The organism is Synechococcus sp. CS-1332 (assembly GCF_025127995.1).
Lineage (GTDB): Bacteria > Cyanobacteriota > Cyanobacteriia > PCC-6307 > Cyanobiaceae > Cyanobium.
Window position 1 is genome coordinate 54,356 of sequence record NZ_JAHLYP010000038.1, and the last position, 55,888, is coordinate 110,243.

General features: G+C 68.1%; 56 protein-coding genes and 1 pseudogene (2 of these 57 cut by a window edge). 34 read left to right on the forward strand and 23 right to left on the reverse strand.

Translation table 11 applies throughout. The annotated features are described in order from the left end of the window. The 4 genes in view from KQ305_RS07610 to KQ305_RS07625 are tightly spaced (at most 50 nt apart) and all read right to left on the reverse strand, a layout consistent with a single transcriptional unit that may run on beyond the window. A protein-coding gene (locus KQ305_RS07610) for a hypothetical protein (RefSeq protein ID WP_259724809.1) crosses the window boundary here: on the reverse strand, positions 1-860 show its 5' portion. It extends 379 nt beyond the left edge of the window; only the first 860 of its 1,239 coding nucleotides appear in the window; its start codon is at positions 858-860; its stop codon lies beyond the left edge, outside the window. Beyond that, the gene (locus KQ305_RS07615) at positions 857-1,618 is read right to left on the reverse strand and encodes a phosphatase PAP2 family protein (protein ID WP_259724810.1); all 762 of its coding nucleotides are present in this window, start codon (positions 1,616-1,618) and stop codon (positions 857-859) included. The genes KQ305_RS07610 and KQ305_RS07615 overlap by 4 nt, the downstream gene beginning before the upstream one ends. Before the next feature lie 50 nt (positions 1,619-1,668). Further along, complete coding sequence (locus tag KQ305_RS07620) at positions 1,669-2,241, reverse strand: SDR family NAD(P)-dependent oxidoreductase (RefSeq protein ID WP_311134332.1); 573 nt, start codon at positions 2,239-2,241, stop codon at positions 1,669-1,671. Continuing rightward, the gene (locus tag KQ305_RS07625; RefSeq protein WP_259724811.1) at positions 2,242-2,385 is read right to left on the reverse strand and encodes a hypothetical protein; all 144 of its coding nucleotides are present in this window, start codon (positions 2,383-2,385) and stop codon (positions 2,242-2,244) included. 79 nt (positions 2,386-2,464) lie between these two features. Between KQ305_RS07625 and KQ305_RS07630 the strand changes: the two genes are divergently transcribed. Genes KQ305_RS07630 through KQ305_RS07640 form a run of 3 tightly spaced genes read left to right on the forward strand, consistent with a single transcriptional unit; the run spans position 2,465 to position 7,488 of the window. Beyond that, a complete protein-coding gene (locus KQ305_RS07630; protein ID WP_259724812.1) occupies positions 2,465-5,755 on the forward strand; it encodes a CHAT domain-containing protein in 3,291 nt (1,096 codons plus the stop codon). A gap of 58 nt (positions 5,756-5,813) precedes the next feature. Further along, the gene (locus tag KQ305_RS07635; RefSeq protein ID WP_259724813.1) at positions 5,814-6,626 is read left to right on the forward strand and encodes a hypothetical protein; all 813 of its coding nucleotides are present in this window, start codon (positions 5,814-5,816) and stop codon (positions 6,624-6,626) included. A gap of 16 nt (positions 6,627-6,642) precedes the next feature. Then, a complete protein-coding gene (locus KQ305_RS07640) occupies positions 6,643-7,488 on the forward strand; it encodes a hypothetical protein (protein ID WP_259724814.1) in 846 nt (281 codons plus the stop codon). A gap of 3 nt (positions 7,489-7,491) precedes the next feature. Here KQ305_RS07640 and KQ305_RS07645 read toward each other — a convergent pair whose 3' ends face one another. Next, positions 7,492-7,887 carry a hypothetical protein gene (locus KQ305_RS07645; protein WP_259724815.1) on the reverse strand — a complete coding sequence of 132 codons (396 nt, stop codon included), beginning with the start codon at positions 7,885-7,887 and terminating at the stop codon, positions 7,492-7,494. Positions 7,888-8,012: 125 nt separating this feature from the next. Between KQ305_RS07645 and KQ305_RS07650 the strand changes: the two genes are divergently transcribed. Beyond that, positions 8,013-9,437 (forward strand): mechanosensitive ion channel domain-containing protein, encoded by a 1,425-nt coding sequence (locus KQ305_RS07650; RefSeq protein WP_259724816.1) that lies wholly within the window; start codon positions 8,013-8,015, stop codon positions 9,435-9,437. Positions 9,438-9,453: 16 nt separating this feature from the next. On the opposite strand, the gene KQ305_RS07655 is transcribed toward KQ305_RS07650, so the two are convergent. The 7 genes from KQ305_RS07655 to KQ305_RS07685 all read right to left on the reverse strand — a co-directional run bounded on the left by KQ305_RS07655 (position 9,454) and on the right by KQ305_RS07685 (position 15,912). Beyond that, positions 9,454-9,828: a cytochrome P450 gene (locus tag KQ305_RS07655; RefSeq protein WP_259724817.1), complete on the reverse strand. Its 375-nt coding sequence runs from the start codon at positions 9,826-9,828 to the stop codon at positions 9,454-9,456. A 50-nt stretch (positions 9,829-9,878) separates the two neighbouring features. Continuing rightward, positions 9,879-10,052 (reverse strand): cytochrome P450, encoded by a 174-nt coding sequence (locus KQ305_RS07660; RefSeq protein WP_259724818.1) that lies wholly within the window; start codon positions 10,050-10,052, stop codon positions 9,879-9,881. 247 nt (positions 10,053-10,299) lie between these two features. Beyond that, a complete protein-coding gene (locus tag KQ305_RS07665) occupies positions 10,300-10,746 on the reverse strand; it encodes an ester cyclase (protein WP_259724819.1) in 447 nt (148 codons plus the stop codon). Positions 10,747-10,816: 70 nt separating this feature from the next. After that, complete coding sequence (locus KQ305_RS07670; protein WP_259724820.1) at positions 10,817-11,317, reverse strand: GNAT family N-acetyltransferase; 501 nt, start codon at positions 11,315-11,317, stop codon at positions 10,817-10,819. A gap of 603 nt (positions 11,318-11,920) precedes the next feature. Next, positions 11,921-12,412 (reverse strand): N-acetyltransferase, encoded by a 492-nt coding sequence (locus tag KQ305_RS07675; RefSeq protein ID WP_259724821.1) that lies wholly within the window; start codon positions 12,410-12,412, stop codon positions 11,921-11,923. Between the two features lie 80 nt (positions 12,413-12,492). Continuing rightward, the gene (locus tag KQ305_RS07680) at positions 12,493-13,398 is read right to left on the reverse strand and encodes an alpha/beta fold hydrolase (RefSeq protein WP_259724822.1); all 906 of its coding nucleotides are present in this window, start codon (positions 13,396-13,398) and stop codon (positions 12,493-12,495) included. Positions 13,399-13,593: 195 nt separating this feature from the next. After that, positions 13,594-15,912 (reverse strand): S8 family peptidase, encoded by a 2,319-nt coding sequence (locus tag KQ305_RS07685; RefSeq protein ID WP_259724823.1) that lies wholly within the window; start codon positions 15,910-15,912, stop codon positions 13,594-13,596. 105 nt (positions 15,913-16,017) lie between these two features. Here KQ305_RS07685 and KQ305_RS07690 point away from each other — a divergent pair, with 105 nt between their 5' ends. From KQ305_RS07690 to fba, 10 genes are all read left to right on the forward strand, one after another. Continuing rightward, positions 16,018-16,743 carry a polysaccharide deacetylase family protein gene (locus KQ305_RS07690; protein WP_259724824.1) on the forward strand — a complete coding sequence of 242 codons (726 nt, stop codon included), beginning with the start codon at positions 16,018-16,020 and terminating at the stop codon, positions 16,741-16,743. Positions 16,744-16,780: 37 nt separating this feature from the next. After that, positions 16,781-17,809 carry a UDP-3-O-(3-hydroxymyristoyl)glucosamine N-acyltransferase gene (gene lpxD / locus KQ305_RS07695; RefSeq protein ID WP_259724825.1) on the forward strand — a complete coding sequence of 343 codons (1,029 nt, stop codon included), beginning with the start codon at positions 16,781-16,783 and terminating at the stop codon, positions 17,807-17,809. Between the two features lie 30 nt (positions 17,810-17,839). Further along, positions 17,840-18,922, forward strand: coding sequence for a 3-isopropylmalate dehydrogenase (gene leuB, locus KQ305_RS07700; protein WP_259724826.1), 1,083 nt, complete (start codon positions 17,840-17,842; stop codon positions 18,920-18,922). An 81-nt stretch (positions 18,923-19,003) separates the two neighbouring features. Beyond that, positions 19,004-19,906 carry a phosphoribulokinase gene (locus tag KQ305_RS07705; protein WP_259724827.1) on the forward strand — a complete coding sequence of 301 codons (903 nt, stop codon included), beginning with the start codon at positions 19,004-19,006 and terminating at the stop codon, positions 19,904-19,906. A gap of 52 nt (positions 19,907-19,958) precedes the next feature. Further along, positions 19,959-20,321: a hypothetical protein gene (locus KQ305_RS07710; protein ID WP_259724828.1), complete on the forward strand. Its 363-nt coding sequence runs from the start codon at positions 19,959-19,961 to the stop codon at positions 20,319-20,321. Next, a complete protein-coding gene (locus KQ305_RS07715; RefSeq protein ID WP_259724829.1) occupies positions 20,318-21,169 on the forward strand; it encodes an A24 family peptidase in 852 nt (283 codons plus the stop codon). Before KQ305_RS07710 ends, KQ305_RS07715 begins: the two co-directional genes overlap by 4 nt. Before the next feature lie 36 nt (positions 21,170-21,205). Continuing rightward, positions 21,206-22,096, forward strand: a complete 891-nt coding sequence (gene accD, locus KQ305_RS07720; protein ID WP_259724830.1) for an acetyl-CoA carboxylase, carboxyltransferase subunit beta — start codon at positions 21,206-21,208, stop codon at positions 22,094-22,096. Further along, positions 22,093-22,512 (forward strand): hypothetical protein, encoded by a 420-nt coding sequence (locus KQ305_RS07725; protein WP_259724831.1) that lies wholly within the window; start codon positions 22,093-22,095, stop codon positions 22,510-22,512. The genes accD and KQ305_RS07725 overlap by 4 nt, the downstream gene beginning before the upstream one ends. Continuing rightward, on the forward strand, positions 22,499-23,593 hold the full coding sequence (locus tag KQ305_RS07730; RefSeq protein WP_259724832.1) for a Gfo/Idh/MocA family protein: 1,095 nt from the start codon (positions 22,499-22,501) through the stop codon (positions 23,591-23,593). Before KQ305_RS07725 ends, KQ305_RS07730 begins: the two co-directional genes overlap by 14 nt. A gap of 93 nt (positions 23,594-23,686) precedes the next feature. Then, on the forward strand, positions 23,687-24,760 hold the full coding sequence (fba, locus tag KQ305_RS07735) for a class II fructose-bisphosphate aldolase (RefSeq protein WP_259724833.1): 1,074 nt from the start codon (positions 23,687-23,689) through the stop codon (positions 24,758-24,760). 55 nt (positions 24,761-24,815) lie between these two features. Here the strand turns inward: fba and KQ305_RS07740 are convergent, their stop codons facing one another. Further along, the gene (locus KQ305_RS07740) at positions 24,816-27,674 is read right to left on the reverse strand and encodes a UPF0182 family protein (RefSeq protein WP_259724834.1); all 2,859 of its coding nucleotides are present in this window, start codon (positions 27,672-27,674) and stop codon (positions 24,816-24,818) included. A 189-nt stretch (positions 27,675-27,863) separates the two neighbouring features. Between KQ305_RS07740 and thrC the strand changes: the two genes are divergently transcribed. The 3 genes from thrC (at position 27,864) to KQ305_RS07755 (ending at position 30,557) form a co-directional block, all read left to right on the forward strand. Further along, positions 27,864-29,144: a threonine synthase gene (gene thrC / locus KQ305_RS07745; protein ID WP_259724835.1), complete on the forward strand. Its 1,281-nt coding sequence runs from the start codon at positions 27,864-27,866 to the stop codon at positions 29,142-29,144. A 48-nt stretch (positions 29,145-29,192) separates the two neighbouring features. Further along, the gene (locus KQ305_RS07750) at positions 29,193-29,468 is read left to right on the forward strand and encodes a MoaD/ThiS family protein (protein WP_259724836.1); all 276 of its coding nucleotides are present in this window, start codon (positions 29,193-29,195) and stop codon (positions 29,466-29,468) included. Between the two features lie 90 nt (positions 29,469-29,558). After that, on the forward strand, positions 29,559-30,557 hold the full coding sequence (locus tag KQ305_RS07755) for a cupin (protein WP_259724837.1): 999 nt from the start codon (positions 29,559-29,561) through the stop codon (positions 30,555-30,557). On the opposite strand, the gene ftsH is transcribed toward KQ305_RS07755, so the two are convergent. Further along, the gene (gene ftsH / locus KQ305_RS07760) at positions 30,495-32,321 is read right to left on the reverse strand and encodes an ATP-dependent zinc metalloprotease FtsH (RefSeq protein WP_259724951.1); all 1,827 of its coding nucleotides are present in this window, start codon (positions 32,319-32,321) and stop codon (positions 30,495-30,497) included. The genes KQ305_RS07755 and ftsH overlap by 63 nt on opposite strands. A gap of 137 nt (positions 32,322-32,458) precedes the next feature. Between ftsH and rpmF the strand changes: the two genes are divergently transcribed. After that, entirely contained in the window at positions 32,459-32,641 is a 183-nt protein-coding gene (gene rpmF, locus KQ305_RS07765) for a 50S ribosomal protein L32 (RefSeq protein WP_259724838.1), read from the forward strand. Here rpmF and KQ305_RS07770 read toward each other — a convergent pair. From KQ305_RS07770 to KQ305_RS07780, 3 genes are read right to left on the reverse strand one after another with little or no spacing between them, the layout of a single operon-like run. Then, entirely contained in the window at positions 32,599-33,540 is a 942-nt protein-coding gene (locus KQ305_RS07770; RefSeq protein WP_259724839.1) for a phosphoribulokinase, read from the reverse strand. The genes rpmF and KQ305_RS07770 overlap by 43 nt on opposite strands. Then, a complete protein-coding gene (locus KQ305_RS07775; RefSeq protein WP_259724840.1) occupies positions 33,530-33,877 on the reverse strand; it encodes a DUF565 domain-containing protein in 348 nt (115 codons plus the stop codon). Before KQ305_RS07775 ends, KQ305_RS07770 begins: the two co-directional genes overlap by 11 nt. Next, positions 33,874-34,635 (reverse strand): HAD-IA family hydrolase, encoded by a 762-nt coding sequence (locus tag KQ305_RS07780; RefSeq protein WP_259724841.1) that lies wholly within the window; start codon positions 34,633-34,635, stop codon positions 33,874-33,876. Before KQ305_RS07780 ends, KQ305_RS07775 begins: the two co-directional genes overlap by 4 nt. 88 nt (positions 34,636-34,723) lie before the next feature. Here KQ305_RS07780 and recJ point away from each other — a divergent pair, with 88 nt between their 5' ends. Both recJ and KQ305_RS07790 read left to right on the forward strand, forming a co-directional pair. Beyond that, positions 34,724-36,640 carry a single-stranded-DNA-specific exonuclease RecJ gene (gene recJ, locus KQ305_RS07785; protein WP_259724842.1) on the forward strand — a complete coding sequence of 639 codons (1,917 nt, stop codon included), beginning with the start codon at positions 34,724-34,726 and terminating at the stop codon, positions 36,638-36,640. After that, positions 36,637-38,082 carry a chloride channel protein gene (locus KQ305_RS07790; RefSeq protein ID WP_259724843.1) on the forward strand — a complete coding sequence of 482 codons (1,446 nt, stop codon included), beginning with the start codon at positions 36,637-36,639 and terminating at the stop codon, positions 38,080-38,082. The genes recJ and KQ305_RS07790 overlap by 4 nt, the downstream gene beginning before the upstream one ends. On the opposite strand, the pseudogene KQ305_RS15430 reads toward KQ305_RS07790, so the two are convergent. Beyond that, positions 37,981-38,217: pseudogene (locus KQ305_RS15430) on the reverse strand (hypothetical protein); the annotation flags it as partial. The gene KQ305_RS07790 and the pseudogene KQ305_RS15430 sit on opposite strands and share 102 nt — an antisense overlap. Between KQ305_RS15430 and KQ305_RS07795 the strand changes: the two are divergent. The 11 genes from KQ305_RS07795 (at position 38,189) to fmt (ending at position 48,543) form a co-directional block, all read left to right on the forward strand. Continuing rightward, on the forward strand, positions 38,189-38,548 hold the full coding sequence (locus tag KQ305_RS07795; protein ID WP_259724844.1) for a YkgJ family cysteine cluster protein: 360 nt from the start codon (positions 38,189-38,191) through the stop codon (positions 38,546-38,548). The pseudogene KQ305_RS15430 and the gene KQ305_RS07795 sit on opposite strands and share 29 nt — an antisense overlap. Then, positions 38,545-38,883: a TMEM165/GDT1 family protein gene (locus tag KQ305_RS07800; RefSeq protein WP_259724845.1), complete on the forward strand. Its 339-nt coding sequence runs from the start codon at positions 38,545-38,547 to the stop codon at positions 38,881-38,883. The genes KQ305_RS07795 and KQ305_RS07800 overlap by 4 nt, the downstream gene beginning before the upstream one ends. Positions 38,884-38,890: 7 nt before the next feature. After that, the gene (locus tag KQ305_RS07805; protein WP_259724846.1) at positions 38,891-39,199 is read left to right on the forward strand and encodes a TMEM165/GDT1 family protein; all 309 of its coding nucleotides are present in this window, start codon (positions 38,891-38,893) and stop codon (positions 39,197-39,199) included. 146 nt (positions 39,200-39,345) lie between these two features. Beyond that, positions 39,346-41,673: an RNB domain-containing ribonuclease gene (locus tag KQ305_RS07810; RefSeq protein WP_259724952.1), complete on the forward strand. Its 2,328-nt coding sequence runs from the start codon at positions 39,346-39,348 to the stop codon at positions 41,671-41,673. A 7-nt stretch (positions 41,674-41,680) separates the two neighbouring features. Then, positions 41,681-42,331 (forward strand): flavin prenyltransferase UbiX, encoded by a 651-nt coding sequence (locus KQ305_RS07815; RefSeq protein ID WP_259724847.1) that lies wholly within the window; start codon positions 41,681-41,683, stop codon positions 42,329-42,331. 11 nt (positions 42,332-42,342) lie between these two features. Further along, the gene (locus tag KQ305_RS07820; RefSeq protein ID WP_259724848.1) at positions 42,343-42,897 is read left to right on the forward strand and encodes a hypothetical protein; all 555 of its coding nucleotides are present in this window, start codon (positions 42,343-42,345) and stop codon (positions 42,895-42,897) included. A 77-nt stretch (positions 42,898-42,974) separates the two neighbouring features. Next, entirely contained in the window at positions 42,975-43,418 is a 444-nt protein-coding gene (locus KQ305_RS07825) for a DUF2996 domain-containing protein (protein WP_259724849.1), read from the forward strand. A gap of 104 nt (positions 43,419-43,522) precedes the next feature. Beyond that, entirely contained in the window at positions 43,523-44,614 is a 1,092-nt protein-coding gene (gene acsF, locus KQ305_RS07830; RefSeq protein ID WP_259724850.1) for a magnesium-protoporphyrin IX monomethyl ester (oxidative) cyclase, read from the forward strand. A 40-nt stretch (positions 44,615-44,654) separates the two neighbouring features. Further along, positions 44,655-46,115 (forward strand): TldD/PmbA family protein, encoded by a 1,461-nt coding sequence (locus KQ305_RS07835; protein ID WP_399230967.1) that lies wholly within the window; start codon positions 44,655-44,657, stop codon positions 46,113-46,115. 2 nt (positions 46,116-46,117) lie between these two features. Continuing rightward, the gene (locus KQ305_RS07840; protein ID WP_259724851.1) at positions 46,118-47,515 is read left to right on the forward strand and encodes a TldD/PmbA family protein; all 1,398 of its coding nucleotides are present in this window, start codon (positions 46,118-46,120) and stop codon (positions 47,513-47,515) included. After that, positions 47,512-48,543, forward strand: coding sequence for a methionyl-tRNA formyltransferase (gene fmt / locus KQ305_RS07845; protein WP_259724852.1), 1,032 nt, complete (start codon positions 47,512-47,514; stop codon positions 48,541-48,543). Before KQ305_RS07840 ends, fmt begins: the two co-directional genes overlap by 4 nt. Before the next feature lie 341 nt (positions 48,544-48,884). Here fmt and KQ305_RS07850 read toward each other — a convergent pair whose 3' ends face one another. The 4 genes from KQ305_RS07850 to KQ305_RS07865 all read right to left on the reverse strand — a co-directional run bounded on the left by KQ305_RS07850 (position 48,885) and on the right by KQ305_RS07865 (position 51,765). Then, a complete protein-coding gene (locus tag KQ305_RS07850) occupies positions 48,885-49,094 on the reverse strand; it encodes a hypothetical protein (RefSeq protein WP_259724853.1) in 210 nt (69 codons plus the stop codon). Between the two features lie 89 nt (positions 49,095-49,183). Beyond that, the gene (locus KQ305_RS07855) at positions 49,184-50,440 is read right to left on the reverse strand and encodes a DEAD/DEAH box helicase (protein WP_259724854.1); all 1,257 of its coding nucleotides are present in this window, start codon (positions 50,438-50,440) and stop codon (positions 49,184-49,186) included. A gap of 178 nt (positions 50,441-50,618) precedes the next feature. After that, the gene (locus KQ305_RS07860; RefSeq protein WP_259724855.1) at positions 50,619-50,966 is read right to left on the reverse strand and encodes a DUF6464 family protein; all 348 of its coding nucleotides are present in this window, start codon (positions 50,964-50,966) and stop codon (positions 50,619-50,621) included. A 13-nt stretch (positions 50,967-50,979) separates the two neighbouring features. Beyond that, positions 50,980-51,765 (reverse strand): TerC family protein, encoded by a 786-nt coding sequence (locus tag KQ305_RS07865; RefSeq protein ID WP_259724856.1) that lies wholly within the window; start codon positions 51,763-51,765, stop codon positions 50,980-50,982. Positions 51,766-51,840: 75 nt separating this feature from the next. Here KQ305_RS07865 and KQ305_RS07870 point away from each other — a divergent pair, with 75 nt between their 5' ends. Next, entirely contained in the window at positions 51,841-52,623 is a 783-nt protein-coding gene (locus tag KQ305_RS07870) for a hypothetical protein (protein WP_259724857.1), read from the forward strand. A gap of 98 nt (positions 52,624-52,721) precedes the next feature. Next, positions 52,722-53,717 carry a type I glyceraldehyde-3-phosphate dehydrogenase gene (gene gap, locus KQ305_RS07875; protein WP_259724858.1) on the forward strand — a complete coding sequence of 332 codons (996 nt, stop codon included), beginning with the start codon at positions 52,722-52,724 and terminating at the stop codon, positions 53,715-53,717. 22 nt (positions 53,718-53,739) lie between these two features. Here the strand turns inward: gap and KQ305_RS07880 are convergent, their stop codons facing one another. Next, positions 53,740-54,621, reverse strand: coding sequence for a hypothetical protein (locus KQ305_RS07880; protein ID WP_259724859.1), 882 nt, complete (start codon positions 54,619-54,621; stop codon positions 53,740-53,742). A gap of 74 nt (positions 54,622-54,695) precedes the next feature. Between KQ305_RS07880 and mfd the strand changes: the two genes are divergently transcribed. After that, on the forward strand, positions 54,696-55,888 hold the 5' portion of the coding sequence (mfd, locus tag KQ305_RS07885) for a transcription-repair coupling factor (RefSeq protein WP_259724860.1). Its footprint extends 2,416 nt past the window's final position; only the first 1,193 of its 3,609 coding nucleotides appear in the window; its start codon is at positions 54,696-54,698; its stop codon lies beyond the right edge, outside the window.

Sequence of the window (55,888 nt, forward strand, 5' to 3'; positions counted from 1 at the left end):
AGGCCCAGGCGCGGCCCGAACATCCAGACCAGAAAGCCGCCGTACTTCACCATCACCGTGTTGAGCACGGCGACGAACAGCAGGTAGCTGCCCTGCTCGGCGTGGGAGCGCCACCACTGCAGGGTGCCCACGCTGCGGCGGCTGCGGACCAGGCGTGTGGCGGAAGCCCCCGTTTCCAGCCTCCAGACATCGTCCGGCTGCGGCCCGCCCGGCCGGGCCCCGGAGAGCTGCCGGGCGTTGAGGGCGCCGGCCAGCTGCAGGGGCACCCCCAGGTCGGTGGCCAGGGCGTGGGCCCGCTTCCAGGCGCCGGACACGCTTGGGGCGCGGGCCAGCAGGTGCTCCCCGGCGGGATCGGCCACGGCCAGAGACAGATCCCAGCCGAGGGGCCGCTCCCCCAGCGGCGGCAGCTCCAAGTTGGCCTGGCGGATCAGTACGGCCGTGATGGCGGCCCGGTCCAGCTCCAGCCGCTCGCTGCCCCCGGGCGTGTCCGCGAACAGGCGGATCCCCTCGCCCCAGCTCTGCAGCAGCACCCGTCGCTGCACCGGCGCGGCGTAGCCGAAGCTGGCCATCAGCCATTCCATCGGCAGCAGGAACAGCAGCAGGGCGATCACATAGGCCACGGCCCCCTGGAGGCTGGCCAGCAGGCAGAGGCCGGAGAACAGCAGGAAGGCCAGCAGGAAGGCCAGCAGGCTGACGAGCGGGTTGGCGGGGGCCTCGTCCTCGATCAGCTCCCGCCAGATCATGTGCTCGAGGGCCAGGGCCAACCCCTGCACGAAGCGGCGGAGCAGCACCAGCGGGGTGAGCAGCAGGCCCAGTCCGTTGCGCCGGGCGCCGCGAACCGTGGCGTGGAACGCGATCAATCCGCCAGCAGGGGCAGGCCGGCCGGTGGGACCGCGAGCAGCAGGAGGCGCTCACCGGCCACCTGCTCCTTGAAGCGCCGCCACTGGGGGGAGGCGATCACCTCCTGACTGACCGCCTCGGCGAGGCGCTGGCTGGCCAGTACATCACTGGGGTAGTGCAGGGCGCAGTAGGCACGCACGTAGCCCCCCTGAAGACCCACCGGCAGCAGCCGCTCCCGGCGCTCCGGCAGCAGGTCGGCCAGCAGCAGGGATGCTGTGGCAAACCAGGTGGCGTGGCCGCTGGGGAATGACCAGGAGCCCTCCAGAGGCAGGCAGGGCTTCAGATCCGGGTGGCTCAGGAAGGGGCGGGGACGGGCCACCCCATCCTTGAGCTGATCCTTGAGCCCATCGGCCCGCTCCAGAAAGGCCGGCAGGCCCGCGGAGAGGAGGGGGGCGGTCCGGGCCAGGTCGGCGCCCACGGCGGCATCGAAGACACTGAGATGGCGGTTCAGGAAGCGCCAGCTGTGCACGTTTCCCGCCGGCGTGCGGGTGTGCTGGTTCCAGCGCAGGATCGCCAGATCATCGAGTTCCAGGCGGCTGCCGGGGGCTGGTGGCTGGCCGATCACGGCGCGGTAGGCCGACGGCTGGAGCACCAGGCCCGCCGCCGGGTCCCCCTCCTGGGCGGCCGCCGGCGCCCCCAGCGCCAGCAAGCTCGGAAGCAGGGCGGTCTGCAGCAGCAGGAGGCTGGACAGGCCATGTCCCGGGCGCAGGGTGTCCATGGCTCCGGTGCCGTCGGTGGGGTGGCCGCACCGTAGGGGTGCCCCGGACGTCAGAAGCGTTCGTCGCCGATGGCTGGCAGCACCAGCTCGCGCACAAAGGATGCCGGGGACAGCTGCAGCAGGGCCGAGACGATCCTGATCACGTCGTGGAGCGGAATCTGCCAGCCCTCACCGCGCCCGGCGGCCGCCTCGGACGGCACCTCCAGGCCGTCGTCGGTGTTCAGGTAGCCCAGCTGCAGGCAGGTCACCGCCAGCTGCTGGTACCGGAAGCTCTCGCGCAGGGCATCGGCGATGCCGGTGAGGGCGAACTTCGAGGCGCCGAAGGTCACCTCCGGCTGCCCGCTCTGGCGCAGGCCGGAGGTGGAGCCCGTAAGGATGAGCTGGGGCCTGTAGGAGTCGAGCAGCCGCGGAATCAGCCGCCTGAGCAGCATCAGGGCACCGGTGATGTTGATGGCCACCATGGTGGCGATGCTGTCGTCGGGATCTTCCAGGAAGCTGTAGGCCTCGCTGAAGGCGTTCGCTTCCCAGACGCCGAGGTTGTAGATCAGCACATCCAGCTGGGCGGGCGCCTGCTGCTCGATCCACCGGGCCGCCGGCAGCGGCTCCGCCAGATCCGCCTCGATTCAGGCGAGCTCGACGCCCACCGGCAGCCTCAGGCCATCGGGCCGTCGCCGCGAGACACCGATCACCGTGTCCCCGGGGCTGCCCAGACCCTCGACAAAGGCACGGCCAAGCCCGCGGCTGGCCCCCACCACCATCAGTTTCATGGACCCGTTCCGGCAGGGTTTGTCGATGTCCAGACCATGCTGGATCCCGTACCGGAAGCTGGGAACCCCCTGTACGCCCATGACGCGGTCCGCTCATTCCTTGGTGGCCCTGTTCCGTTGGGGAACCGCCCTCGCCATGCTCCTGCTGGCCGATGGACAGCCGTCGGCGGCCGTCGATCAACAAGGCAAGTCACCACTGCCACGGCAGCAGGACTGGATCGCCCAGCCGTTGGGCGAGCGCTACACCCAGATCCCGGCGCAGGTGTGGGAGTGGATCGACCAGGCCAACGCCCTGGAGGCCAAGGGCGACTATGGAAAGGCGGCGACGGTATGGGAACAGGTGCTGGCCTGGCGTGAGAAGGCGCAGGGGCCCGACCATCCCGATACGGCCAGCAGCCTCAACAACCTCGGGCTTCTTTACATCAAGGAGAGCGCCTTTGCCAAGGCCGAGCCCCTGCTTATTCGTGCCCTGGCGATCAGAACCAGGATCCTTGGGCCGGACCATCCCTTCACCGCCCTCAGCACCAACAACCTCGCCTGGCTGTACTACAACCAGAACAAAAACGCCAAGGCTGAACCCCTTTACAGGCGCGCCCTGGCTATCGCCGAGAAGGCGCTTGGGCCAGAGCATCCAGGACTCGCCCTGGGCCTCAACAACCTCGGATTGCTCTATACCAGTCAGGCCGACTATGGCAAGGCTGAACCCCTTTATCTGCGTGGCCTGGCGATCAGAGAGAAGGCGCTGGGTCCTGATCATCTTGATGTCGCAGCAAGTCTGATCAGCCTTGGACTGCTTTACTCCAAGCTGAACATCTATGCGAAGGCCGAGCCCCTGCTCCTTCGCGCTTTGGCCATCAGAGAGAAGACGCTGGAAGCTGACCACCCTGATGTCGCTTTTAGTCTAGTCACTCTTGGTCTGCTTTATAGTGATATGGGTGCCTATTCCAAGGCCGAACCTCTTTATCTGCGCGCCCTTGCGATGATGGAGAAGAGGCGAGGGTCTGACCATCAGGAAACCGCCCTCAGCCTTAATAATCTGGCAACGCTGTACGTCAACCAGGGCGCTTATGCCAAGGCCGAGCCCCTGCTGCGCCGCACCCTGGCCATCAAGCAGAAGGCGCTGGGTGACGATCACCCCGATATCGCCACCAGCCTCAACAACCTCGCGGCGCTCTACGACAGCCAGGGCGCCTTCGCCAAGGCCGAACCCCTCTATCAGCGCGCCCTGGTGATCAACGAAAAGGTGTCGGGTCTTGATCACCCCGCCACGGCCACCAGCCTCAACAACCTGGGCCTGCTCTACCGGAACCAGGGCGCCTATGCGCGGGCGGAGCCCCTGCTGCGGCGTGCCCTGGCGATCCGGGAGAAGGTGCTCGGCGCCGGCCACGCCGATACCGCCGCCAGCCTCAACAACCTCGCCATGCTTTACGAGGATCAGGGCGCCTACGCCCGAGCCGAGCCGCTGCTGCGCCGCGCCCTGGCCATCCAGGAGAAGACGCTGGGGCCCGCTCACCCCGTCACCGCCACGGGCCTCAACAACCTCGCGGTACTGGTCGACCAGCAAGGTGCCGCCACTCTGGCCGAACCGCTGCACCGACGCGCCCTGGCGATCCGGGAGAAGGCCCTGGGGCCCAACCATCCCGATACCGCGGGCAGCCTCAACAACCTGGCGGATCTCTATCGGCTTCAGGGCGCCCACGCCAAGGCGGAACCCCTCTTCCTCCGCGCCCTGGCGATCTACGAGACCGCGCTGGGGCCCGATCACCCCACGACCGCCCTCAGCCTCAACAACCTTGCCAAGTTGTACCTGAGCCAGGGGGCCGAGGCCAGGGCCGAGCCCCTGCTGCGCCGCGGCATCGGCAGCCAGTCCCTGTTCCTCCAACGGGAGGCTCCCCTGCTGCCCCAGGCCAGGCGGCAGGAGCAGATCAAGGCCCTCGGCAACGTCTGGGAGATCCCCTTTTCCCTTGTGGCCACGACACCTGCCGACGCCTCCCTGGCCCTGTTCACACGCTTGAACCGCCACGGTCTGCTGCAGGACATCGAACGGCGCCAGGCCCAGCTCGGGCGTGGCTCCACTGCCCAGCAGCTCCTAGTGAGTCAGCTCACGGCCATGACGGCCCGGCTGGCCGATGTCAACCTCAGCGCCCCCCAGCGGCAGACGCTGCAGCAAGAGCGTGATCGGCTGGAGCAGGAGCTGTACCGCCAGCTGCCGGCCCTGACCCCGCGGTTGGTGGACGCGGCCCAGGTGGCCGCTGCCCTGCCAGTTGATGGGGTGCTGATCGAATTCCAGCGCTTTCGCCCTTACGACGCCCGTCAGCCGGACGCCAGGAGCTGGGGGGCGCCGCGCTATCTGGCGATGCTGCTGTTTTCCGATGGGGTGACCCGTGCCGTGGACCTTGGCCCGGCTGCGGCCATCGATCCCCTGATTCAGCAGGCCCTGGCCGAAAGCCTGGCCCGCAATCGCCCCGCTGGACCCTTCTGGGCCCGGGTGAGCCAGAAGGTGCTGGGGCCCCTGGTGCCGCAGCTGGCGGGGCGGCGGCATTGGTTCGTTTCACCCGATGGAGAGCTGAGCCGCATCCCGTTCACCGCGCTGCCGGCTCCCACCGAGGGGCTGAGCGACGCTGCGGCCGAATCCGCGCCCACCCTGGGCCAGCAGGTGCAGCTGCGGATCCTCACCAGCGGCCGTGATCTGCTCAGCCTGCGGAGCCCCGGGCCAGGGGGCCAGCGTTCCCTGGTGCTCGCCGCCCCTGATTTCGGTGGTCCCGGCGCCTGGCAACCCCTGCCCGCTTCCTCCGCGGAGGGTCGCTGGATCGCCGAACGACTCGGTGCGGCCCTCTATGAGGGAGCAGAGGCCACCACCGGCGTGTTGCAGCAGGCGCGCGGCCCCAGGATGTTGCACATCGCCAGCCACGGGTTCTTCACCACGGGCAGCGGCGACCCGCTGCTGAACAGCGGCATCGTGCTGGCGGGCGCCAACCGCAGCCGCCCGGCCGACGACGACGGCTACCTCACCGCCAAGGAGGCGGCCCAGTTGCAGCTGGATGGCACCGAGTTGGTGGTGCTCTCCGCCTGTGACACCGCCTCCGGAACCCTGCAGACCGGCGAAGGGGTCTACGGCCTGCAGCGGGCCCTCACCGTGGCCGGCGCCCGCTCCACCCTGTTGTCGCTGTGGAAAGTGGATGATGACGCCACAGCGGCGTTCATGCAGCGGTACGTCGCCCTGCTCAAGAACGGGATCGGCCGCATGGACGCGCTAGCGACGGTGCAGCAGGAGTTCCGCAGCCATCCGCAAGAGCCGGACTGGGCCGACCACAAGTTCTGGGCCGCCTGGCAGCTCACGGGCGACGGGGGGCCGATTCCTGGATTGTGAGCCAAGCTCTGCACACCAGGCAAACTGATGCAACGGTTGGCTGCTGTTGATTTCACCCATGCGAAACCAACGGGGGTCTGCGGCACTGGGAGCTCTGCTGATCACAGCACCGCTGCTCGTGTCGGTGGCCCCTGGAGCCGCTGCCGCTGAACTGGACAGCACGGTGGCGTCCATCGCCAGCCAGCTCCGCCAGAGCTGGAAAGCGGATCCAGCCACCGCGAAGCTGCCCTGGCCGGCCATCGAGGTGCTGGCCGAAGGCCAGATGCCCCTCTCGGCCTGCCCCGGGGCCAGTACCGCGGCACTGGGAGTCCAGAGCCCTGCGCTGGTTTGCGCAGCCAGCGGCAAGGTGTTGCTGGATCGCACCAGGCTGGCGAAGGAGGCCAGCCGCCATGGGGAGTGGGGCGTGGCCTACTGGGTCGGGGTCGGCCTGGGCACCGCCATCCTGAGCAACCGCTCCGCATCGCTCCAGCCGCCAGCCGCCGCCAACCTTCAGGCCAACTGCCTGGCGGGGGTGCTGATCGGTGGCACCAGCCTGCAACCCAGGCCCCAGGATCCCCCCAAGCCCGATCAATTCGTGGCCCCCGCCAATGGGGCCTACGGCACCGCCATGGCCGAGCAGATGGGAACCCGCAGCCAGCGCTCCTATGCCTTGCTCACCGGCCTCGGAATGACGGATCTGGCTGGTTGCTCCGATGAAGCGATGGCCCAGCTCGCCAAGGACCGGGTGCCCGATCCAGCGCTGCTGAGCGCTCTGGCCACGGGGACAGACCGGGCCGCGTTCAACACGATGGCGGTGATGAATCGGCGCTGCAGGAGGTTGCCCAACTCCCCCTGCCCGAGGCGCGTGCCCAGCTTCACCGGTCAGAAGTGAGTCGACACCTCAGCCCGTGAGCAGCGAACCCCCGATCAAGCCCCATGCAGACCGTGAGACGCTGCCCCGGAAAGGCATGCCCGGCGCCCGAGCCAAAGCGGGATCGTTGCGCCTGCCGGCCTGGATGCGCTCGCCATCGCTGCACGAATGGGTCAGGACCCTGGGCATCATCATCGCCGCTTCCTGGGGGATCTACACCTTTGTCTGGAAGGAGATCTATGTGCCGTCCCAGGCGCCCGCCAGCATCAGCCTGGAGATCAGTCTGACGCCGATCGCCGGTGACGGAACGAGCGATTCATCGCCAGCATCGCTGCAGCGGGAGCTGAAGGTCAGCGCCACCAACGCCAGCAATCGCAGGCTTTACCTGCTCAGCAGCTTCTGGGAGCTGTTCCCGATTCGCCGCCAGGTGCTGAATCGAACCAGCTTTCCTGAACGGGCCAAAGGCCCGTTTGATGCCTTGCACGTGGAGCGGGGTGCTGAGCTGCAGCCCTACCCAACGGAAGCGGCCGGCAAGTTGTTCGTCGACGACCACATCAATCCCGGCGAAACGATTCACCGTTCGGTGATTGTCTCCCTGCCTCCAGGAGCCTATGCCGCCCAGGTGGACGTGCTGGTTCCCGTGCTGACGCGGGAGCCACCCAGGGGCAACGGACTGCTGGGTGGAAGGGTGCTGGAATGGGGGTATGACAAAAATGACGTTGTCATTCCACTGCTGTGCTTGGAAGGCGACCCATCCAACTGCCTGCGCTTGGATGATCCCGAAAAGCAGGATCGTCTGATGGATCGAAAGCTGAAGGCTTTTGATTCCAACTACTTTCTCAATGAGCAGAGTGTGCAGGTGGGGCTGTCCGGAGGTTCGTAGACGTCAGGGGAGGCGACGGGCGCCACCCATCTGCCCACGCTTGCCGTCTGGTCCCAGAATCCAGAAGCGAATCGCATCGCCACTCGCCTCAAACTCCTCCACGATCTTCAGCCCAACGATGCCTGGATCTGAGGGGAAGAGAATGCGCCAGGTCCGGCGGGAGCCCTCGCAGATTCCCTCCCAGGCGCCGGCGGCGGTGCCACCAGCTTCCGACACGATCCACACCAGGTGATGGCGACCGTCCGCCAGCTTCGTGACGACGGCCCGGCCGGGCTTGCTGGGGGCCACGTAGTCCCAGGTGCCGAGCGCCGCCTCACAGGGTGGTGTCGCCGGGGCTGCCCAGGAGGGCGTTGAGCCCAGCGTCAGAACCATTGCCGCAGTGAGCAGTCGGCGTCGCATGGGCAGCTCCAGAGATGGCTGGCGTCCAGGGGGACTGTAGGGGCGGTCGTCCGTGCAGCGACCCGCCGCGGACAGCATCACCCCGCCCCCTCGGGCTAGAAGGAAGCAACGGCGGAGCACAAGGGGTGGAACTCGAGCGTCTTCAGAAGCTGTTCACGGCCCCGCTGTTGCCCCTGGGCCGCCAGAGCTTCTCCCTGCTCTGGATCGTGGAGGTGCTGCTGCTGCTGCTGGCCGTGAGCCTGGCGGCGCGGGGGTTGAAGCGGTTGCTGGCCGGACGGGTGCTGCGCTGGTTCTCCCTGCCGGAAGGGCGGCGCGAGGCGGTGGCCACCCTCCTCTCCATGGGGCTGGCAGCCCTGGGCTATGTGGTGGTGGCCCAAGGGATGGGGCTCGACATCGGCGCCCTCGCCGTGATTTTCGGGGCCCTGGGGGTGGGCATCGGCTTCGGGCTGCAGGAGCTCACCCGCAACCTCACCAGTGGCCTCACCCTGCTGATGGAGGGGAAGCTGAAGGTGGGCGACCAGATCGAGTTCGGCGACACCAGCGGCTTCATCCGGGAGATCTCGATCCGCTCCACCGTGATCCGCACCTTCCAGGGCGCCGAGATCGTGGTGCCCAATTCGGCCATCACCAATGCGCCGGTGAAGAACCTCAGCTACCTGAGCTCCGATGGCCGGGTGGATGTGGAGGTGACGGTGGCCCACGGCAGCGACCCTCTGGCCGTGACCGAGGTGCTGCTGGAAGCGGCCCTGGCCGAACCGACGGTGCTGGCCGATCCGCCGCCGAAGGTGCTGCTGCATGGGCTCCAGGGCCAGGGGATGGCGTTTGAGCTCTGGGCCTGGACCTCGGCGATTCACGCCAGCCTCAGCCTGCGGAGTTCTCTGAACTACGCGATCGAGCAGGGGCTGCGCGAGCGCCGCATCGAACTGGCCGGGTCGCGCCAGCAGATCCAGCTGCTCTCTTCCCGGCGCGCCGCGGAAGAGGACGGAGCCGCCCCGGACTGGCGCCCCCTGCGGACGTCCCTGCCCGACCATCCCTGCTACAGCGGCATGGATGATCGGCGCCTGCGGGAACTGGTGGGCAGCGGCGCCCGCCGTCTGGTGCCCGCCGGGACGGTGCTGGTGCGGCAGGGTGATGAGGGACGCTCCTTCCATCTGGTGCTGAGCGGCGCGGTGGATGCGATCCACGAAACCGACCGGGTGAGCCGCAAGCTGTTCACCTTCACTGCCGGGGAATTCTTCGGCGAATTGCCGCTGCTGCTGCAGGTGCCCTACCCCACCACCATGGTGGCGGCCGAGGACACGACGCTGTTCGTGGTGCCCAGCGGCAGCTTCCGCGCCCTGCTGGCTTCACGGCCCGAGTTCGCCGACAACGTCGCCCGGGAGGTGGCCCGCCGCAGCGACGTGCTGCGCAGCTACGAAGACTGCCTGCGCCAGCGCGGCCTTCTCGACGATGCCGACATGGGCCATCCCCTGCAGTGGTTCCGCGAGCGGCTGCGGCGGGTGCTGGCCGGACGCCCGGCGATGGCCTCGGTGGAAACGGAGGCCGGCTGAGCGGTCAGGCCGAACGCTACGCCAGGTGGACATCGGGCCTGCGGCGCACGTCGAGCCGGTCGGGATCGGGGAACCGGGCCGGGTCGCGATTGGCGGCCGCGAACATCAGGTACACCAGCTGGCCCTTGCGGATCGGCCGGCCGCCGATCGTCAGATCCTCCCCCGCTTCCCGGTACATGAGCTGCACGGTTCCGTCGTAGCGGAGGAACTCCTCGATCGCGTTGGCCATCAGGGATGGGTCGTCAAGGAGCAGCTGCAGCTGCTCGGGGTGGCGCAGCAGGCTCAACAGATCGTCGCCGGGCGACGCCCGCCGTCTGGCGAATTCCGCGCCAAAGAACGCGGTCAGCTCGTGGGTGCTCTGCAACGCCCGCTGGTACTGCTTGGCGCTCACGGCGGAGGGATCGGTGCCGAAGATCGCGGAGAAGTCGTCGGACCAGCACTTCAGCCGATCCAGAAGCTCGGCAACCAGCGCTTCAACAGTCGGCGCAGGGCGTCCACGTCCCGTGGCGTGAACGCCTTGGCGACCAGGGCACGGAGCCGATGGTGACGCTTCGGGTTGGTGATGTTCATCTGGGCCCCGATGAGCTCGAAAGGGGGCTGCAGTTCGGGGCGCACGGCGCGTTATCCCATGCCGCCGGCGCGATCGGAGCGCAGCCGGGGGTCGTGCGTCGCCGCCACCAAGTCGTCGAAGCACGTCAGCACCTAGGCCCCGAACGGTTCATGCCAGTGGACCGGTTCGGTCCGCCGCAACTCGGCGTAGGTCGGGTAAGGATCGACCAGCATCGCCGGGCTGAACAGGGCTGTCGTCATGGTTGAGGACACACACGGATGACGGTATCGAGATCTCCCCGATGTTGCCTGGTCAACTTGGAATGACGCCGAGCTGCTGAAGCATCCCGTAGGTATCCACCATGATCCAGTCTTCCTCAATCTTGCCGTCGGCAAGTCGGTAGATCGCCTGACCGGATACGCAGACTCGCTTGTTGGTTGGTGGAATTCCGTTGAATTCTCCTCGGTGGGTTCCTTCGGCAGACCACCTTAGGGAGACTCGGTCTGCTTCTCCGAACAGATCGTGTACCTGCATGTGAAGGTCGGGAAAAGCCGCTACGAGCGCACCGATGTAGGCCTTGGCGGCTTCTGGTCCATTCGCAAGATTCGGAGCCGATGGATCGTGCATGGTGAAGTTGGCCGAGCAAAGCTCATCGATCACTGCGTAATGGCGCCCATTCCATCCTTCGGATATGAGTCGTCGGACGATGTTCTTGTTTCCCTCTGGCATGTGGCTGTACTCCTTTAGGGCATTGGACATGCGGTTCTCGTCTTGGCGGATGAACTGTATACTGCACAGCCGCTTGTCTGTTCGATCGACATGTTGGACATCAACGGACAATGTCTAGAGTATCGAGATTCTTCGTGAATATCACGCGGTCTTCAGCTTCCCCGTCATAGCCCACAGCAACGGGAACGCCGTCGATCTTGAAATCGGATTCAAGGAGCGAGAATCCCATGCGACGGTGGAAGGCAATCGAGTTGCGATTGACCGGAGCGGTCACGCAATGCACTGTGCGACAGCCAAGCGAGGCAGCCCTGGCAAAGAAACGCTCATAGAGGAGGCGTCCCAACCCCTCTCCACGTCGTGCCGGATGCACACCGAGAAAATGGACATAGGCCTGGTCGGGATAGGTCTGCGAAACGAACCCGATGAGGAACGCAACGACCTGACCATCGACTACGGCGGTGAAGCTGGTAGACCTGAAGTGGACGAAGAAGAGTTTGGGAAGCATTTCGGCCATGGGCCGACCACCCCACCATTCATCAACGACCGAGATGATCGGTTGATAGTCGTCCGGCTCTACATGGCGGATGACAACCTCGTTCATAGCTTCCCCCTCAGCAGACAGTACGCTCGACGGTCGAGTTAAGCCGCCGGAGCAGGCGTGCATTGCTTGGCCACGTATGGAAATTGACAGAATGGGCCTGAAGCGGAAAGATATTGCAGACCATGGCCGGTCAGCTTGAGCGAGGTGTTAGGCGTCACTACGCGCCATTCGGTTCCCGCCTAAAGAACAATCGAGCGACTAAAAAGGTTCCGACGATACAGTTCGCGACCAGCACAAGGTAGAAGAGGAGGAGGACAAGGAACCAGACAGGGTGGTCTGAGAAGTGGATAGTGCTACTAGCGGGACCAAAGTTTCTGCCCGGGGTGTTAATCTGTTCCGTCATGACGAAGCGGTAGAGGCCAAAGGCAAGCCCTGCACAAGCTGCCGTAAAGACGGGGACAAGAACAATCCTGCCTATCCACATCGCCCATTTCTTGTATCTAGGCATTGGGGCAGGACTTGTGTGTTCTATCGGATTCATGGTGCTTGCTGCTTCTACGAGGTCTCGATGGTGCTGGTGTCAACAGAAGCCAGGGGATCTCGCGTTTCGTGGTGTTTGCTGTTCTGCGGTTCCTGGCGGTGGCCCAACAGCGGCAGCCGTTGTTAGGCAGCACCGGCGAGAGAGCGTGAAAAGATCACCTTTGAATCCCCCTCAGCATAGAAATCTGGGATGCGGCCTCGCTCTTCATATCCGCGCTTCAGGTAAAAGTTCCGGGCTCGCGCCAAAGGTGCCTGGTCGCTTGTCTCAATAACGATGACACGCGCACCCAATGCTGCCGCGTCTCGCTCGATGTTTGAAAGAATGGCTTGGCCGACACCGTCGCCATGATAACTGGGACTTACGCCGATCCACCACACGTTCCACACCGTCTCGGCATAGGGGTCTGGCGCATAGTACGACCACCCAATGGCTGGGCCGTCGCGAGACTCGCGACAAGCCACAACAGTATGCCCCTCGGGCAGCTCCCCAGCAGCTAGGGAATCCAGAACTCCACCCAACAGGCCTTCTGCGTCCTCGGCCGTGAATAATCCGGTGCTCACGGCTAAGCCAAGCAATACCTCTCTCTCATGCTCTTGAATGGGGCCGATGATCACTTGATTGCCTCTGTTGTGGTCTTGCCGCCTAACGTTCGCAACTACCGGAAGCAGATAATCTTTGCTGGCCCCCAGCATACTTAAAGTTCCGGTGCATTGCGGTTGTTAGGCGCGAGGGCAAAAAAATCTAATAGTGCTTCACAGAACTTTTCTGGTGCATCTTGTTGCACCCAGTGTGATGCTCCATCAATGGCGCGGAAGATTGCACCAGGAATCTCTTGAGCTAATTGCTTACCATCTTCTGATTTCTGCCAAGGGTCATCCATCCCCCATAAAATCATCGTCTGAGCACAGATATCTCTATGACGATCGACGAGTGCCATGGTCTGGTTGGCATTGAGCGCAGAAGCATTTCGAATCAAACTCAGCTTGCCTTCCTCACTGGCCCAAGGAGCAATGATACCTTGCCGAAACTCATGGGTAAGCTGGTTTGGATTGGAAAGCCCTGCTGCGAGACTTTCTTCGAGCGCCTTGACTAAATCTGAGATCGGACGATTCTTCCATCTTAAAGCGTGCCCAAAGTCAAGCATGTCATCGTCGAATCGGTCGTAGCAGACCGAATTTGAAACAACAAGACGATTTACGTAATCTCGGTGTTCAATTGCCAGAATGAGAGCAACCGCGCCACCAGTGTCGTGCCCGACAACATCCACACACTCTAATTTGAGCGCTGATAGAAGGGCGGTAATCATACATGCTTGATCTTGAAAGGACCGATCGAAGCGATCGCGGCGATCAGACCATCCATGCCCTAAAAAGTCTGGAGCCAAAATCCGATATCCAGCATCTACCAATGGTGGGATAACTGCATGATAGAGATATCCCCATGTCGGGATTCCATGCATCAGTAGAATCGTGCCTCGCTGAGCTTCGCCTACATCGAGATATCTTACAAAAACAGGGATGTGGGCAACTTGACCAGCGGGCAGAAGAATCTCTTGCTGCGCAGCTCTAAAGTTCTCCCAAATACTCCAATCACTGACCACTGGTTTCTATCACTCCTTAATCGGTTGTCAGCCTAACTTGTTTTTAGGTGGTTTCCGTGAACACCTCTTGGCGCCCAGTCCATTCCGTGAACCACAGGACAACAGCCTGCAGCGATGGCTGACAACCGCACGGGAGACGCCGTTAAATCTTTTTTCAACAGGATCGTTGCCGTTGTTCACGGACCCGTGAATCCCTCACGTCTCCAGCAGCATCTTCGAGAGATTCGGCAGGCCTGCCCCCTGGTGATACCGGTCGCGCTGGAGATCGGTGCAGTGCTCGAGCAGGATCCTCTTCACCCGGTCGGGATAGCCGATGAATTCGGTGCGCACCGAGAGGAACGCGGCCAGCAGTCCGGAGATGTGCGGCGCCGCCATGCTCGTGCCGGAGAGGGCCACATACAGTTCATCGAGGCTCTTGCCCTTGCCGCTACTCCGGCACGAAAGGATCCGCTCCCCCGGGCCCACCACGTCGGGCTTGATGCGGCCATCGGCGGTGGGACCCCGTGAGGAGAAGTAGGAGGTGCCGTAGCGGTGCGGCTGGGTTGGATGCACCGATCCGACGGCGATCGCCTCTTCCAGGTTGGCCGGATCCCCGATCGAGAGATCGAAGGAGCGGGTGGTGCTCAGGCCGTCCACCACGATGTCGCCGCTGCCCTCGTTGCCAGCCGCAAGCACCACCAGAACACCCTGGCGCACCAACCGCAGCAGAGAGGCGCACAGCGGTGAATCGCCGCAGCCGAAGCTGGCCGGATCGAACGACCCCCCCAGACTCAGATTCACCCCCTGGATCGTCAGGCGCCGTCCGTCCTGGTTCTGCTTCCAGATGTGATCGATCGCCTTGATGATCCAGGCGTCGTAGCCGCTGCCGTTGTCGGCCAGCACTTTGTAGCTCACGATCCGGGCCCGGGGCGCCATCGCCAGCATGTCTTGGCCGCCCTCGCCGCCAACTGACAGCATCCCGCCGGCAATGATCCCTGCCACATGGGTGCCGTGGCCGTTGGCATCGTTGCCGCTGCCGCCCCGCACGGCCCCCCGGGCAGTGCAGTCCCAGTCGGCGGCCACCGTTCCCTTCGCTGCGAAGGCCGTGTTGTTGAAATGGGGATGGTGGCTGTCGATGCCCGTGTCCAGCACCGCCCAGGTGATCCCCTGGCCGCAGGCGTTGTAGCCCAGCTGGGCCGTCCGGGCCTGCACCGTGTGGATCGAATCGTGCATCAGCGCCCGCTTGCGGCTGTTGCCGAACAGGCGATACACCGCCGGGGCGTCGCTGCCGTACTGCTGTCCCAGCGCGGCCGCCAGCCGTTCCACCTCGGCCCTGGTCAGGTTCGCCGCCACATAGCGGTCCAGCTGATCCTCCAGGGCGATCGTGTCGGCGGTGATCGGCTTTCTGAGCACGTTGCGGTGGATCCAGGTGAGCACCGCTGACCTGGCCGTCTCAAGCGAATCGCCCGGCTCAGCAGCTTCCGCTGAGCCGTCCAGCAGCTCGATCAGCACGGGCACCCTGGCGGTGGCCTCAATATCCAGCGCCTCGCTCAGGCTGCGTGTCACCGTGATCGGACTCACTGGCTGGAAGCGTGAGCGATCCAGCGCCGCCAGCACCGTCTCCTGGGTGGACCTTCGCGCCAGGTAGCCACTGGCGGAGTGGGCCTTGCTGGGCGGCCACACCATGCCCTGCAAGCGTTCATCGACGATCTTCGGCTTGCCGGCGGTGCCGTACTCGTCGGCCAGGCTCTGGTCCAGGCAGACGATGTCACCGTCCTGGGCGATGTTCACCCAGCGCTTCACACCGGCGGGGATCGGCAGCGTCTTTTTCCCGTGCCACTTCTGCAGCACGTCGGTCACCTGGGGCAGTCCCAGGGGTGAGCCGATCGTGACGTAAAGATCCACCGGTACCGCGGCGCCTAGCTCCATCAGCGCCTGGTACGTGACCATGCTCCCCTGGCTGTGGCCGATCACCACGAAGGGCCCCCCGCCGGTGCTGATCCGGTCCTTCATCGTCTGCACCATCCGCTCGCGTTTCGCCTTGTTGAACAGGAAGTCGTTCACATCTGCCATGAACGCCTCGGTGAACATTGCCGTCACCGGACTCCACAGCCCTTTGGCTTCCACCGAGCGCGCCGCGGGCCCCCCCATCGGTGCCCCCCTGTGCGCCGCCGTCTGGGCGGCCGCCTCCAGTTGCTGCCTCAGCGCGGCCACGAACGCCTCCGACTCGGTCGGTGCGTCGCTCTGCTGGATCGAGACGGCCAGCAGGTCCGCCGCTGCCCACTGCAGGGTGGCCCGGTCCTCGCCGATGGCCCGGGTGGAGACCCCCGCGGGTTGCGGGTAACGCTCCCGGTCCACCCAGTAGGCCATGCGGGTGCGCTCCCCCTGGTTGGTGCCGAACAGGGCGTGGTCCCACTCCGAGCGCAGCACCCCCTCGGCGGGCATGTTGGAGATGCCGTGGCAGTAGATGACCGTGCGGGCCTGCCCCCGCGGGCGGGATGTGATGGTTGCGGAAGCTTTCTTCGGGGCGGTCATGGCGTCACGCAGGGGAGCGAAACCGATCCCCAGCCCTAGCCAGCCCAGCCGCCGGTGGCCCCTGGCGCGCCGCCGGTGTCATCGTTCTTGAGCCTGGCCCCGACCATGACCCTGCTGCTCGCCCTCCTGGCCCTGATCCTGCTGCTGGATCTGGTGGTGGTCGTGGTGCTGCTGCCGTCGTTGCTGATCCGTGGACTGCTGGCGCGCCTGGCTCCGGATGTGGTCTTCTGCGGCCGGGGGCGGCAAATGCGGCTGGCCCTCAGCATTGACGACGGCCCCAGCGGCGCCGGATCGGAGGCCCTGCTGGACCTGCTGCGGGAACTCCAGGTGCCGGCCACCTTCTTCCTGATCGGTTCCCACCTGGAACGCGACCACCGCTTCGCGCGCCGGGCCCTGCAGCAGGGCCACGACCTCGGCAACCACCTCTGGTGCGACGAACGTTCCGCCGCCCTGGCGCCGGCCGCCTTCCAGCAGCAGCTGGCCGACACCGAACGGGCGATCGCCCGGGCCGCCGCCCCCGCCCAGCTGTGCTGGCGCTGGTTCCGCCCCGGTGGCGGCTGGTTCCACCGGGCCATGCTCGACGCCCTCGCGGCCCGCTCCTACCGACTGGTGCTGGGGTCGATCTTCCCCTGGGACACCCTGCGGCCTCCCCTCTGGTTCGTGCGCCTGTTCGTGCGGCTCAATGCCCACCCCGGCGGGATCCTGGTGCTGCACGACACCCCGGCCCTCAGCGGCCGCACCCTGGAGACCCTGCGCTGCATCGTTCCTGAGCTGCGTCAGCGCGGCTACCGCTTCGTGCCCCTGCAGGAGCTGCTCGATCCGGCTCCCTGAGTGGGGCCTACGATCCGGGCCGTCCGCCCCCTGGGGAATGCGCTTCAGCAGCCTGCTCACCCGGATCGGCGCCGTGCAGGACGGCAGCCCGCGGCACCTGGCAGGGGATCCGGAGATCTCGGGCGCCGAAGCGCTCGATCGCGCCGGCCCCGGCCAGCTGGCCTTCCTTGAGCCCGGCAACGCCCTGGCGGCGGCCCTCTCCGCCAGCGGTGCCGCCGCCCTGCTGCTGCCCCCCGATGCGGAGCTGCAGCAGCTGGCCAGCGAACGCGGCCTGGCCTGGGTGGCGCTTGCCAATCCCCGGCTCGGCTTCGCCGAGGCCCTCGCCGCCCTGCATCCGCCCACCCCCAAACCCCCGGGGCTCCACCCCAGCGCCGTGGTCGACCCCGGCGCCAGCGTCGCCGCCGAGGTGCATGTGGGCGCCCACGTTGTGATCGGCGCCGGTTGCGTCGTGGCCCGCGGCTGCGTGCTCCATCCCGGTGTCGTCCTGTATGAGGACGTTCAACTGGGCGAGGGCTGCGAGATCCACGCCCAGGCGGTGCTCCACCCCGGCAGCCGCCTTGGCGCCGGTTGCGTTGTCCAGTCGCAGGCGGTGATCGGTGCCGAGGGTTTCGGCTTCGTGCCCACCGCTTCGGGGTGGGTGAAGATGCCCCAGACCGGCCAGGTGGTGCTCGAGGACGGCGTCGAGGTGGGCTGCGGCTCCACCATCGACCGCCCCAGCGTCGGCGAGACGCGCATCGGCGCCGGCACCAAGATCGACAACCTGGTGCACGTGGGCCATGGCGTCGTCACAGGCCGTGGCTGTGCCCTGGCCGCCCAGGTGGGCATCGCCGGTGGCGCCGTGCTCGGCAACGGTGTGATCCTGGCCGGCCAGGTGGGGGTGGCCAACCGGGCCGTGATCGGCGATCGGGCCATCGCCTCCTCCAAGTCCGGCATCCACGGCGAGATCGCCGCCGGAGAGGTGGTCAGCGGCTACCCCGCCATCCCCAACCGGCTCTGGCTGCGCTGCTCCGCCGTCTTCAACAAGCTGCCCGACATGGCCCGCACCCTGCGTCAGATGCAGAAGTAGCCTCGCCTGCTGAGCGGCCCCCCCTTCGCAATGACCAGCTACAGGATCACCCTGCTTGCGGGGGACGGCATCGGTCCGGAGATCACCGCGGTGGCCCGCACCCTGCTGGAAGCGGTGAGCTGCCGCCATGGCTTCAGCCTCCAGTTCGATCCCCAGCCCGTCGGCGGCGCCGCCATCGACGCCACCGGTGAGCCCCTGCCGGCGAGCACCCTGGCAGCCTGCCGGGCCGCCGATGCGGTGCTGCTCGCCGCCATCGGTGCCCCCCGCTTCGATGCCCTGCCCCGTGAGCAGCGCCCCGAGAGCGGTCTGCTGGCCCTGCGCTCCGGCCTGGGCCTGTTCGCCAACCTGCGGCCCGTGAAGATCATCCCGGCCCTGGCCGGTGCCAGCAGCCTGCGGCCCGAGGTGATCGAAGGGGTGGATCTGCTGGTGGTGCGCGAACTCATCGGCGGCATCTACTTCGGCACCCCCAAGGGGCGCATCGAGGTGGATGGCGGCGTGCGGGCCTTCAATACGATGGTGTACACGGATCATGAGGTCGACCGCATCGCCCGGGTGGGCTTCCGGCTGGCGGCGGGCCGCCGCGGCCGGCTCTGCTCGGTCGACAAGGCCAACGTGCTCGATGTCAGCCAGCTGTGGCGCGACCGGGTGGAGGCGATCCACGCCGAGTTCCCCGCCGTCGAGCTCAGCCACATGTACGTCGACAATGCCGCCATGCAGCTGGTGCGCGAGCCACGCCAGTTCGACGTGCTGCTGACCAGCAACCTCTTCGGCGACATTCTCTCCGACGAGGCCGCCATGCTCACCGGCTCGATCGGCATGCTCCCCTCGGCCTCCCTCGGTTCCGAAGGCCCGGGCCTGTTCGAGCCGGTTCACGGCTCCGCCCCCGACATCGCCGGCCAGGACAAGGCCAACCCCATCGCCATGGTGCTCTCCGCCGCCATGCTGCTGCGGGTGGGCCTGCAGCAGGAGGCCGCCGCCGCCGACCTCGAGACCGCCGTCGACCGGGTGCTGGCCGCCGGCTACCGCACCGGTGACCTGCTGATGGGTGAGGGCTGCACCCTGGTGGGCTGCCGGGCCATGGGCGAGCAGCTGCTCGCAGCCCTGCCCGCCTGAAGTCCCCCGTCAGGTAACGGTCGCGGGGGGAGGGGACCGGCGACCTGCCAAACTCACACCCTCCGAACCCCCCTTGCGTCGATGTCGAAGCGTCACCCGGTCGTGGCAGTCACCGGTTCCTCGGGAGCCGGAACCAGCACCGTCAAGCGGGCCTTCGAGCACATCTTTTCCCGCGAGGGCATCATCCCGGCGGTGGTGGAAGGCGATAGCTTCCACCGCTTCGAGCGCGGCCCGATGAAGCAGGCGATGGCCGAGGCCCAGGCCCGTGGCGAGAACTTCTCCCACTTCGGCCCCGAGGCCAACATCTTCGACAAGCTCGAAGAGCTGTTCCGCACCTACAGCGAAACCGGCAGCGGCAACCGCCGCTACTACCTCCACTCGGTGGAGGAGGCGGCCGAGCACAACGCCCGCCTCGGCACCAGCCTGGAGCCCGGCCAGTTCACCCCCTGGGAACCGATCCCCGCGGACACCCAGCTCCTCTTCTATGAAGGCCTCCACGGCGGGGTGGTGGGCGACGGCTATGACGTGGCCGGGATGGTGGATCTGCTGATCGGCGTGGTGCCGATCGCCAACCTGGAGTGGATCCAGAAGATCTCCCGCGACAACGCAGAGCGCGGCTACTCGGCCGAAGCGATCGTCGACACGATCCTGCGCCGCATGCCCGACTACATCAACCACATCTGCCCCCAGTTCAGCCTCACCGACATCAACTTCCAGCGGGTGCCCACGGTGGACACCTCCAACCCGTTCATCTGCCGCAATATCCCCAGCCCTGACGAGAGCTTCGTCATCATTCATTTCCGAAAGGGCGCCCGGGAGAAGTGGGGCATCGACTTCTCCTACCTGCTGCGCATGATCAACGGCTCCTTCATGTCGAGCCCCACCAGCATCGTGGTGAACGGCGGCAAGATGGGCTTCGCGATGGAGATCATCCTCACTCCGATCATCCACAAGATGATCGAGGAGCAGAAGAAACTCAGCTGAAGATCAGTCTCTTGATCTTCCTTTCGGCCCTAAGATCTCCCGAAAGGAACCGGTGAATCCCATCACCGCCCAGCCCCCCACCATCACCCCATCCGGATCTGGCAGTCCCTCCTTCCAGATCCGCGGCGGGGAGTCCTCTGCGACCCCGTCCCAGGGCTCCCTGCGCCTCGATCGCATCAACAGCGCCGAGCTCCTGCGCCACGGGCGCCGCGTCTATTTCCGTTTCCTGGAGTCCTGCCCCACCGCTCCTGAGCCGTTGGGGGTGGTCCTTCTCGGCGCCGGCCCCCAGGGACGGGTGGTGTTCGAGGCGCCGATCCTCCTGCCGGAGGAGCAGTTCGTGCCGATGGACCTGCTGCGCCCCCGCTCGTCCCGGGGCCGCAGCGCCCGGGGGGGAACCAGCCGCCCGTTGCCATGACCCCAGCCCCCCTCCTGTCGTCTGTTCTGCCGCTGTCCCTGCTGGCCCCCTTCGTGGCCCTGGCCGGTGCCTGCATCGGCAGCTTCCTGAACGTGGTGGTCTGGCGGTTGCCGCGGGAGGAGTCGCTGGTCTTTCCCGGCAGCCATTGCCCCCGCTGTGGCGCCTCCCTGGCCTGGTTCGAGAACCTGCCGCTGCTCAGCTGGCTGCTGCTGCGTGGCCGCTGCCGCCACTGCCAGGCCGCCATCGCCGTCCGCTACCCCCTGGTGGAGCTGCTCACCGCCGGCCTCTGGGTGGCGATGCTCTTCGCCCGACCCGCAGCCATGGGCCCCGATCCCAGCGCCTGGCTGCTGCTGGCGGCCGGTTGGCTACTGGCCAGCTGGCTGCTGCCCCTGGCCCTGATCGACCTCGACAGCCTCTGGCTGCCGGAACCCCTCTGCCGCTGGGGGGTTGTGTTGGGCCTTGCGGTCACCGCCGCCGTCGGCTTCCCGCAGGGGGCCGTGGTCGGCCGCACCCTGCTGTTCTCCCACCTGCTGGCCGTGGCCGCCGGCCTGCTGGGCTTCGAGGCCCTCAGCGCCCTGGCTGAGAAGGCGATGGGACGGCCGGCCCTGGGGCTGGGGGACGCCAAGCTGGCCGCCCTGATGGGGGCCTGGCTCGGACCGTTGGGGCTGGGCCTGGCCGTGAGCCTCTCTGTTCTCGGTGGGGCCCTGATCGGCGGGTTGGCCCGACTCACCGGCCGGCTCGGCCGCCAGCAGCCCTTCCCTTTCGGGCCCTTTCTCGCCGCCGGTGCCCTGGCCGTCTGGATCGGTGGCCACGCCCCATGGCTGCGCCTGTGGGGTCTGGGTCTTTAATGACTGGTCTGCCTTCACCCTTGCTTCCGTCGCCCCATGTCCCTGTTCGACTGGTTCGCCGATCGTCGCAAGAATGCTCCGGCCGTGCGGGCCAGCAAAGGGCCTGAAGCCGACGAGGGGGATGGCCTCTGGAGCAAGTGCGCCGAATGCGGCCTGGTGGTCTACCGCAAGGATCTGATCGCCAATGCCAGCGTCTGCAAGGGCTGCGGCCACCATCACCGCATCGACAGCAGGGAGCGCATCCGCCTGATCGCGGATGAGGGCAGCTTCGAACCCATCGATGCCGATCTGGCCCCCACCGATCCCCTGGCCTTCAAGGACCGCCGCAGCTATGCCGACCGGTTGCGGGACACCCAGCGGGCCACGGGCCTGCGGGATGCGGTGATCACCGGCCTCTGCCGTCTGGAGGGCATGCCCCTGGCCCTGGGGGTGATGGATTTCCGCTTCATGGGCGGTTCGATGGGCTCGGTGGTGGGCGAGAAGCTCACCCGGCTGGTGGAACTGGCCACCGCCCGCCGCTACCCGTTGGTGATCGTCTGCGCTTCCGGCGGCGCCCGCATGCAGGAGGGGATGCTCAGCCTGATGCAGATGGCCAAGGTGTCCGGTGCCCTGCAGCGCCACCGCAGCACGGAGCTGCTCTACCTGCCCCTGCTCACCCACCCCACCACCGGTGGGGTCACCGCCAGCTTCGCCATGCTGGGCGACCTGATCCTGGCCGAGCCCAAGGCCATGATCGCCTTCGCCGGCCGCCGGGTGATTGAGCAGACCCTGGGCGAAAAGCTGCCCGATGGCTTCCAGACTGCCGAGTACCTCCAGGACCACGGCTTCGTGGACACGATCGTGCCCCGGCCCGAGCTGCGCGGCACCCTGGCCACCCTGCTGCGGCTGCACGGCAGCGTGCGCCCGGCCCTGTCAGTGGCGCCATGAGGGGCGCCGTCCGGCTGCTCGCCGCCCTGCTGGTGCTCGCCCTCTGGCTCGCCGCCCCCGTCGCCACCTGGGCCGGTCCGGTCGACTGGCAGGAGGTGGAGGCCAGTCCTGAGGGCCGGCAGTGGTGGGACTCCGGCAGCCTCCGCTTCGATCGCGAGGGTCGCCTCTCGGTGCTCAGCCGCTTCCAGCCCGCCGCCGCCGACGATGCGGCCGAGGGCGATCGCCCCCCCGTCGGCCAGCTGTACGTGATGCAGCTCGATTGCGACGAGGAGCTCTACCGGGACACGTCCGTCAACGGCCTGCCCCACTGGGGCGCCCCCTGGCAGGCCGCCGCCGGCGACAACCTCACGATCCGGGTGCTGCACGCCGCCTGCACGGCCGCCCGCCTCCCCCAGAACAGCGATGCGACGGCCTGACGCCCCCCTGCGGGTCGCCGTCGCCGGCCTCGGCTTCGGTGAGAAGGTGATCCTGCCGGCCCTGCGCGACTGCCCGGGCACCGAACCGGTGGTCCTCTGGCATCCCCGCCCCGAGCGGGCCGCCGCCGCCGGTCAGGCGGCCGATCTGCCCGCTGTTCACGACTTCGCCGCTCTGCTGGCCAATCCGGCCGTGGAGGCGGTGGTGATCGCCACCCCGCCTGAGCCCCGCTTCGCCCTGGCCAGAGCGGCCCTGGAGGCCGGCAAGCACCTGCTGCTGGAGAAGCCGGTGGCGCTGAACGCCGGCCAGGTGGAGGAGCTGCAGCGCCTTGCTATCGAACGGGGCCTGGTGGCGGCGGTCGACTTCGAATACCGGGCCGTGCCCCATGTCCAGCAGCTGGCGGCCCTGGTCGCCGAGGGGGTGCTGGGGGATCCGTGGCTGGTGAAGTTCGACTGGCTGATGTCCAGCCGCGCCGATCCCCACCGCCCCCACACCTGGTATTCCCAGGCGGCGGCCGGCGGCGGTGTGCTCGGTGCTCTCGGCACCCACGCCTTCGACACCCTGCACTGGTTGATCGGCCCCAGCCGGGGACTCAGCGCCCGGCTGAGCACCGCCATCAGCGAGCGGCCCATCCCCGGCTCCGGTTCCATGGGAGCCGTGGATGCCGAAGACAGTGCCCTGATCCAGCTCGACCTTGAAGACCACCGGGGCCGGCCCGTCCCCGCCCAGCTGACCCTCTCCTCCGTGGCCCGGGGCGGACGGGGCTACTGGATCGAGCTCTACGGCAGCGAGGCCACCCTGGTGCTGGGCTCCAGCAACCAGGCCGACTACGTGCACGGCATGCAGCTGTGGATGGCGCGGCCGGGCGAAGCCCTGCGGCCCCTGTCGGCCGACCCGGCCCTGGCCTACGACCGCACCTGGGAGGACGGCCGCATCGCCCCGGTTCGGCGGCTGCTGGGCTGGTGGTCGCAGGCGGTGCGCCAGCGCCGGCCGATGGTGCCCGGACTGGCCGAGGCGGTGACCAGTCAGCGCTGCTGCGACTGGGCCCGTTCAGGCGAAGGAACCCTGATGGGCATCCCCTAGACTCCCCGTCAGACCCGGCGGGACGACCCCGCCAGCCGTCCTTCGACCACGGTTCTCCGCAACCGTACCCACCCAAAAACCGCGAGATTTCCCATGGCGCTCGTACCGCTTCGTCTGCTGCTTGATCACGCCGCAGAAAACGGCTACGGCATTCCTGCCTTCAACGTCAACAACCTGGAGCAGGTGCAATCGATCATGGAGGCTGCCTACGAAACCGACAGCCCGGTGATCCTGCAGGCCTCCCGTGGCGCCCGTCAGTACGCCGGTGAAAGCTTTCTGCGCCACCTGATCCTGGCCGCGGTGGAAACCTATCCCGACATCCCGGTGGTGATGCACCAGGACCACGGCAACAGCCCCGCCACCTGCTACGGCGCCGCTGCCAACGGCTTCACCTCGGTGATGATGGACGGCTCCCTTGAGGCCGACGCCAAGACCCCCGCCAGCTACGACTACAACGTGGCCGTCACCAAGGAAGTGGTGGATGTGGCCCACGCCATCGGCGTGAGTGTGGAAGGCGAACTGGGTTGCCTGGGTTCTTTGGAAACCGGCAAGGGTGAAGCCGAGGATGGCCACGGCTTCGAAGGCTCCCTCGACCACTCCCAGCTCCTCACCGACCCCGCCGAGGCGGCCGACTTCGTCGCCAAGACCAAGGTGGATGCCCTGGCCATCGCCATCGGCACCAGCCACGGCGCCTACAAGTTCACCCGCAAGCCCACCGGCGAAGTGCTGGCCATCTCCCGGATCGCCGAGATCCACAAGGCCATCCCCAACACCCACCTGGTGATGCACGGTTCCAGCTCCGTTCCCCAGGAATGGCTGGACATGATCAACAAGTACGGCGGTGCCATCCCCGAGACCTACGGCGTTCCCGTCGAGGAGATCCAGGAAGGCATCCGCAACGGCGTGCGCAAGGTCAACATCGACACCGACAACCGCCTCGCCTTCACCGCCGCCGTGCGTGAAGCCGCTGCCAAGGATCCCTCCAACTTCGATCCCCGCCACTTCAACAAGCCCGCCCGGGCCTACATGAAGAAGGTCTGCCTCGACCGTTACCAGCAGTTCTGGTGTGCCGGCAACGCCAGCAAGATCAAGCAGCGCGACATCAACTACTACGCCGCCCTCTACGCCAAGGGTGCCCTGGATCCCAAGACCGCCGTGGCCGCCTGATCGGCGTCCCGCAAACCTTGCTTCGGGGGGCCTTGGCCCCCTTTTTTCATGGCGCTCAAGGCAGGGGCAGGCTGGCGGCGGGGGCGCCGCCCTCTTTGTCGGTGGGCGCCTCGTCCACAAGCCGTTCGAGGGCACGGCGCAGGTTGCGCTCCATCACGAAGCGCCTGCCGTCGGTGACCACCACCCGCACAAGGCTGGGTAGGTCGTTGCTCTTGGACTGCAGGTAGATCGGCTCCACGTAGAGGAGACCCTCGCCCACCGGCAACACCAGCAAATTGCCGCGGAACAGCCGTGAGCCCAGCCGGTTCCAGAGACCGAACTGGAAACTGATCGTTGGGTCCTGATCGATCAGGGCGGTGATCTGCTGGGGGCCGAGCAGCAGCCGTTGCTGGGGGAAGCGCACCAGCTTCAGCTCGCCGTAGTGGGGCGGATCGTTGCGGGCCGCTAGCCAGCCCACCAGGTTGGAGCGCCGCAGGGGGGTGAAGGGCAGCAACAGCACGAACTCGGAGCGTTTCTGGCCGGGTAACTGGAGGGTGAGGTGGTAAGGCGAGACCTGCACGCTGCTTTCGCCGTAGATCTCGGTAGGCACCGACCAGACGTCGTCGCCGTTGTAGAAGGTGCGCACGTCGGTGACGTGGTAGCGCAGCAGACGCTCCGCCTGGATGTCGAACTGGCTCTTGGGCACCCGGATATGGGCGAGCAGGGCCTTCGGCATGGCCGAAAGCGGTCGGAACAGTTCGGGAAAGGCGCGGATCCAGGTGCGCAGCACCGGATCTTTGGCGTCGTTCACGTAGAACCAGAGTCGGCCGTCGTGGGCATCCACCACCGCCTTCACCGGGTTGCGGAAATAGCGCAGTCCCTGCGGATTGGGATCGCTGTAGGGATAGGAGCGGCTGGTGGTGAAGCCATCCAGGAGCCAGTACTGGTACTGCTCCGGCCGGTAGCCCGCACTGCCGGCCACCCGCGCCGTGACCAGGTAGGGCTGGCTTTCAAAACGCAGGAACGGCGCCAGGGCCGTCAGGCGTTGGTTCACCTGTCGCCGCAGCAGCAGCAGCGATCGGTCTGTGAAGGACCCGGTGAACAGCAGTCGCGCTTCGCGCAGGTAGATCGCGGCCGCCAGCCGGTTGAGGGGATGGGCCAGGGAGATGCCCCGGGTACCGGTGTAGTGGGTGTAAACGTTCAGTTCCCCCTCCGGATAGGAGAACTCCTTCACCTTGGTGGGGGCGATCGCGTAGGGGGAGGGGCCTGAGGCGAAGTAAAGGCTCGGGCTACCCACCGGCAGGGCGGCCCGGGCGTCCTTGTCAGTGATGCCCAGTTCCGGGAGGCCCTGCACCCGGCCGCTGCTGCCCAGGTCCTTGACGAAGAACAGGGGCAGGCCGTCGGCGCCGATGGCATTCACCGGCGAGACGGTGAAGCCGTGGCCGTTGGTGAACACCAGGTGGCGGTTCAGCCAGGTGCGCGAGCCGGGGGGAAGGGCGCTGCTGTCCAGCTCCCGGGCCGAGATCAGCACCTGCTGGGAGCCGTCGCGGGCCGACTTGCCCTGGAGCGGGTAGCGATCCACCGCCGCCGAAGGGAAGGTGTAGTACAGCCGCAGTTGCTGCAGCTGGCGGTTGGCGGCCAGCAGGGGCTGGCTGTCCCAGAGGCGGATGTTGGCCAGGGTGCCGGGGGCCTTGGCCAGGTCCGCCTTCGTGAGACCCTGGCGGGGTTCCAGCCGGAGGGTGCGAACATTCTCCAGCCCGAAGGCACGGCGGGTGGCCCGGATGCTGCGCTCCAGGTAGGGGGTTTCCACCGCCAGCTCCCGGGGCTGCACCCAGAAGCGCTGGGCCAGGGGCGCCAACACCCATTCGCTGATGGGCACCAGCACGGCCGTGCCGGCCAGGGGAATCAGGGCGCCGCGGCGCAGCCAGCCCCGGGGCAGGGGCACCAGCAGGGCGAAGGCCGTCAGCAGCAGCAGCACGGCGAACAGCAGCCGCAGCGGCAGGCGCACGTTCAGGTCCACGTATCCAGCCCCCGAGGCCACGCCGCTGCCCTGCACCATCAGATCAAAGGGCGCCAGGGCGTTGCTGAGCGCCAACACGACGGCCAGCGCCGCCACCTGGGGTTGCAGCACCTGCTGCTGGGCCTTGCTGAGGCCATCGAAACGCAGATCCGACAGGCTGCGGCCCTTGCCGATGGTGAGCAGCAGACAGGCCGCCAGCCCCACTAGGCCCTGGGCGAGAAGCACGCTCAGCAGCAGGCGCAGGGCCGGCAGGCGTAGCACCGTGAAGGAGAGATCGAAACCGGTGAGTGGATCCCCTTCGCCGAAGGGTGTGGCCAGCAGGGCCGGCAACCACAGGCTCCAGCCCCGTGCCACCGCCGTGGCCGAGCCCGCCAGGGCGGCCGCCAGGGTGATGCGCAGGGTGGTGTGGGGCCAGAGCAGCAGCGGCAGCAACAGACCGCCCGCCAGAGCTGCCACCAGCAGGGGCGGCAGATCCCGGAGCACGGAGAAGCCGGTGATCACATCGCCATTGAAGGGGTTGGCGATCAGTCCCCTGGCCTGCACCATCAGATAGCTCAGGCCGCCGGCCAGCAGCAGCACCAGGCCGATCAGCACCACCACCAGGGCGCCGTTCTCCAGCCGCAGCATCGGCTCCGTGGGCCTGGGTGCCTCGGCGCCCTGCTCCCGTAGACGCCAGCAGCGCTGCAGCTGGGCAAGTTGCAAAGCCGAGCCCAGGCCGAAAACCAACGCGAAGGCCGAGATCTGCAGCATCCAGCGCCGCAACAGGATTCCCTGGACGTCGAACTGGGTGAACCAGAGCCACTCAATGCCCAGCCGCGCTGCCGCCCAGAGGGCCAGCAGCAACCCGAAGGCGATGGCAAGGCCGGCGGCGAGGCGTGGCCCAACGCGGGCCGGCTGAGGGGAGAGATCGGGCACATGCGGAGCGTAGGCAGAACCCTGCGACCGACAAGGTGCAGGGCCCAGGGCCACCCATCCGGTCGCCGCGACGACAGGATCAAGACGGCAGGATCACGGTGGCAGACGCAATACCCGATCTAAGAGATCGGCATTAAAGGCAGCCGTTAGCCACCGCTGTTAGCGTTCCCCCCAGTGACAGGGACCGCCTTGACCGCCACCCTTTCCCGCTCCACCTTCACGGGCCTGCGCTGCAAGGAATGCGGTCATCCCTACGAGGCCACGGCCCGTCACGTCTGCGAAGACGTCTGCTTCGGCCCGCTTGAGGTGGTCTACGACTACGACGCCATCCGCAGCCGGGTCAGCCGCGCCACCATCGAGGCCGGCCCCACCTCCATCTGGCGCTACCGCGAATTCCTGCCCGTCGAAGGCGACCCCATCGACGTGGGCACCGGCTTCACCCCCCTGCTCAAGGCCGATCGTCTGGCCAGGCGCCTCGGCCTTTCTTCGCTCTACATCAAGAACGACGGCGTCAACATGCCGACGCTGTCCTTCAAGGACCGCGTTGTTTCGGTGGCCCTCACCCGGGCCCGTGAGCTGGGCTTCACCACCGTCAGCTGCGCCTCCACCGGCAACCTGGCCAACTCCACCGCCGCCATCGCCGCCCACGCCGGCCTGGAGTGCTGCGTCTTCATCCCCAGTGATCTTGAACTGGGCAAGGTGCTGGGCACCCTCGTCTACAACCCCACCCTGATGGCGGTGAAGGGCAACTACGACCAAGTCAACCGTCTCTGCTCCGAGGTGGCCAACACCTACGGCTGGGGCTTCGTCAACATCAATCTGCGTCCCTATTACTCCGAGGGCTCCAAGACCCTCGGCTATGAGGTGATCGAGCAGCTGGGCTGGCAGCTTCCCGACCACATCGTCGCCCCCCTGGCCTCCGGCTCCCTGTTCACCAAGATCCGCAAGGGCTTTGATGAGTTCATCAAGGTGGGCCTCGTTGAGGAGAAGCCCGTGCGCTTCAGTGGCGCCCAGGCCGAAGGCTGCTCGCCCATCGCCCAGGCCTTTGCCGCCGGCCGCGATTTCATCACCCCGGTGAAGCCGAACACCATCGCCAAGTCGATCGCCATCGGCAACCCAGCCGACGGCCCCTATGCCATCGACATCGCCAACCGCACCGGTGGCACCATCGCGGCGGTCACCGATGAGGAGATCATCGACGGCATCAAGCTGCTGGCCGAGATGGAGGGGGTGTTCACCGAGACCGCCGGCGGCACCACCATCGCCGTTCTCAAGAAGCTGGTGGAACAGGGCAAGATCGACCCCTCGGAAACCACCGTCGCCTACATCACCGGCAACGGCCTCAAGACCACCGAAGCGATCGCCTCCTGCATCGGCGCTCCCTACACCATCGAGCCGCAGCTCGCCAGTTTCAATGCCGCCTGGGCGGAGTCCCAGGCCTCCCATGGGAGCAAGGCTGCTCCGGCCTGACCTGAAGACGCCCGTTTCCCTTCCTTTCCTGCCCCACCGACGCTTTCCATGGCCATCCAGGTTCTGATCCCCACCCCCCTGCAGAAGTTCAGCAACGACGAGGCCAGCGTCAGCCTGGAGGCCTCCAGCATCGACGGCCTGCTCCAGGCCCTTGAAGGCCGCTACCCAGGTATCCAGGCCCGTTTGTGTGACGAGAACGGCAAGCTTCGCCGTTTCCTCAACCTCTACGTGAACAGCGAGGACATCCGCTTCCTGGATAACCAGGCCACGGTGCTCAACGATGGCGACGAGGTGAGCATCGTTCCGGCCGTCGCTGGCGGCTGAGTCTGGATCGGGGATTCGGTCTTGCCAGGGGTGACCTCGCCGTTGGCAGTTCAAATTCCATAGGCTTTTCTACCCATCTGCTTCCCTCCCATGGAACCGATCCAGGCCCCCAGCCCCACGGTTCCTGCTGGAAGCAGCGGCGCCCCCCACGACTGGCTGTCGGCTGGGCTCTATTTCGACTACCGCCAGGCTGCCAATCCGGTGCGGCCGGGGCTGACCGAGCCGATCCGTTACCACCAGTGGGGCGCCGAGCTCCATGGCCAGGGACCGACGGCGGTGTTGCCCCTCGACCTGAGCGGCGCCCTCGGCTGTGAGGGGCCTGCCACCAGCCCTGGCCTGGCGGCCCACTTCCTGCGCCTGCTGCCGGGTGAGGGGCTCAAGGCGGCGGCGCCGGCCACCAGCTCTCTCTTTTATGTGCTGCGCGGTGCCGGCAGGCTCGAGCGTCCGGCTGATGCCCTTAGTAGTCCGCTGAGCCTGAGCTGGGCCCAGGGCGATCTGTTCGTTCTGCCCACCGGAGCCGATCCCCTCCTGCATGCCACCGAGGAGAGCGTTCTGTACTGGGTGCATGACGCCCCTCTGCTGCGCTACCTGGGGGTGGTGCCCGCCAGCCCTCGCTTCCGTGCCGTTCACTATCCGGCCGCCCGCCAGGAGGAGGCCCTGCAGCACCTGCTGGCCGACCCCAGCGCCGCCCGATCCAACCGGCTGAGCATCCTGCTGGCCCACGCCGATCTCCCCGCCACCCGCACCGTGACCCACACCCTCTGGGCCATGCTCGGGGTGGTCCCCGATGGGGCCGTCCAGCCGCCCCACCGGCACCAGTCGGTGGCCCTCGATCTGATCATCGACTGCGACCCCGGCTGCTACAGCCTGGTGGGCACCGAGCTCCGCGCCGACGGCACCATCCTCAATCCCACCCGCATCGACTGGGAGCCGGGGGGCGCCTTCATTACCCCGCCCGGCCACTGGCATTCCCATGGGAATGAAAGCGGCCGGATGGCAAGGCTGCTGCCGATTCAGGACGCCGGCCTACACACCCACCTGCGCAGCCTCGACATCCGCTTTGCCTCCGGCCTGGGCGGCGAGGGCTGAGCCGACAGAGGCCTCGTAGGACTCCACCAGGGCGCGGAAGCTGTCGCCGTCGATGGTTTCCATCTCGATCAGCCGGTTGACCAGCTCATCGAGCAACTCACGGCGGGGCGTCAGCACCTCCACGGCCCTGTCCAAGGCCTCGTTCGCCAGACGACGGACCTGCTCATCGATGCGATTACCCGTCCGCACCGAGGTGTGGGGACTGGAGCGGATCCAGTCGCGGCCTAAAAACACCTCCTCCCCCTCCTCCTCGAGGGCGAAGTGGCCGAGGCTGGAGAAGCCGTATCGCATCACCATGTCGCGGCAGATGCGCCGCACCAGTTGCAGGTCGCTGCTGGCTCCCTGGGTCACCTCGCTGGGGCCGAAGACCACCAGCTCGGCAGCCCGGCCGCCGAGGGCCACCACCAGCCGGGCACGGAGATAGGCCTTGCTGATCAGCCCGGAATCGAGGATGTCCTCATCGGGCATGGTGCGAGCGAAACCCCCCACGCCACCGGCCCTGGGCAGCAGGGTCACCTTGTCGAGCTTGTCGGCGTGGGGCACCAGGGTGGTGAGCAGGGCGTGGCCGATTTCGTGGTAGGCGATCAGGCGCTTCTTGGCGCTGTCCTGGAGCGGGGCGGCGGACAGTCCCATGGTGATGCGCTCAAGGGCATCGCCGATGGCCTGGTCGTCCACCTGGCTCTTCTGACGCCGCGCTGTGAGGATGGCTGCCTCATTGAGCAGGTTGGCCAGGTCGGCGCCGGAAAAGCCGGGGGTGCGGCGGGCCCAGTCGGCCATCGACACCTCTTCGGCCAGGGGCCTGGTGCGGGCGTGGACCGAGAGGATCTCTTCTCGCCCTGCGCGATCCGGCAGATCGACGCTGATGCGGCGATCGAAACGGCCGGGCCGCAGCAGGGCCGTGTCCAGCACGTCGAGGCGGTTGGTGGCGGCCAGCAGGATGACCCCGGAGTTGTCCTCGAAGCCGTCCATTTCGGTCAGCAGCTGGTTGAGCGTCTGCTCCCGTTCGTCGTTACCGCCGCCGATCCCAGCCCCCCGTTGGCGTCCTACCGCATCGATCTCATCGATGAAGATGATGCAGGGAGCCTTGGCCTTCGCCTGGCGGAACAGATCCCGGACCCGGCTGGCGCCCACTCCTACGAACATCTCGACGAACTCGGTGGCGGCCATCGAGAAAAAGGGCACACCGGCCTCACCGGCAATGGCGCGTGCCAGGAGGGTCTTGCCGGTACCGGGGGGACCCACCAGCAGCACACCTTTGGGGATGCGGGCGCCGATGGAGGTGAACCGTTCGGGGGTTTTGAGGAAGGTCACCACCTCCTGGAGCTCTTCTTTGGCCTCGACGATGCCGGCGACGTCCTCAAAGCGTGTCGTGATCGCGCCTTCCTCCTGCAGACGGGGCTGGCTGCGGCCGAATCCCATCGCCTTGTTAGCCACCTGGGCAGATCGCCGCACCAGCAGAACCAGACCTGCGATCAGCAGGGCCACCAGCAGACCGTTGGTCACCAGCCCCGCCATGGCGTCGTCGCGCCGTTCGTCCCGGACCGTCAGGGGCACCCTGGCCTGTTCGGCGGTGCGCAGCAGTTGCTGGTTGTCGCTGAAGACCGCCACCTGGCGGCTGCGGCCGTCCTGGAAGGTCGCCGTCACCACCCGCTGGGTGGGAGAGAGTTCCAGGCTTTTCACCTTTCCGGCTCCGATGTCCCGCAGCAGCTGGCTGTAGGAGGGGGCGGAGGACGTCTGGCCCCCGAGGCTGAAGCCCGGTTGCACCGGTGGGGCTGGTTTGGCCGGCTCCGGAGGAGAACTGCTGCTCACAGGCCTGGCATCCTTATCAGAAGTTGACTGTAGCGATTTGACGAAAGGCGAGTCGGCGGCGCAGGATCATCGTTTGACAACGAGATAGCAGGATGGCGGTACCCAAGAAGAAAACTTCCAAAGGCAAGCGCAACCAGCGCCACGCCCATTGGAAGGCCAAGGCCGGTGTGGCGGCCCAGAAGGCCATGTCGCTGGGCAAGGCCGTCCTGAGCGGACGTGCCCAGGGCTTCGTCTATCCGATCGCTGAAGACGCTGAAGCCGGCGAAGAAAGCTGAGTCTCCAGGGGGCGGCAACGCCTCCTGCCATCGAGGATCACGCCGCCCTCCAGCACCAGGGATGGGTCCTGCCTCAGCAGCGGGTCCTGGTAGAGGGCTGGGGGGAGCGAACGGAGTGTGGCCCGCACCAGGCCATCAAGCTGGTCGGCCCTGAGCCAGCCCCCTCCCGCTCGCCGTTGTCGGGCCTCGGCCTGGACGCGCCAGCGTCTTGGCAGATGCCAGCGTTCCGGACGCAGCAGCCAGAGGCCGTCGCAAGCGCTCCAGAGCTCCCCGTAGCTCGTCAGATGGTGGTCCCAAATGGGCAGCCATTCCCGTTCTGGGCCTGTCAGGTGATCGAGTCCGATACCGCTTCGCAGGCGAGCATCCAGGGCCACCGTCCCGAGTGACCGGCAGCCCATCAACCAGCCTTCGATCACCAGCGCGTCCGCGGGCTGTTCTCGCCAGCCGGCCCGTTCCCCTTCGCCTTCGCCCAGGGTCTTGTCGAAGCGGGGCAGCCGCAGTGGGCCCCCGGCACGCCAGGTCCGCAGCGCCGTCAGCAGCAGCGGCAGGTCGTGGCTGCCGGGCGGGACACGGCTGACGCCGAAGGGATTGCCCGCCAGCAGATGGCGTCGTTGCTCGGCGGGGAGGTAGAGGTCGTCGATGGAAGCCACCACGAGCCGTAGGCCGGCCTGGGCGGCGAGGCGCTCCAGGGCCCGGCCGAGGCTGGTCTTGCCGGCACCCACCGGTCCATTCAGGGCCAGGACTGGTCGTCGTTGGGCCGCTTGGCTGCCCAGGAGGCCTTCGAGCCTCCGCAGCAGCGGCAAGCCAAGGTGCCGCAGCACAGAGGGGTGCACCGGACCCAGGTCGCCGGCCTCCTCCAGGCGCCGCTCCCAGGCGTCCGCCGCCGGCTCAGGTCCCAAGCTTGAAGGCCTCCAGCACGATCGCGTAGGTGGCGCCAATGCGGAGGTTGTCGATGATCACCCACCCGAGGCTGGGCTCTGCGCCCACCAGGCGGCTGCGCAGCCGAACCACCGTTTCCAGAACCAGCAGCATGGCGAGCACCACGGCCGGCCGTCCCCCAGGAGCGCTGAAGAGGAGCAGGGTGGTGAGGTTCTGACCGGCGAAGAATCCCAGCAGCAGGGCCAGGGCGGCCAGGCTGCCAGTCCGCCAGCTGCGACGCACCAGGCCGGCCACCCGCCCCCCCAACCGGCTGATCAGTCCCTGAAAACGGGTGCGCTGCACGGGGAGGCGGGTCATGGCGGATCGAGCAGGCGCTGCAACCACGACAGCGTCACCTGGGGGCCGGGGCAAGCCGGCCCCTTGCGCACGACGATCGTGCCTTCGGATTCGTCCAGGTTCTCCACCACGGCCCGGGCGGCGCTGAAGGCGCTGGCCGGTTGCTCCCGGGTCGCCACACTCAGGCAGACAAGGCAGGGCAGGCCGGCGCCGCTGGCGGCCGCCAGGCCGGCCGGGGAGTCCTCCAGCACCAGGACCCCCTGAGCACCGGACTCCAGGCGCTGCAGGGCCAGCCGGTAGGCCTCCGGATCGGGCTTCTTGCGTTCCACCTCCTCGCCGCAGATCCAGAAGTCGAAGGCTCCGGCCACCCCGGGCGGTGCGCCTTCGAGCAGGGAGGTCACGGCGCTGCGGCTACTGGTGGTGACGATCGCCTGCCGCAGGCCTGCGGCGGCGGCGGCCAGCACCAGCCGGCCCACCCCTGGCCGGAGGGCCAGCCCGCCCTGGCGCACCAGATCGGTGTAGAGGGCCTGCTTGTGGCGTTGCAGGTCGGCCACTCGACCCGGCTCGGGCGAGCGGCCTTCCACCTGCTCCAGGTAACCGGTGATCCGTTCGCGGCCGCCACTCACCGCCAGCAACCTGGCGTAGGTGGGGCGGTCCCACCGCCAAGGCAGACCGGCAGCCGCGAAACTGCGGTTGAACGCCACCCTGTGGCCTTCAAACTCCGTTTCGGCCAGGGTGCCATCCACGTCCCAAAGCAGGGCCGTCAGGGCCGGGGCCATCGGATGCCACACGTGTTGCCATTGCAAGGCTAGGGGGTGCGACGCGCAGCCCCGCCTCCCACAATGCGGAGGCCCCGCCCGCCGATCGTTGCTCCCTGCTGTCGACGAGCGACGCTGGCTGCTGCCCACGCCGCTGGGCGGGGCTGAGTCTTCAGACGTTTCCGGGGATCCTGGTGGCGTGCTGCCCGATGAACTGCTGGCGATCCTCCGGCGTCGCGGCCTGCTGACGGGGGCGGCGGTGCACCAGTTGCTTGAACCCGAGGCCGCCCCTGATCCTGACGCCCATTTCCCTGGCCTGGCGATGGCTGTCGAGCGACTGGTGCGTTGCTGCCAGATGGCCGAGCCGGTGGCCATCTGCGGCGACTACGACGCCGATGGCATGACCAGCACCGCCCTGCTGGTGGGGGTGCTGCAGCGCCTCGGCGCCCTGCCCCGGGCCGCCATCCCGAGCCGCATGGAGGACGGGTACGGCCTCAACGCCGCCATGGTGGAGCGGCTGGCGGCCGAGGGGGTGCGGCTGCTGATCACCGTCGACAACGGGGTGGCTGCCACCGAGGCCCTTGAGCGCGCCGCCGCCCTTGCGGTGGAGGTGATCCTCACCGACCACCACACCCTGCCGCCCCAGCTGCCACCGCATCTGGCCCTGCTTCACCCGGCCGTCACCCCAGAAGGTTCCCCCTACCGGGGCCTGGCGGGCGTCGGGCTGGCCCATGTTCTGGCCACCGCCCTCTGCCGCAGGTTGAACAACCGCCAGGGGCTGGAGATCGCCCTCAACCTGTTCTGCATCGGCACCATCGCCGACATGGCGCCGCTTCAGGGGGTGAACCGCCGCCTGCTGCTCGATGGCCTGCCTCTCCTGGGCCACAGCCCCCTGCCCGGTCTGCAGGCCCTGCGCCAACTGGCGGGCCTGGAGAAGCACCGGGTTGATGCGGAGGCGGTGGGCTTCCAGCTGGCCCCCCGCATCAATGCCGTGGGCCGGCTGGGGGACCCCCAGCTGGTGGTCGACCTGCTCACCACGGAGGATCCGGAGCGGGCTTTGGAGCTGGCCCGCTCCTGTGAAGCCCTCAACCGCCAGCGGCGGGAACTCTGCAGTGCGATCGAGGCGGAGGCTTTAGCCCTGCTGGAGGCCGATGGTCCCCAGCGGCCCGCCTTCCTGTTGCTGGCCCAGGGCCATTGGCACCACGGCGTCATTGGCATCGTCGCCTCCCGGCTGGTGGAGCGATTCGGCCGTCCGGTGGCGCTGCTGGCGGCGGAAGGGGGCGGTCGTCTGCGGGCGTCGGTGCGAGCGCCGAAGGGCTTCGCCGTGGATGCGGCCCTGACCGCCTGCGCCGAGCTGCTGGAGCGCTATGGCGGCCATCCGGCCGCCGGGGGCTTCACGGTGCGGGCTGAGAACGTGGCCGCCCTGCAGGAACGCCTCGATGCTCTGGCCGGCACCTGGCTGGAGGCGGGGGGGGATGGGCGCGCCGTGGAGCCCGAGGCCCTGCTGCGGCTGGAGCGCATCGACCGGGAGTTCTGGCATCAGCTGCAACGGCTGGCCCCCTTCGGCATCGGCCACCCCACACCCCTGTTCTGGACCAGTCGCTGTCAGGTGGTGGAGCAGAAGCTGTTGCGTGGTGGCCACCTGCAACTGCAGCTGGCCCAGGGGGAGGCGAGGCTGCGGGCGATCGCCTGGCGCTGGCAGGGACCCAGCCAGTGGTCCGGGCCGGTGGATGTGGCCTTCCGGCTGCGGCGCGATGACTGGCAGGGGGTGGAACGGTTCCAGCTGGAACTGGAGGCGATCCGCTGCAGCGGCGGCGACGGGGTGGTCCTGCAGCGGAGGGATCGCACCTACTGGTGCCGGCGCCAGGGCGACACCCTGGTGATCACCAACGCCGCCGGCGAGGAGCTGCGCTCGGCCATTCACCCGGTCTCCGGCGCCCCCACCGCTTCTGAGGATCCCCACCACCCCTACGTGCAGGGGTTGCTGCGGGAGGCGGCCATGGCCCTGGGGATGGCGGAAGGATGAGCCGCCACCACAGCCGCCAGAACGTCGGCCTGCTGCGTTCCCTGGCCCAGCTGACGCTGCTGGGGGGCCTGGTGGGGCTGACCTGCTGGCCCCTCAACCGCATCGACCTGCTCCAGGACCGGTTGCTCTCCACCCTGCCGGCGTTCAGCGGCGGCGCCTGGAGCGCCGCAGGGTGGCTGCTGGCCCTGGCGCCGATCCCCTTGGTGCCGCTGCTGCTCTGGTTCCAGCAGGGCCCCTGGCGTCGCGGCGCCGGCTCTGGCATCCCCCAGGTGATGCTCTGCCTGGAGGATCCCCACCGCGGCGCCCAGCTGCTGGGCGCCGCCCCCACGGGGGAACGGCTGGGGCTCTGGACCGTGGCCAGCCTGGCCCTGCTGCCTCTGGGCCGCGAGGGCCCTGTGGTGGAGGTGGGCGCCTCGGTGGGTCAGGCCCTGCTGAAACGCTGGCCAGGGCTACTGCACCGGGCCAGCCGGGGCCATCTGCTGGCCGGTGCGGCCGGTGCCGGCCTGGCTGGCGGCTTTAACACCCCCCTGATGGGGGTGATCTTCGTGGTGGAGGAGCTCACCGGCAGCTTCCAGCAGCGGCTGGTGTGGCCGGCCCTGGTGCTGGCGAGCGCGGCGGCGCTGGTGAGCAACCTGGGCGGCCAGCCGATGTTCGCCCTGGGGATCAATGCCAGCCCAGTGACGGAACTCGACCAGCTGCTGTGGGCGATCCCGATCGGCCTCGGCGGGGGTTTGCTGGGCGGCGGCTTCGCCTGGCTGCTGGTGCGGGCCACGGCCCTGATCACCCCCAGCGCCCGTCGTCAGCCCTTGCGCATCGGCTTGGCTGCTGGGTTGGCGTTGGCCCTGATGGCGCTGCTCACTGGCGGCGCCAGTGGCGGTGATGGGGAGGCGTTGATGCACCTGGTCCTCGACCAGGACGCCGACACGACGCTCGACTGGAACTGGGTCGCCCTGCTCGCCTCACGGCTGCTCGGCCCGGTGCTGGCCCTGTCGGCGGGAATTCCCGGCGGGCTGATCGATCCGGCCTTTGCCCTGGGGGGAGTGTTCGGAGCGGGGGTCGTGCGGGCGCTGTCAGGTGACCCCCACCTGGGCCTGGCCCTGGGGATGGCGGCTGGGCTGGCAGGAGCCACCCAGCTTCCAGTGATGACGGTTGCCTTCGCCATCCGCATGGCGGGCGATCAGCAACTCCTGCCAGGCCTGGTGGCGGCCGCTGCGATCGCTGCCTACACCGGCCAGGCGATTCAGGGCCGGCCGGTGTATCACGCCCTGGCCGAGCTTCTGATGGCCGACGGCTCAGAGGGCGCCGCGCCGGTAGTAAAGGATGAAGATCACGGCCGGACCGGCCAGGGTGATCAGGGCCAGGGCTCCGAAGTTGGAGATGAGATGGAAGTCGATACCCATGGGACGACAGCTGGCGAAGGGGACGATCGGCTTGGAGTGTAGGTCGCCTGCAGGCGTCTTCCAGGCACGGGCCTTGCGGCCGTGATGGGTTGTGATGGCTGACGCCGGCCGTGGGGTGTGAGTGAATGGGACAAGCCGTTTCGCTCCGTTGCCCCGATCCGAGCACTGGCATTGCATCAGCGGCTGCGGCTCCTGCTGCCGTCTCGATCCGGCCCTCAGGGGGGACGCGATCGAGGCCCTCAATCCTGACCAGCAACAGCTCTACCTCTCAATGGTGGGTGAGGACGGGTGGTGCCGCCACTTCGACACCGGCTCCCGTCGCTGCCGCATCTATGCGGAGCGGCCCGACTTCTGCCGGGTGGATCAGCTGGTCTCCCTGTTCGGCCAGCCCGGCGACGATCCCGAGGCCCTGGCCATCGCCTCCTGCAAGCAGCAGATCCGTGCCGAGCTGGGGGGCCGCCACACCGTGATGCACCGTTTTCTGGGGGCGATCCGTCAGCCGACATGAGCAGCAATCCCGACGCCCCGGTCGCCTCCAGCTGGGTCACGGTGTTCCTCAGCACCGCCACCACCGTGTTCCTGGCGGAACTGGGCGACAAGACCCAGCTGGCTGCCCTGCTGCTGTCGGCCCAGTCGGGCCGCCCGTTCACGGTGTTCGTGGGGGCCTCGCTGGCCCTGATCTGCTCCAGCCTGGTGGGGGTGCTTCTGGGTCGCTGGCTCTCCACCGTCATGCCCGCCCACCAGCTTGAACGGGCTGCGGGGGTCCTGATGGTGGCCCTCGGGCTGTGGCTCGGCCGCCAGGCGGTGCTGAACCTGGCGCCGCTGCAATTGCTCAACTCCTGAGATCCCCATGCCGTTTGCCCTGCTCGCCTCCACCTTCGCCACCGTCTTTCTGGCCGAGCTCGGCGACAAGACCCAGCTGGCCATCGTCAGCATCAGCGGCACCTCCAACCGGCCCGGAGCTGTCTTCGCCGGCAGTGCCACGGCGCTGGTGCTGGCCAGTCTGGTAGGGGCAGCGGCGGGTGGTTCCCTCTCCAGCGTGATCCCCACCGATGGCCTGCAACTGGCCGCCGCGGGAGGATTCCTGATCATCGGCAGCCGCCTGATCCTCCGCTCCGGCGCGGAGAGCAGCAAGGACTCCGATACCCCCGCTCCTTAGAGTCGCCGCATGACGTCCGCCGCGATGGCGAGCCTCCCCTCCGGCCATCCAGCCGCCAGCGGGGCCGCCGAACCCCCGTCGTGCTCCGGCCCACTCTGGCCACCGCGCTGCTCCGGCAGCGCCATCCCCTGCGTAACCCCCATCCGATGAAGTTCACGGTCGCCGATCTGCTCGACCACCTCTCCACGACCGATGCGGTGGCCCTCGCCAAGCTGGAGAAGTCGCTGGGTCTCACCACCAAGTCGTGCAAGCAGCAGTTGCGCATCGGCCTGGAGGCCCTGCAGCGTCTGGGGCTGGTGGAGGAGGACAGTGAAGGTCTGCGCGCCCGCGAGACCCCCGAGCTGATCCCGGCCCGCCTGCGTTGCTCCAGCAAGGGGTTCTGTTTCGCCCTGCGGGAAGACGGCGGCGAGGACATCTACATCCGTGACCACCAGCTCAACCACGCCTGGAACGGTGACCGGGTGCTGGTCAGGATCACCCGTGAGGGGGGCCGGCGTCGCTCGCCGGAAGGGGGAGTCCAGTGCATCCTTGAGCGCCACACCCCCAGCCTGCTGGCCCAGGTCGAACGACAGGACGGGCAGCTCGTCGCCGTTCCCCTCGACGACAGGCTGCTGACCTCCGTGGCCTTGCCGGAGGACGACGCCGTCCACCTCGACCCCGCCGAGGAGGCGGTGGTGGAGGTGAAGATCGACCGCTTCCCGGTGGCCCAGTTCGGTCCGGCCGGCCATGTTGCCCGCAGCCTGCCGGTGCATGGCGGTGAGGCGGCCGACACCGATCTGCTGCTGGCCAAGCATCGCCTGCAGGAACGGCCCGCCTGCCCCCGGACGACCCTGAAGCAACCGGTCGCCAAGGGCCGTGCCGATCTGACGGCGTTGCCGACCCTGCTGCTGGAGGCCTGGGATGGCGCCGAGGCCCCCGCTCTGCCCGCCGTATCCCTGGAAGAGCGGGAGGGGGGCTGGCGTCTGTGGGTGCACAGCCCTGCCATCGCCGAACGGATCGGCATGGGCAACAGCCTCGACACCTGGTTGCGGGATCAGGGCGAGGCGATCTGTCTCGGACGTCGCTGGCTCCCCCTGCTTCCCCCGGCCCTGGCCAAGGCCAGCGGCTTCCGCCCCGGTGAAAGCCAGGCAGCCGTTTCGGTGGCCCTGGAAATGGACGGCGAAGGAAAGCTTGAACACTTCCGCTTCAGCTTGAGCCAGATCACGCCCGCGGCCCGGGTCGACAGGGCTGCGATGCAGGCCCTGGCCGAGCGCAAGCCCAAGGCCCGCACGACGCCCGCCCCCCTGAAGGCGCTCAAGGATCACCTCCCCCTGCTGGAGCAGCTGGTCCAGCTGAGCGGATTGCTGCGCCAGCGGCGGCTGGCGGCGGGCTCGATCGATCTCGATCTGCCCATGCCTGCGATCGACAGCCTGGGCGACCTGCGCGTCCCCGCGCCGGAGGCGGCCCAGCAGGGCTGGCTGGTGGAGCTGCCCGTCGAGGATCCGGTGGCCATCCTGCGGGAGGCCGTCCTGGTGGCCCATCGGGCCCTGGGACGTCATCTGCTGGCCTTGGAGCTGCCAGCCCTGTTCGCCCTCAACCCGGCCCCTGAACCCACGGAGATCAACGACGTCGCCAAGGCGGCCCTGGCCCTTGATATCCCGATGGAGCTCAGCGCCGATGGCAATGCCAGTGCCGCCGAGCTGGCCGCCGTCTTCGCCGCCACCGACCGGGGCCGCCCCCTGCAGCAGCAACTGCGCGATGCCCTGAGGCCGGTGCAGCTGGCGGCCGAAGCCGGCGCCCATGCGGTGGCCGGTGAGGAGATCGCCGTGGCGCCCTGGTGTTCCCCGGGCCTGCACTACGCCGACCTCTGGAACCAGCAGTTGCTGGTGACCCTGCTGGTGGATGGCAAGGACCGGCCCAGTGTGCGCCACAAGATCAGCACCGATCTGGCCAGTGACACCTGCCATGGCAGCACCGACTGGCCCCTGCTGACCCCCGGCCAGCTGGCCCCTTACCAGCAGAGCCTTGAACATGGTCTGGCCCAGCGCCTCAACGGCCGCAGCCGCTTCCTGCAGGAACTCCAGTCCGATGCCCTGGCCCTGGCCCAGGCCCGACACACCGAGCCCCTGGTCGGCCAGACCCTGCCTGGGGTGATCAGCGGCGTGCAGAGCTACGGCTTCTTCGTGGAGGTCCCCCCGTCCCAGGTGGAGGGACTGGTGCACGTCAGCTCCCTAAAGGACGACTGGTACGAGTACCGCTCCCGCCAGAACCGCCTGGTGGGCCGCAAGTTCCGACGCACCTACATGGTGGGGGATGGGGTGGATGTGGAGATCCAGAAGGTCGACGCCCTGCGCCATCAGATCGACCTGGCCGTGCTCCAGCCGGAGGCGTTTGAGCAGGACGGGGAGGACGAGGCCTCCGGCGCCCCAGACGACTCCGAGGCCCACGACCCAGCTGCAGACGGGGCTATGGCCCTGCCTGTGAGCGAAGGCTGAGCCACGGATGGCGCCGTCCTCGCTTCCCGTGGTGCTGGCGGTATCAGGCGCCTCCGCCCAGCCCCTGGCGGAACGGGCCCTGCAGCTGCTCCTTGAGGATGACCAGTCGGTCGAAATGGTGACCAGCCGTGGCGCCATTGGCGTCTGGCAGGCGGAGATGGGCCTGCGGGTGCCGTCGGAACCCGACGCCCAGGAGCGGTTCTGGCGTGAGCGCACCGGCTGCACGACCGGCCGGCTCCACTGCCATCGCTGGAACGACCAGGCCGCCGCCATCGCCAGCGGCAGTTACCTCACCCGCGGCATGGTCATCCTGCCGGCCAGCATGGGAACGGTGGGGCGGATCGCCTCCGGAGTGGCCCTGGATCTGATCGAACGGGCCGCCGATGTCCACCTCAAGGAGGCCCGGCCCCTGGTGATCGCGCCGAGGGAACTGCCCTGGAACCTGGTGCATCTGCGCAACCTCACCCGCCTGGCCGAGGCCGGGGCCCGCATCGCCCCCCCGGTGCCTGCCTGGTACCACCAGCCCACCACGATCGGTGAGATGGTGGATTTCCTGGTGATCCGCGTCTTCGACACCCTCGGGCTTCAGCTGGGCTCCCTGCAGCGCTGGCAGGGGCCTGAGGCCCGTTCTTCGGCGGACGAAGCCTCCCCCCCCTGACGCTCCGGACCGTGTTGCACCGCCTGTTGCTGCTGCCCCTGTTGTCACCGTTGCTGGTGACCCTCCTGGTGGCGGCCCTCAACCCCAGACCCTCCCTGGCCCTGCGGCTGCTCACCTGGCAGACCCCCGTTCTGCCGATCGGCCTCTGGATGGCCATCGCCGCCGGCGGTGGCGCGGCCTTGAGTGCCAGCGCCACGGCCCTGGCCCTGCGCCAGGGGGAGCGGCCACCCTTGCGCCGCACCGTCCGTCGCCGCGAGGGGCGGGATCGTGACACCTGGACACCCCCCTGGAGTGGCGATTCGGAAGCCCGCTCCACCACAGCGCCTGCCTCGGCCCCTGCTTACACCGATCCATTCACGGCGGCTGCCCCTACCACGGCGCCCGCCGGCCCCAGCCGTGCCCCCGGCGAGCCGGCCCCCACGGTTTCGGTGCCCTACCGGGTACTGCACCGACCCGAGGGTGGCGCCCCCAGGCCCTTCCGTCCCGAACCGGCGACGGCGCCGCGCCCTGCGGCCGTGGCCACCGTTGAAGGGGATTGGGGCGAGAACGATGGCGAGGAGTGGTGAGTCCCATCGCCGCACAGACCTGAGACTTGAGGACGCTGCCTAAAGTTCCCGCACCATCGCGCCCAGGGATCGCTCCGGTGACCGAGACCCCCAGCAACACGCCCGATCCCGTCTCCACCCCGCCGGAGGCGAAGACAGCCGCGCCGAAGGCGAAGCCCCCAGCGCCAGAAGACAAGCCCTTCGACGCCTTCGTGCCGGAGCTGCTGCTGCCGGCCCTGATCAAAGAGATTGAGGCCTACGGCGGTCCGTCGCCCGAGCTGGTGTTCGAGCAGGGCCCCATGCCCGTGGTGGGGGCGGACTGCTGGATGGTCCGGGGCCGGCTTCCCGGCGAACGACGCTTCTGGCTCTGCTTCACCAAACCGGACATCAGTTCCGCCAAGACCATCGCCCTTACGGAAGGGGGGGGCAGCCCCAGCCTGCTGGAGTCGTTCCTGATCGATGAGAAGAAGACGACCCTCCAGCTGCTGGTGTCGCGGGTCGTGCAGCGGCTCAACGGCCAGAAGTGGCTCGGCCCCAACTAGGGTCTCTGACCTTTTCCTGGCTTCACATCCGCGGCTTCACATCCGGACCGATCGCGGGGATCGATGCCTACGATGGCGGCCGAGCTCTCTGAACGTCCAGCGCGATGGTGCCTCCCACCACCCAAGTCCCCACCGCCCCCCGGGTGGGCACCCCTGATTCCCCGGCCATCAAGGACCCGGTGAAGGACACGATCCTTACCCCGCGCTTCTACACCACGGATTTCGACGCCATGGCGGCGATGGATCTGCGGCCCAACGAAGTGGAGCTGGAGGCCATCTGCGAGGAGTTCCGCAAGGATTACAACCGCCACCACTTCGTCCGCGACGGCCAGTTCGAAGGCGCCGCCGACAAGCTCGACCCCGAAACCCGCCAGGTGTTCGTCGAGTTCCTGGAGCAGAGCTGCACGTCGGAGTTCTCCGGTTTCCTGCTCTACAAGGAACTCAGCCGCCGCATCAAGGAGCGCAACCCCCTGCTGGCGGAATGCTTCGCCCATATGGCCCGTGATGAGGCCCGCCACGCCGGCTTCCTCAACAAGTCCATGGCCGACTTCGGCCTCCAGCTTGATCTGGGCTTCCTGACGGCCACCAAGGCCTACACCCACTTCCAGCCCAAATTCATCTTCTACGCCACCTATCTCTCCGAGAAGATTGGCTACTGGCGTTACATCGCCATCTACCGCCATCTGGAGCAGCACCCCGAAAGCAAGATCTTCCCGATCTTCAACTTCTTCGAGAACTGGTGCCAGGACGAGAACCGCCATGGCGACTTCTTCGATGCCCTGATGAAGGCCCAGCCAGACACGGTGCGTGGCTTCACGGCACGCCTCTGGTGCCGCTTCTTCCTGCTGGCCGTCTTCGCCACCATGTATGTGCGCGACGTGGCCCGCAAGGAGTTCTACGAGGCCCTCGGGCTCGATGCCCGCACCTACGACAAGTACGTGATCGCCAAGACCAACGAAACTTCCGCCCGGGTGTTCCCCGTGGTCCTCAACGTCGAGCACCCCGAGTTCTACGAGCGGCTGGAGAAGCTGGTGCAGAACAACGCGGCCCTTGATCGGGCCGACCGTTCCGGCGCCCCGGCGCCGCTGCGTGCCCTGCGCAAGCTGCCCCACTGGGTCGGCAACGGTGTCCAGATGGCGCGCCTGTTCCTGATGGCCCCCATCCGCAGCGAGCGCTTCCAGCCCGCCGTGCGTTGAGCTGAACCGCCAGAATCTTCTCAATTGTTCTCTTCGCCGCTTGGTCGTCTCCCCTCCCACCGGCACCCTTGCCGCCACCGAGCGGTCCGCCTCTCCGGCGGCCCTCGGTGACCCTGCCTGGCGCTCCGTTCTGGAACCCCTTCTGGCCGGTGGCCGATCGGCGGGGGCCGATCTTGTCGAAGTGTTCCTGGAGCGCTCCGACCACCTCGGCTTGCTCGCCGAGCAGGACGCCATCACCAGCGTCAGCCCCGCCTTCGGGGCTGGGGCGGGCCTGCGGGTGTTCCTGGGCGAGCGGGATGGCTTCGTGTCCACCAACGATCTGAGTGCCGCCGGCCTGCGGGCCGCCCTTGAGCAGGCGCTCGGCATGCTGGGGCTGGTGCTGCCGGTGCAAGCCGGTGGCCGCTTCGATGGCCTGCCGGAGCTGCGGGACTTCGCCGCCACCAAGGAGGGCTGGCTGCACTCCTGCCCCACCCTGGCCGAAGCCACGGGCCGGCTGCTGGAGGGCACCGACCGGCTCCAGGTCCATGGCCAGCATCTGCAGGTGCGCCGGGGCAGTTACGCCCGCGATTGGCAGGAAGTGCTGGTGGCCGCCAGTGATGGCACCTTCGCCCGCGATGTGCGCCTGCACCAGTCGGTGGGCCTCAACGTGCTGGCGGCCGACGGTGACCACCGGGCCAGCCTGGGGAAGCGCTACGGCACCTCCGACAGCCCCGACGACCTGCGCCAGTGGGATGCGGAAGCGGCCGCCATCGATGTCTGCAGCAGCGCCGGCACCATGCTGCGGGCCGACTACGTCGAAGCCGGCCAGTTTCCGGTCGTGCTGGCCAACCGTTTCGGCGGCGTGATCTTCCACGAGGCCTGCGGCCACCTGCTGGAGACCACCCAGGTGGAGCGGGCCACCACCCCCTTCGCCGAGATGGTCGGCCAGCCCATCGCCCACCCCTCCCTCACCGCCATCGATGAGGGCCACACCGCCGGCGCCTTCGGCTCCCTTTCGATGGACGACGAGGGCATGGAACCCCAACGCACGGTGCTGATCGAGAACGGCATCCTGCAGCGCTTCCTCAGCGACCGGGCCGGCGAACGCCGCACCGGACACCCCCGCACAGGCAGCGGCCGGCGCCAGAGCCATGCCTTCGCTGCCGCCAGCCGTATGCGCAACACCTTCATCGCCGCTGGCCCGCACACCCCTGAGCAGTTGATCGCTTCCGTCGACCGGGGGCTCTACTGCAAGTCGATGGGCGGTGGCAGTGTCGGCCCAACGGGCCAGTTCAACTTCGCCGTTGAGGAGGGCTACCTGATCGAGAACGGCCGCCTCACCCGGCCGGTGAAGGGCGCCACCCTGATCGGGGATGCCAAGGAGGTGATGCCCAGGATTTCGATGTGTGCCAACGACCTCGAGCTGGCTGCCGGCTTCTGCGGCTCCGTCAGCGGCAGCATCTTCGTCACCGTGGGCCAGCCCCACATCAAGGTCGACACCATCACCGTGGGAGGACGCTGACCATGGAAAGCACCGAATCGCTCGCCGCCAGCCTCGATGCCGAAGTGTTGCGCCAACGGCTCGCCAGCCTGGCCCACGCCGAGGGCGTCAGGCGCTGGGATCTGGGCGCCTCCTGCAGCACCGACACCTCCGTGCAGGTCGACCGGGGCGAGGCCAAACAGATGAAGGGCGCCCAGCGCAGCGCCATCACCCTGAGGGTCTGGAACGACGACGGTCTGGTGGGCATCACCAGCACCTCCGACCTTTCCGATGCCGGCCTGGCCCGGGCCCTGGCCGGCGCCCGCGACGCCAGTGCCTACGGCAACGTCGATGAGATCCCCGACTTCTCCCCCCTTGCCACCGCCCCGCTGCCGGTGCTGGAGCAACCCCTCAGCACTCCACTGAGCATCCTCACCCTGCTCGACACCCTCAAGGAGGCGGAGCGTGACCTGCTCGGCCGCCATCCGGCCATCGGCACGGTTCCCTACAACGGCCTGGCCCAGCGCAGCAGCGACCGGCTCTACATCAACAGCGACGGCGCCTGCCGCCAGCAGCGGCTCAGCACCGCCTCTCTCTATCTCTACGCCCGAGCCGAAGAGGCGGGCCGCAAACCCCGCAGCAGCGGTGCGGTGCGGCTGGCCTATGGCGCCGCCGGTCTTGATGTGGCCGGCTGCGTGCAGGAGGCGGCGGAGCGCACCATCGCCCACCTTGATTACGCCCCCATCGCCACTGGCCGCTACACCTGCGTGTTCAGTCCGGAGGCTTTCCTCGATCTGATCGGCGCGTTCAGCAGCCTGTTCAATGCCCGTGCCGTGCTGGATGGTGTCAGCCTCAGCCGGCGCGAGTCCCTCGGCGAGCAACTCGCCGTCCCCTTCCTCTCCCTGCACGACAATGGCCTGCACCCGGCCAACGTGGGAGCGGCCGCCTTCGATGGGGAGGGCACCCCCACCCGTCGCCTGTCCCTGCTGGAAGGGGGGGTGCTGCGCCATTTTCTCCACTCAGAAGCCACGGCCAGGGCCTTCGGCGTCTCTCCCACCGGCCATGCGGGCCTGGGTGCCAAGGTCTCTGTGGGCCCCGACTGGTTCGAGATCGGCCCGACCCCCGGCAGCAGCGGGGGTGCCCCTGGACTGGATCGCTTCGCGGCCGGTGCCAGTGGCGATGAGCACGGCCTGGTGGTGATCGACTCCCTCTCGGCCCTCCATGCCGGCGTCAAGGCCAGCCAGGGTTCCTTCTCCCTCCCCTTCGACGGCTGGCTGGTGCAGAACGGTGCATCGCGCTCCATCGAGGCGGCCACCGTCGCTGGTGACATCCGCACTCTGCTCAAGGCCATCCTCGGCTTCGAGGGTCCGGCCAAGGTGACGCCTGACGGCCTCTGCCCCCACGTCTGGGTGGAGGGTCTCTCGATCACCGGCGACGCTTGAGGATCCTGTTCTGGGGCACCCCGGCCTACGCCGTGGTCAGCCTCGACGCCCTGCAACAGGCCGGCCATGAGCTGGTGGGCGTGGTCAGTCAGCCCGACCGCCGTCGCGGGCGGGGCCAATCCCTGGTGGCCTCCGCTGTCAAGCAGCGGGCCCTGGAGTTGGGCCTGCCGGTGTTCACCCCCGAGCGGATCCGCCGGGATCTGGCCTGCCAGCAGGAGCTGGCGGACCTGGGTTCGGATCTCTCGGTGGTGGTGGCCTTCGGCCAGATCCTGCCGCCGGCCGTGCTGGCCCAGCCCCCCCTGGGCTGCTGGAACGGCCATGGCTCTGTGCTGCCCCGCTGGCGGGGAGCCGCGCCGATCCAGTGGGCCCTGCTGGAGGGGGACGCCGAAACCGGCGTCGGCATCATGGCGATGGAAGCGGGCCTCGACACCGGCCCGGTGCTGCTGGAGCGGCGTCTGCCCATCCCCCTGTTGCAGAACGCCGGCCAACTGGGCGAGCGCCTGGCCCAGCTAACCGCCGAGCTGCTGGTGGAGGCCCTGCCGCGGATCCAGGCGGCGGGCCCCGGACCGGAGGCGGAGCGCCTTGCCCGTCTCGGGGTGCGGCCCCAGGCCGGCGACACCAGCCATGCCCGCCAGCTCAGCAAGGAGGATGCCCTGGTGCACTGGGACGCCTCCGCCCTGGCCATACACCGCCGGGTGATGGGGCTCCATCCCTACGCGTCCTGCCCCTGGGGGGAGGAACGGCTGAAGCTGCTGGCCACCGAACCCCTGGTGAGCCGCCTCGCCGACCAGCTCAGCCCTGTGGGGGCGGCCCTGGCGTCCCGCTGGGCCGACCAGGCCACGCCAGAGGTGGCCCCTGGCACCGTGCTTGAGCTTGTGGAGGGGCAGGGACTGGTGCTGGCCAGTGGCGGTTGCCCCGTGCTGCTGCGCCAGGCCCAGCTGCCGGGGCGCCGAAGCAGCGAGGGGCAGGCCCTGATCCAGCAACTGGGACTGGTTCCCGGTCAGTGCATCGGTGTAAATACCCCCTGAGAGGCCTTTTCGGCAAGAGCTGTTGACGTTTTGTTTCCCTAGGTGCGTCTCAGTAATGGACGCGCGATCCAGGCGTTAGACCAAAACCAGTGAATGGGTGCCAACGCCATGGCCAGTGACCTTTCCTTCGTCAACAGCACCGACTCGGGGTGCCAGATTTTCCGGGACCGGCTGGGGTGCTACGTGGTGAGCCATGCGCTCAGACCCGGTCAGCGTGCCGTTCGACCGACCCTGGCCGGCGCCTACGCGGCCTGCCAGGGGTGGGAGCCCCGCTCAACGGCAGAGACGGCCGCTGGGGGTGGATGAGACAGGGGGGACAGGCCGGTGCCCGAAGACCAGGCTCAGCCTCCAGTTCCACTGCTGGAGGTGAGCTCTTCGGGCTGGCGACGGTGCAATTCGTGCAGTCCCTCAAGTTGGTTGTGGACCGCCACCAGCTGATCACGGATGTGGCGGCTGTTGTCTATGCGCTCCAGGGCCAGCAGCATGCCCTCGATCTGCGCCTTGCAGTCGATCAGGACGCGGCATTGGGTGGATCCGGGTTCGTAGGGCATGACGGAAGGAGGCAGATCCTCAGTTCACCGTAGGGCGGCAGCGAAGGTTGTCACAACCATTGCCGTTCCCCCGCTGGGCGCTTGGTGGATCAGCGGGAGCCGGTGCGGCGCCGGCTCCTCTCATGGCCCTGGCCCTGGCGGGACCCCTGGCTCCTGCGGCCCCGGCCGCCGCTCAGATCCAGCGGTGGGGCGGAGAGCACGGTGGGCTCGAAGCCCGACACCTCCTGGCGGGGCAGGGGGGAGCCGACCAGGCGTTCGATGGCCCGCAGCAGCTCATGCTCTTCGGCCGCCACCAGGGAAATCGCATGGCCGTTCTGGCCTGCCCGGCCGGTGCGGCCGATGCGGTGCACATAGTCCTCAGCCACGTTGGGCAGATCGAGGTTGACCACGTGGGGCAGTTGGTGGATGTCGATGCCGCGGGCGGCGATGTCGGTGGCCACCAGCACCCGCACCTCGCCGCTCTTGAACTCCGCCAGCGCCCGAGTGCGTGCCCCCTGGCTCTTGTTGCCGTGGATCGCCGCCGCCCCCAGCCCCTCCTTCTCGAGTCGCTCCGCCAGCCGGTTGGCGCCGTGCTTCGTGCGGGAGAAGACCAGCACCTGGCGCCAGTCGTTGCTGCGAATCAGATGGCTGAGCAGATCCCCCTTGCGGTCCATATCGCAGGGATGGATCACCTGGTCGACCAGGGGTGTGGCCTGGTTCTCCGGACTGGCCTGCAGCTGCACCGGCTGATGCAGCAGGCCGGTTGCCAGTCGGCGGATCTCGCTGGAGAAGGTGGCGGAGAACAGCAGGTTCTGGCGCTTTGCCGGCAGCAGGGACAGGATCCGGCGGATGTCACGGATGAAGCCCATGTCGAGCATCCGATCGGCCTCATCCAGCACCAGGATCTCGACCCGGTCGAGCCGTAGGGCGTTCTGCTGGTGCAGGTCCATCAGTCGGCCGGGGGTGGCCACCAGCACGTCGGCGCCTTTGCGCAGCCGCTGCATCTGGGGGTTGGCACTCACCCCGCCGAAGACGACATCGGAGCGCAGGTCCAGGTAGCGGCCGTAGGCGGTGACGCTTTCGGCCACCTGGGCCGCCAGCTCCCGAGTGGGGGTCAGCACCAGGGCCCGCACGACACCCGCCCGGGCATGGGGGCCGTGGCGCAATCGCTCCAGCATCGGCAGGGTGAAACCGGCCGTCTTGCCGGTGCCTGTCTGGGCGGCGGCCATCACGTCATGGCCCGCCAGCACCGCTGGGATGCACTGCAGCTGGATCGGGGATGGGCTGCTGTAGCCCTTGGCGGCCACGGCCTTGAGGATCGGTTCTGAGAGGCCCAGGACAGCAAAATCCGTCGCCAGGCCAGCCACCGGCGGGTTCAGGCCCGTGGCGGTGTGGCTGGGGGTGAGCGGCTCAGCGGAGGGGGAGGAACCGTTGCCGCTGGGTCGGTTCCGGATGACCTTGGCCTGGGGCCTGGAGGAAGGGGCGGTGATCGGGCGCGAAAACGGAGTGGGCCCCAGCCTAAGACCGGCTGGTGGCGCGCTCGCTTCAGCGGGGACTGCGGTGGCTGCAGAGCTCGCAGGGGCCCTCGGGCAGCACGGCGCAGCGCAGCAGCGGGCTGCGGGCGTTGAAATGGCAGTGGGGGTCGCCGATCACCCAGCGCCCCTCCCACCAGAGGGCATCGGCCGGTTGCTGCTGGGCCTTCACCTGCAGCGCCACGGACGCCAGTTCGTAGCAGCCCTGCCGCAGCCGGTAACGGTGGCGCCGCTGCAGTACAAGGAAGCTGCGATCGCCCGTGGTCAGCCAGCGTCCGGGATGGGGGACATCGCTGAGGTTGTCGATCTCGATGGTGGTGATCAGCCGGTCCGAGTCGATCTGGCGCAGTTCAATCCGCATGGTTCGGCGGTTCTCAGGCGTCGCCACCGCCCTGCTCGGGCAAGGGGGAGGCGGCCGTGCGCAGCGAAAAGCCCCAGGCGAACAGGGCGGCCACCACCAGCAGCAGGGCCCATTCCGGCACCTCCACGGCCGGCAGCAGCAGGCGCAGCAGCAGCCGCAGTCCCACCAGACCCACCGCCAGGTAACCGGCGGTTTCCAGATGGGGGAAGATCTCCAGCCAGCGCAGGAACAGCTCGGCCGTGAGCCGCAGGGCGATGATCCCGATCACTCCTCCAGCCATCACCAGGGGAAGGCGGTCGGTGACTGCCACGGCCGCGGAGACGCTGTCAAGGGAGAAGGCCAGATCGGTGAGGGCCAGGGTGGCCACGATCGAGCCAAGGGAGGCCCCTTGGTGGGGATGGCCAGGCTCGTGGGGGTGGGCCTGGGTGGAGAGGGTTGTGTCCACCACCCCGATGTCTGCGTCGTCCTTGGCGTCGTCCTGGCCCAGCAGATGGCGCCCGCAGAGCCAGAGGAGATAGGCCGAAGCCAGCAACTGCAGAGGCCAGAAGTCGAGCACAAAGCTGGCCAGGGCGATCAGGCCCAACCGGAAGATCAAGGCGAGCACCAGGCCGAGATTCAGGGCCTGGCGTTGCCGTGCCGGATCGTGCAGCCGCCGGGAGATCGCCGCCAAGGCGATGGCGTTGTCGGCGGACAGTACCGCTTCAAGCCCCACCAGCAGGGGCAGCAGCAGCAGCACCTCTCCCCACTGGTCCGCCTGCTGCAGCAGGGGTGTGAGGCTCTCAACCGATTCCACTTCCATTCCTGGCGTTCTCTCGGCCCTGCCGCCTTCAAAGAGCCACTCTAGAAAGACCCACGGACCCTCCCAGCGCCTTCCATGCAACTTCAGGTCCGACTGCTGCACAGCGACGGCGGGCGCCGCGTCGTGCTGGTCTCGGCCCGGGAGGGGGAGCGCTTCCTGGGTAGTGCCCTTGGGGAGGCGGACAACGCGGAGGAGGCGGAGGACCGCGCCAGGGCACGCCTGCTGGCCAGCCTGCAGACCACCGGCAACGCGAGGCAGCCCAGGCCGGCCCCAGCCCAGACCTCCAGGCCGTCGCCGCCGCCGCCGGCTTCAGAGCCTGCAACGCCAACGCCTACGCCAGCACTGACCCAGGAGCAACAGCCAAAGCCAGAGCCCCAGCCCACGTCCCAGCAAGAGGCCTCGCCGGAGCCAACGCCCATGCCGGAGGGGCTCCAGGAGGATCCCCAGGACTGGAGTGCCGAATTGACCCATCTGGATCTGCAGATGCGGCGGTTGGGATGGGACAGGGACAGGGAGGCCACCTATCTGCAGCGATCCTTCGGCCACCCCAGCCGCGACCGCATCACCGTCTACGCCGATCTGATCGCCTACCTGCAGGCGATCGAGGCCCTCGAGCCAGGATGCGATCCCGCCACGGTGGCCGTTCCCCTGCGCCGGGGCGACCTGCTCGACCAGTGCAACCTGCTGCTGCTGCAGCTCGGCTGGGACGGCGCCATGGGTCGCAGTTTTCTGGAGAAGCATTTCGGCGTGAGCAGCAGGCAGCAGCTCAAGGACGCCGACCTGCTGCGGTTCAACATGCTGCTGGAGGAGGAAACCCTGCTGCGTGCCGCCGAGCAGCCTGGGGTCCCCGGGAGCTGAGCCCGTTTCAGCTGACGACAATGGCCCGTCGGGCTCCACCGGCGGCTGTCTGGCCCGTGCGACGCTGCAATTCCTGGTCTGACTCGGGAGACGCGCAGGTGACCATCAGGATCGGCATCAACGGGTTCGGACGTATCGGGCGCCTGGTTTTCCGCATCGCCTGCGGGCGCGATGACATTGAAGTGGTGGGCATCAACGACCTGATCGATGTCGACTACATCGCCTACATGCTGCGCTACGACTCCACCCACGGCCGCTTTGGCGGCGAGGTGGCCGTCGATGACGGCGCCCTGGTGGTGAATGGCCGCCGCATCCGTATCTCCGCCGAGCGTGATCCGGCAGCCTTGCGCTGGGGCGATGTGGGTGCCGACGTGGTGCTCGAGTCCACTGGCCTCTTTCTGAACGACGAGCGCGCCCGGGCCCACATCACCGCCGGCGCCGGCAAGGTGGTGATGTCGGCTCCCTCCAAGGACGACACGCCGATGTTCGTGATGGGGGTGAACCACAGCTCCTACGCGGGGCAGGACATCGTCTCCAATGCCTCCTGCACCACCAACTGCCTGGCGCCGATGGCCAAGGTGCTGAACGACAACTTCGGTATCCGCGATGGCCTGATGACCACCGTCCATGCCACCACCGCCACCCAGAAGACGGTGGATGGCCCGTCGGTGAAGGACTGGCGCGGCGGCCGCGGTGCCGGCCAGAACATCATTCCCTCCTCCACCGGTGCCGCCAGGGCGGTGGGCAAGGTGATCCCGGCCCTGAGCGGCAAGCTCACCGGAATGGCCTTCCGGGTTCCCACGCCCAACGTGTCGGTGGTGGATCTGACGGTGAACCTGGAGCGCGGGGCCAGCTACGACGCCATCAAGGCCGCCATGCGGGCGGCCTCCGCCGGCCCGATGGCCGGGATCCTCGGCTACACCGAAGACGAGGTGGTCTCCACCGATTTCCTCGGCGAGACCTGCACGTCGATCTTCGATGCCTCGGCCGGCATCGCCCTCACGGACACCTTCGTGAAGGTGGTGGCCTGGTACGACAACGAGTGGGGCTACTCCAGCAAGTGTCTCGACCTGATCGCCCACATCTCCGCCTGAGGCCCCGGGCCGGAGCCGGCCCTCAACCCGTCGATCGGGTCCGGCAGTGGGTACGGACCAGGCTGGTGCCGATCTCGAGCTGTCGCTGGTTGGCGTAGGCCTCCCGCTCCAGGGCCTTCTCCCAGTCGGAGGCACCGGCATAGAGGGGATCATCGAGATGCAGCTGCAGCTCGGTGGGGACCTCCTGGCCCAGACCAAGCGTTCTGGGAACGGAGCGCAGGCCGCCGGTTGCACAGCTCTGGGCCACGTGGATGGCCTCGTGGTTGAGCACCTGGGCGAAGTCCACCGTTCCTTTCTCCACCACGGCGGGCTTGATCCTCAGGGTGCGGGCGGCGTGATCCCATTCCCCGGCGGCCCCGGCCTTCTTGGGCTCCACCAGCTGCACCTGCACGCCCACCTGCTCCAGTACGGCGAGCAGTTCGGCGATCGCCCGGCGCTTCTCGCCATGGTCCGGGGGGGAGTCGATCAGGGCCTGCAGCTCCGGCACCGAGAGCTCAGGTTCACCGGCCCGCCTGCGGTAGAGGAAGCGGGTGCCACCACCCGCCAGAGGCTCGGTGGTGGGGATCCACTGCTGGTCGGCCTCCTGGAGGTTCGCCAGCAGGCCGCCTTCCAGAAGGGCCATCGGCCGCAGGCGTGGATCGGGAGCTGGCTCGAAACGCTCCAGCAGCCGGGTGGTGACATCAGGGGCCTGCTCGGGCAGGCTGCCCACCTGCTCCAGCAAGCCGGGGAAGGCGGCCCCGCCCAGCACCAGCGCCGCCACGCCCAGGGCCAGCCCCCAGGCGCGCCCGTGGCGGGGCCTCGGCTCCAGCAGGTCGCCGCAGCGGCCGCAGCGGGGCACTCCCGTGAACGGTTGCTGCAGCCTCAAGGGCCGCTGGCGGCAGGTGGGACAGCGGAAGCGGGCCATCGCAGGGCGAACCGACCCCCAGCATGGACGCAAACGGGTTGCGAGGATCGCCACCGGTTCGATCCCACCTTGCGATGCCCCTCCACGCCCTCGTTCGCCAGCTGCAGTCCGCCACCCTCACCGCTGAGGTGAGGGCGCGCTGCGAGCGGCCCGAGCGGCTGCGGCTGAGTGGGGCGGGACGGGCCGCGCGGGCCCTGGTGGCCAGCGCCCTGGCGGGTTCCAGCGAGGCCCCCCTGCTGGTGATCGTGCCCACCCTGGAGGAGGCGGGACGCTGGGCCTCCCTGCTGGAGCTGATGGGCTGGCCACTGTGTCAGCTCTATCCCACCAGCGAGGGCTCCCCCTACGAACCCTTCGACCCCACCAGCGAGATCACCTGGGGCCAGCTGCAGGTGCTTGCCGAACTGGTGGGCGACGGGGAAGGCGCCCCAGCCGCCAGCATCCCAGCCGCCAGCGGTGGCCGCTTCGCCGTGGTGGCCACCGAGCGGGCTCTCCAGCCGCACCTGCCGCCGCCGCCGCTACTGGCGGCCCGTTGCCTGACCCTGCGCCGCGGCGACCGCCTGGATCTCGAGCAGCTGGCCCTCACCCTGGCCGGCCTGGGCTACGAGAAGGTTCCGACGATCGAGCAGGAGGGCACCTGGAGCCGCCGCGGTGACATCGTTGATGTGTTTCCGGTCAGCGCCGAGTTGCCGGTGCGGCTGGAGCTCTTTGGTGAAGACCTCGAGAAGCTGCGGGAGTTCGATCCGGCCACCCAACGCTCCCTCGATGTGGTCGAGCGGGTGCGCCTCACCCCCACCAGCTACGCCCCCCTGATCGCCGAGGCCCTGCGGGAGCGGATGCCTGACGGCCTGGAGCGACTGCTGGAGCCCGCCGCCCTCGACCAGCTGCTGGAGGGCGGCACGCCGGAGGGGATGCGGCGGCTGATGGGTCTGGCCTGGGAGCAGCCGGCGTCGTTACTCGACTACTTGCCGATCGCCACCTTGGTGGCGATCGATGAGCGGCGCCAGTGCCTGGCCCATGGCCAGCAGTGGTTCGACCATGCCGCCGACCACCACCGGGAGGTGGTGAATGCAACTGATGGCGACGAGGCCACCCCCCTGCCCCTGCCGGGCCTGCTGCACCGGCCGATCGCGGCGGCCCTGGCGGACGTGGAGAGCTTCATGGGCTTCGATCTGGCGGAGCTGCACGAGAGCGACCGCCATCCCAACGACCTTGATCTGGCCAGCCGGCCGGTGCCGGCCCATCCCAACCAGTTCGGCCGCCTGGCGGA

Excerpts from the sequence above, each read along its gene's own strand:
- KQ305_RS07615 (WP_259724810.1), bottom strand. The coding sequence starts at position 1,618 with ATGGACACCCTGCGCCCGGGACATGGCCTGTCCAGCCTCCTGCTGCTG.
- KQ305_RS07625 (WP_259724811.1), bottom strand. The coding sequence starts at position 2,385 with ATGAAACTGATGGTGGTGGGGGCCAGCCGCGGGCTTGGCCGTGCCTTT.
- KQ305_RS07630 (WP_259724812.1), top strand. The coding sequence starts at position 2,465 with ATGACGCGGTCCGCTCATTCCTTGGTGGCCCTGTTCCGTTGGGGAACC.
- KQ305_RS07635 (WP_259724813.1), top strand. The coding sequence starts at position 5,814 with ATGCGAAACCAACGGGGGTCTGCGGCACTGGGAGCTCTGCTGATCACA.
- KQ305_RS07645 (WP_259724815.1), bottom strand. The coding sequence starts at position 7,887 with ATGCGACGCCGACTGCTCACTGCGGCAATGGTTCTGACGCTGGGCTCA.
- KQ305_RS07665 (WP_259724819.1), bottom strand. The coding sequence starts at position 10,746 with ATGTCCAATGCCCTAAAGGAGTACAGCCACATGCCAGAGGGAAACAAG.
- KQ305_RS07670 (WP_259724820.1), bottom strand. The coding sequence starts at position 11,317 with ATGAACGAGGTTGTCATCCGCCATGTAGAGCCGGACGACTATCAACCG.
- KQ305_RS07685 (WP_259724823.1), bottom strand. The coding sequence starts at position 15,912 with ATGACCGCCCCGAAGAAAGCTTCCGCAACCATCACATCCCGCCCGCGG.
- KQ305_RS07690 (WP_259724824.1), top strand. The coding sequence starts at position 16,018 with ATGACCCTGCTGCTCGCCCTCCTGGCCCTGATCCTGCTGCTGGATCTG.
- lpxD (WP_259724825.1), top strand. The coding sequence starts at position 16,781 with ATGCGCTTCAGCAGCCTGCTCACCCGGATCGGCGCCGTGCAGGACGGC.
- leuB (WP_259724826.1), top strand. The coding sequence starts at position 17,840 with ATGACCAGCTACAGGATCACCCTGCTTGCGGGGGACGGCATCGGTCCG.
- KQ305_RS07705 (WP_259724827.1), top strand. The coding sequence starts at position 19,004 with ATGTCGAAGCGTCACCCGGTCGTGGCAGTCACCGGTTCCTCGGGAGCC.
- KQ305_RS07715 (WP_259724829.1), top strand. The coding sequence starts at position 20,318 with ATGACCCCAGCCCCCCTCCTGTCGTCTGTTCTGCCGCTGTCCCTGCTG.
- accD (WP_259724830.1), top strand. The coding sequence starts at position 21,206 with ATGTCCCTGTTCGACTGGTTCGCCGATCGTCGCAAGAATGCTCCGGCC.
- KQ305_RS07725 (WP_259724831.1), top strand. The coding sequence starts at position 22,093 with ATGAGGGGCGCCGTCCGGCTGCTCGCCGCCCTGCTGGTGCTCGCCCTC.
- KQ305_RS07730 (WP_259724832.1), top strand. The coding sequence starts at position 22,499 with ATGCGACGGCCTGACGCCCCCCTGCGGGTCGCCGTCGCCGGCCTCGGC.
- fba (WP_259724833.1), top strand. The coding sequence starts at position 23,687 with ATGGCGCTCGTACCGCTTCGTCTGCTGCTTGATCACGCCGCAGAAAAC.
- KQ305_RS07750 (WP_259724836.1), top strand. The coding sequence starts at position 29,193 with ATGGCCATCCAGGTTCTGATCCCCACCCCCCTGCAGAAGTTCAGCAAC.
- KQ305_RS07755 (WP_259724837.1), top strand. The coding sequence starts at position 29,559 with ATGGAACCGATCCAGGCCCCCAGCCCCACGGTTCCTGCTGGAAGCAGC.
- rpmF (WP_259724838.1), top strand. The coding sequence starts at position 32,459 with ATGGCGGTACCCAAGAAGAAAACTTCCAAAGGCAAGCGCAACCAGCGC.
- KQ305_RS07775 (WP_259724840.1), bottom strand. The coding sequence starts at position 33,877 with ATGACCCGCCTCCCCGTGCAGCGCACCCGTTTTCAGGGACTGATCAGC.
- KQ305_RS07780 (WP_259724841.1), bottom strand. The coding sequence starts at position 34,635 with ATGGCCCCGGCCCTGACGGCCCTGCTTTGGGACGTGGATGGCACCCTG.
- KQ305_RS07790 (WP_259724843.1), top strand. The coding sequence starts at position 36,637 with ATGAGCCGCCACCACAGCCGCCAGAACGTCGGCCTGCTGCGTTCCCTG.
- KQ305_RS07800 (WP_259724845.1), top strand. The coding sequence starts at position 38,545 with ATGAGCAGCAATCCCGACGCCCCGGTCGCCTCCAGCTGGGTCACGGTG.
- KQ305_RS07805 (WP_259724846.1), top strand. The coding sequence starts at position 38,891 with ATGCCGTTTGCCCTGCTCGCCTCCACCTTCGCCACCGTCTTTCTGGCC.
- KQ305_RS07810 (WP_259724952.1), top strand. The coding sequence starts at position 39,346 with ATGAAGTTCACGGTCGCCGATCTGCTCGACCACCTCTCCACGACCGAT.
- KQ305_RS07815 (WP_259724847.1), top strand. The coding sequence starts at position 41,681 with ATGGCGCCGTCCTCGCTTCCCGTGGTGCTGGCGGTATCAGGCGCCTCC.
- acsF (WP_259724850.1), top strand. The coding sequence starts at position 43,523 with ATGGTGCCTCCCACCACCCAAGTCCCCACCGCCCCCCGGGTGGGCACC.
- KQ305_RS07840 (WP_259724851.1), top strand. The coding sequence starts at position 46,118 with ATGGAAAGCACCGAATCGCTCGCCGCCAGCCTCGATGCCGAAGTGTTG.
- KQ305_RS07850 (WP_259724853.1), bottom strand. The coding sequence starts at position 49,094 with ATGCCCTACGAACCCGGATCCACCCAATGCCGCGTCCTGATCGACTGC.
- KQ305_RS07860 (WP_259724855.1), bottom strand. The coding sequence starts at position 50,966 with ATGCGGATTGAACTGCGCCAGATCGACTCGGACCGGCTGATCACCACC.
- KQ305_RS07865 (WP_259724856.1), bottom strand. The coding sequence starts at position 51,765 with ATGGAAGTGGAATCGGTTGAGAGCCTCACACCCCTGCTGCAGCAGGCG.
- KQ305_RS07870 (WP_259724857.1), top strand. The coding sequence starts at position 51,841 with ATGCAACTTCAGGTCCGACTGCTGCACAGCGACGGCGGGCGCCGCGTC.
- KQ305_RS07880 (WP_259724859.1), bottom strand. The coding sequence starts at position 54,621 with ATGGCCCGCTTCCGCTGTCCCACCTGCCGCCAGCGGCCCTTGAGGCTG.